The sequence below is a fragment of the Brachybacterium sp. SW0106-09 genome (assembly GCF_001293905.1).
Classification (GTDB): Bacteria; Actinomycetota; Actinomycetes; order Actinomycetales; family Dermabacteraceae; genus Brachybacterium; species Brachybacterium conglomeratum.
Genome location: NZ_BCAK01000004.1, coordinates 1 through 56431, shown reverse-complemented (window position 1 = coordinate 56431; position 56431 = coordinate 1). Strand labels below are relative to the sequence as shown.

General features: G+C 72.7%; 50 protein-coding genes, 1 pseudogene and 1 other annotated feature (1 of these 52 cut by a window edge). Of the genes and pseudogenes, 24 read left to right on the top strand and 27 right to left on the bottom strand.

The window, feature by feature from the left end; translation table 11 throughout:
- Positions 1-732, top strand: the 3' portion of a protein-coding gene (gene pflA / locus Y09_RS03045) for a pyruvate formate-lyase-activating protein (RefSeq protein WP_053916187.1). Its footprint begins 120 nt before the window's first position; only the last 732 of its 852 coding nucleotides appear in the window; its start codon lies off the left edge, out of view; the stop codon is at positions 730-732.
- A 60-nt stretch (positions 733-792) separates the two neighbouring features.
- Here the strand turns inward: pflA and Y09_RS03040 are convergent, their stop codons facing one another.
- Both Y09_RS03040 and dapD read right to left on the bottom strand, forming a co-directional pair.
- Positions 793-1740, bottom strand: coding sequence for a hypothetical protein (locus tag Y09_RS03040; RefSeq protein WP_053916186.1), 948 nt, complete (start codon positions 1738-1740; stop codon positions 793-795).
- 33 nt (positions 1741-1773) lie between these two features.
- Positions 1774-2757: a 2,3,4,5-tetrahydropyridine-2,6-dicarboxylate N-succinyltransferase gene (dapD, locus tag Y09_RS03035; RefSeq protein ID WP_053916185.1), complete on the bottom strand. Its 984-nt coding sequence runs from the start codon at positions 2755-2757 to the stop codon at positions 1774-1776.
- A 128-nt stretch (positions 2758-2885) separates the two neighbouring features.
- Here dapD and Y09_RS03030 point away from each other — a divergent pair, with 128 nt between their 5' ends.
- Positions 2886-4169, top strand: a complete 1284-nt coding sequence (locus tag Y09_RS03030) for an MFS transporter (protein ID WP_053916184.1) — start codon at positions 2886-2888, stop codon at positions 4167-4169.
- Positions 4170-4203: 34 nt separating this feature from the next.
- Here Y09_RS03030 and Y09_RS03025 read toward each other — a convergent pair whose 3' ends face one another.
- Positions 4204-5100, bottom strand: coding sequence for a hypothetical protein (locus tag Y09_RS03025; protein WP_234695609.1), 897 nt, complete (start codon positions 5098-5100; stop codon positions 4204-4206).
- 64 nt (positions 5101-5164) lie between these two features.
- On the opposite strand from Y09_RS03025, the gene Y09_RS03020 reads away from it, so the two are divergent.
- The 4 genes from Y09_RS03020 to Y09_RS16750 all read left to right on the top strand — a co-directional run bounded on the left by Y09_RS03020 (position 5165) and on the right by Y09_RS16750 (position 9330).
- Positions 5165-6925, top strand: a complete 1761-nt coding sequence (locus Y09_RS03020; RefSeq protein ID WP_053916182.1) for an FAD/NAD(P)-binding protein — start codon at positions 5165-5167, stop codon at positions 6923-6925.
- A gap of 31 nt (positions 6926-6956) precedes the next feature.
- Positions 6957-8063 carry a succinyl-diaminopimelate desuccinylase gene (gene dapE / locus Y09_RS03015; RefSeq protein WP_053916181.1) on the top strand — a complete coding sequence of 369 codons (1107 nt, stop codon included), beginning with the start codon at positions 6957-6959 and terminating at the stop codon, positions 8061-8063.
- A 47-nt stretch (positions 8064-8110) separates the two neighbouring features.
- Complete coding sequence (locus Y09_RS03010; RefSeq protein WP_053916180.1) at positions 8111-8914, top strand: TIGR00730 family Rossman fold protein; 804 nt, start codon at positions 8111-8113, stop codon at positions 8912-8914.
- 248 nt (positions 8915-9162) lie between these two features.
- Positions 9163-9330, top strand: coding sequence for a DUF3117 domain-containing protein (locus Y09_RS16750; protein WP_010551467.1), 168 nt, complete (start codon positions 9163-9165; stop codon positions 9328-9330).
- Between the two features lie 72 nt (positions 9331-9402).
- Here the strand turns inward: Y09_RS16750 and Y09_RS03005 are convergent, their stop codons facing one another.
- Positions 9403-10065, bottom strand: a complete 663-nt coding sequence (locus Y09_RS03005; RefSeq protein ID WP_053916179.1) for an O-methyltransferase — start codon at positions 10063-10065, stop codon at positions 9403-9405.
- Between the two features lie 143 nt (positions 10066-10208).
- On the opposite strand from Y09_RS03005, the gene Y09_RS03000 reads away from it, so the two are divergent.
- On the top strand, positions 10209-10622 hold the full coding sequence (locus Y09_RS03000) for a twin-arginine translocase TatA/TatE family subunit (protein WP_053916178.1): 414 nt from the start codon (positions 10209-10211) through the stop codon (positions 10620-10622).
- A 100-nt stretch (positions 10623-10722) separates the two neighbouring features.
- Here Y09_RS03000 and Y09_RS02995 read toward each other — a convergent pair whose 3' ends face one another.
- The 4 genes from Y09_RS02995 to Y09_RS02980 are packed head-to-tail and all read right to left on the bottom strand — an operon-like array spanning position 10723 to position 15366.
- Positions 10723-11892, bottom strand: coding sequence for a P-loop NTPase (locus tag Y09_RS02995; protein ID WP_148639498.1), 1170 nt, complete (start codon positions 11890-11892; stop codon positions 10723-10725).
- Positions 11889-12491 (bottom strand): DUF1003 domain-containing protein, encoded by a 603-nt coding sequence (locus Y09_RS02990; RefSeq protein ID WP_053916177.1) that lies wholly within the window; start codon positions 12489-12491, stop codon positions 11889-11891. Before Y09_RS02990 ends, Y09_RS02995 begins: the two co-directional genes overlap by 4 nt.
- A gap of 2 nt (positions 12492-12493) precedes the next feature.
- Positions 12494-13825: a magnesium transporter MgtE N-terminal domain-containing protein gene (locus Y09_RS02985; protein ID WP_053916176.1), complete on the bottom strand. Its 1332-nt coding sequence runs from the start codon at positions 13823-13825 to the stop codon at positions 12494-12496.
- A complete protein-coding gene (locus Y09_RS02980; RefSeq protein WP_053916175.1) occupies positions 13822-15366 on the bottom strand; it encodes an aminopeptidase P family protein in 1545 nt (514 codons plus the stop codon). The genes Y09_RS02985 and Y09_RS02980 overlap by 4 nt, the downstream gene beginning before the upstream one ends.
- A 37-nt stretch (positions 15367-15403) precedes the next feature.
- On the opposite strand from Y09_RS02980, the gene Y09_RS02975 reads away from it, so the two are divergent.
- Positions 15404-16288, top strand: coding sequence for a PHP domain-containing protein (locus tag Y09_RS02975; protein ID WP_053916174.1), 885 nt, complete (start codon positions 15404-15406; stop codon positions 16286-16288).
- A 165-nt stretch (positions 16289-16453) separates the two neighbouring features.
- Here the strand turns inward: Y09_RS02975 and Y09_RS02970 are convergent, their stop codons facing one another.
- Positions 16454-18250 carry a DEAD/DEAH box helicase gene (locus Y09_RS02970; RefSeq protein ID WP_053916173.1) on the bottom strand — a complete coding sequence of 599 codons (1797 nt, stop codon included), beginning with the start codon at positions 18248-18250 and terminating at the stop codon, positions 16454-16456.
- A gap of 267 nt (positions 18251-18517) precedes the next feature.
- On the opposite strand from Y09_RS02970, the gene Y09_RS02965 reads away from it, so the two are divergent.
- The gene (locus Y09_RS02965) at positions 18518-19177 is read left to right on the top strand and encodes a hypothetical protein (RefSeq protein WP_148639497.1); all 660 of its coding nucleotides are present in this window, start codon (positions 18518-18520) and stop codon (positions 19175-19177) included.
- Between the two features lie 16 nt (positions 19178-19193).
- Here Y09_RS02965 and Y09_RS16745 read toward each other — a convergent pair whose 3' ends face one another.
- From Y09_RS16745 to Y09_RS02925, 9 genes and pseudogenes are all read right to left on the bottom strand, one after another.
- The gene (locus Y09_RS16745; RefSeq protein ID WP_234695607.1) at positions 19194-19643 is read right to left on the bottom strand and encodes a DoxX family membrane protein; all 450 of its coding nucleotides are present in this window, start codon (positions 19641-19643) and stop codon (positions 19194-19196) included.
- Positions 19624-20088, bottom strand: coding sequence for a glutathione peroxidase (locus Y09_RS02960; protein WP_053916171.1), 465 nt, complete (start codon positions 20086-20088; stop codon positions 19624-19626). Before Y09_RS02960 ends, Y09_RS16745 begins: the two co-directional genes overlap by 20 nt.
- Positions 20089-20103: 15 nt before the next feature.
- Positions 20104-20394 (bottom strand): annotated as a pseudogene (locus Y09_RS02955) (IS3 family transposase); the annotation flags it as partial.
- A gap of 7 nt (positions 20395-20401) precedes the next feature.
- A complete protein-coding gene (locus Y09_RS02950) occupies positions 20402-21601 on the bottom strand; it encodes an IS30 family transposase (protein ID WP_148639496.1) in 1200 nt (399 codons plus the stop codon).
- Positions 21602-21690: 89 nt separating this feature from the next.
- Positions 21691-22464, bottom strand: coding sequence for a DDE-type integrase/transposase/recombinase (locus Y09_RS17425; RefSeq protein ID WP_159419630.1), 774 nt, complete (start codon positions 22462-22464; stop codon positions 21691-21693).
- Positions 22461-22769 (bottom strand): IS3 family transposase, encoded by a 309-nt coding sequence (locus tag Y09_RS17625; RefSeq protein WP_053916169.1) that lies wholly within the window; start codon positions 22767-22769, stop codon positions 22461-22463. Before Y09_RS17625 ends, Y09_RS17425 begins: the two co-directional genes overlap by 4 nt.
- 130 nt (positions 22770-22899) lie before the next feature.
- Positions 22900-24678, bottom strand: coding sequence for a metallophosphoesterase (locus Y09_RS02935; RefSeq protein ID WP_053916168.1), 1779 nt, complete (start codon positions 24676-24678; stop codon positions 22900-22902).
- Between the two features lie 4 nt (positions 24679-24682).
- Positions 24683-24904, bottom strand: a complete 222-nt coding sequence (locus Y09_RS02930) for a DUF3107 domain-containing protein (RefSeq protein WP_053916167.1) — start codon at positions 24902-24904, stop codon at positions 24683-24685.
- Positions 24905-25038: 134 nt separating this feature from the next.
- The gene (locus Y09_RS02925; RefSeq protein WP_053916166.1) at positions 25039-25701 is read right to left on the bottom strand and encodes a TetR/AcrR family transcriptional regulator; all 663 of its coding nucleotides are present in this window, start codon (positions 25699-25701) and stop codon (positions 25039-25041) included.
- Positions 25702-25817: 116 nt separating this feature from the next.
- Here Y09_RS02925 and Y09_RS02920 point away from each other — a divergent pair, with 116 nt between their 5' ends.
- Together Y09_RS02920 and Y09_RS02915 are read left to right on the top strand one after the other, a co-directional pair.
- Positions 25818-29087 carry a UrvD/REP family ATP-dependent DNA helicase gene (locus tag Y09_RS02920; RefSeq protein ID WP_053916165.1) on the top strand — a complete coding sequence of 1090 codons (3270 nt, stop codon included), beginning with the start codon at positions 25818-25820 and terminating at the stop codon, positions 29085-29087.
- Positions 29084-32545 carry an ATP-dependent DNA helicase gene (locus Y09_RS02915; RefSeq protein ID WP_053916164.1) on the top strand — a complete coding sequence of 1154 codons (3462 nt, stop codon included), beginning with the start codon at positions 29084-29086 and terminating at the stop codon, positions 32543-32545. Before Y09_RS02920 ends, Y09_RS02915 begins: the two co-directional genes overlap by 4 nt.
- A 91-nt stretch (positions 32546-32636) precedes the next feature.
- Here the strand turns inward: Y09_RS02915 and Y09_RS02910 are convergent, their stop codons facing one another.
- Positions 32637-33629: a phosphotransferase gene (locus tag Y09_RS02910; RefSeq protein ID WP_053916163.1), complete on the bottom strand. Its 993-nt coding sequence runs from the start codon at positions 33627-33629 to the stop codon at positions 32637-32639.
- 49 nt (positions 33630-33678) lie between these two features.
- Here Y09_RS02910 and nudC point away from each other — a divergent pair, with 49 nt between their 5' ends.
- The 3 genes from nudC to Y09_RS02895 all read left to right on the top strand — a co-directional run bounded on the left by nudC (position 33679) and on the right by Y09_RS02895 (position 37447).
- Positions 33679-34596, top strand: coding sequence for an NAD(+) diphosphatase (gene nudC / locus Y09_RS02905; protein WP_053916162.1), 918 nt, complete (start codon positions 33679-33681; stop codon positions 34594-34596).
- Between the two features lie 100 nt (positions 34597-34696).
- Positions 34697-36826, top strand: coding sequence for an ATP-dependent DNA helicase UvrD2 (locus Y09_RS02900; RefSeq protein WP_053916161.1), 2130 nt, complete (start codon positions 34697-34699; stop codon positions 36824-36826).
- A 321-nt stretch (positions 36827-37147) separates the two neighbouring features.
- On the top strand, positions 37148-37447 hold the full coding sequence (locus Y09_RS02895) for a WhiB family transcriptional regulator (RefSeq protein WP_053916160.1): 300 nt from the start codon (positions 37148-37150) through the stop codon (positions 37445-37447).
- Positions 37448-37596: 149 nt separating this feature from the next.
- Here the strand turns inward: Y09_RS02895 and Y09_RS17620 are convergent, their stop codons facing one another.
- Positions 37597-37755 carry a DUF5679 domain-containing protein gene (locus Y09_RS17620; RefSeq protein WP_010551122.1) on the bottom strand — a complete coding sequence of 53 codons (159 nt, stop codon included), beginning with the start codon at positions 37753-37755 and terminating at the stop codon, positions 37597-37599.
- Positions 37756-38307: 552 nt separating this feature from the next.
- Between Y09_RS17620 and Y09_RS02890 the strand changes: the two genes are divergently transcribed.
- Complete coding sequence (locus tag Y09_RS02890; RefSeq protein ID WP_010551121.1) at positions 38308-38898, top strand: M48 family metallopeptidase; 591 nt, start codon at positions 38308-38310, stop codon at positions 38896-38898.
- A 92-nt stretch (positions 38899-38990) separates the two neighbouring features.
- Here the strand turns inward: Y09_RS02890 and Y09_RS02885 are convergent, their stop codons facing one another.
- Positions 38991-39608, bottom strand: coding sequence for an NUDIX hydrolase (locus Y09_RS02885; RefSeq protein WP_234695606.1), 618 nt, complete (start codon positions 39606-39608; stop codon positions 38991-38993).
- 64 nt (positions 39609-39672) lie between these two features.
- On the bottom strand, positions 39673-41286 hold the full coding sequence (locus Y09_RS02880) for a zinc-dependent metalloprotease (protein WP_053916158.1): 1614 nt from the start codon (positions 41284-41286) through the stop codon (positions 39673-39675).
- Between the two features lie 83 nt (positions 41287-41369).
- Between Y09_RS02880 and Y09_RS02875 the strand changes: the two genes are divergently transcribed.
- The 3 genes from Y09_RS02875 (at position 41370) to ettA (ending at position 45044) form a co-directional block, all read left to right on the top strand.
- Positions 41370-42509, top strand: coding sequence for a PDZ domain-containing protein (locus Y09_RS02875; RefSeq protein WP_053916157.1), 1140 nt, complete (start codon positions 41370-41372; stop codon positions 42507-42509).
- Positions 42506-43198 carry an HAD family phosphatase gene (locus Y09_RS02870; protein ID WP_053916156.1) on the top strand — a complete coding sequence of 231 codons (693 nt, stop codon included), beginning with the start codon at positions 42506-42508 and terminating at the stop codon, positions 43196-43198. Before Y09_RS02875 ends, Y09_RS02870 begins: the two co-directional genes overlap by 4 nt.
- 163 nt (positions 43199-43361) lie before the next feature.
- Positions 43362-45044: an energy-dependent translational throttle protein EttA gene (gene ettA, locus Y09_RS02865; RefSeq protein WP_053916155.1), complete on the top strand. Its 1683-nt coding sequence runs from the start codon at positions 43362-43364 to the stop codon at positions 45042-45044.
- Positions 45045-45193: 149 nt separating this feature from the next.
- On the opposite strand, the gene Y09_RS02860 is transcribed toward ettA, so the two are convergent.
- Complete coding sequence (locus tag Y09_RS02860) at positions 45194-46729, bottom strand: hypothetical protein (protein WP_053916154.1); 1536 nt, start codon at positions 46727-46729, stop codon at positions 45194-45196.
- Between the two features lie 310 nt (positions 46730-47039).
- Here Y09_RS02860 and glgP point away from each other — a divergent pair, with 310 nt between their 5' ends.
- Positions 47040-49604 carry an alpha-glucan family phosphorylase gene (gene glgP, locus Y09_RS02855; RefSeq protein WP_053916153.1) on the top strand — a complete coding sequence of 855 codons (2565 nt, stop codon included), beginning with the start codon at positions 47040-47042 and terminating at the stop codon, positions 49602-49604.
- Between the two features lie 41 nt (positions 49605-49645).
- The gene (locus Y09_RS02850; protein ID WP_053916152.1) at positions 49646-50965 is read left to right on the top strand and encodes an extracellular solute-binding protein; all 1320 of its coding nucleotides are present in this window, start codon (positions 49646-49648) and stop codon (positions 50963-50965) included.
- Between the two features lie 50 nt (positions 50966-51015).
- Here Y09_RS02850 and Y09_RS02845 read toward each other — a convergent pair whose 3' ends face one another.
- The gene (locus tag Y09_RS02845) at positions 51016-51951 is read right to left on the bottom strand and encodes an acyl-CoA thioesterase II (RefSeq protein WP_082358596.1); all 936 of its coding nucleotides are present in this window, start codon (positions 51949-51951) and stop codon (positions 51016-51018) included.
- 53 nt (positions 51952-52004) lie between these two features.
- Here Y09_RS02845 and Y09_RS02840 point away from each other — a divergent pair, with 53 nt between their 5' ends.
- Entirely contained in the window at positions 52005-52535 is a 531-nt protein-coding gene (locus Y09_RS02840; protein WP_010551111.1) for a thioesterase family protein, read from the top strand.
- Between the two features lie 19 nt (positions 52536-52554).
- Here Y09_RS02840 and Y09_RS02835 read toward each other — a convergent pair whose 3' ends face one another.
- Together Y09_RS02835 and Y09_RS17055 are read right to left on the bottom strand one after the other, a co-directional pair.
- Positions 52555-52854, bottom strand: a complete 300-nt coding sequence (locus Y09_RS02835; RefSeq protein WP_053916151.1) for a hypothetical protein — start codon at positions 52852-52854, stop codon at positions 52555-52557.
- Positions 52855-52949: 95 nt separating this feature from the next.
- Positions 52950-53507 carry a hypothetical protein gene (locus Y09_RS17055; RefSeq protein ID WP_148639495.1) on the bottom strand — a complete coding sequence of 186 codons (558 nt, stop codon included), beginning with the start codon at positions 53505-53507 and terminating at the stop codon, positions 52950-52952.
- Here Y09_RS17055 and Y09_RS02830 point away from each other — a divergent pair.
- From Y09_RS02830 to Y09_RS02815, 3 genes are all read left to right on the top strand, one after another.
- Complete coding sequence (locus Y09_RS02830) at positions 53439-53999, top strand: ParA family protein (RefSeq protein WP_082358595.1); 561 nt, start codon at positions 53439-53441, stop codon at positions 53997-53999. The genes Y09_RS17055 and Y09_RS02830 overlap by 69 nt on opposite strands.
- Before the next feature lie 2 nt (positions 54000-54001).
- Positions 54002-54250: a toxin-antitoxin system HicB family antitoxin gene (locus Y09_RS02825; protein ID WP_053916149.1), complete on the top strand. Its 249-nt coding sequence runs from the start codon at positions 54002-54004 to the stop codon at positions 54248-54250.
- A 73-nt stretch (positions 54251-54323) separates the two neighbouring features.
- Positions 54324-55570, top strand: a protein-coding gene (locus tag Y09_RS02815) for an IS3 family transposase (protein WP_234695605.1) whose coding sequence is annotated in 2 segments (ribosomal slippage) — positions 54324-54603 and positions 54603-55570 — 1248 coding nt in all. Because the reading frame shifts where the segments join, the coding sequence is not laid out codon by codon here.
- Positions 54602-54730, top strand: a sequence feature (AL1L pseudoknot). (Overlaps the previous gene by 129 nt.)
- A 159-nt stretch (positions 55571-55729) precedes the next feature.
- Here Y09_RS02815 and Y09_RS17750 read toward each other — a convergent pair.
- A partial coding sequence (locus Y09_RS17750) for a hypothetical protein (protein ID WP_234695604.1) occupies positions 55730-56431 on the bottom strand: 702 nt, incomplete at its 5' end.

The window sequence follows — 56431 nt, the reverse complement described above, 5'->3', positions numbered from 1 at the left end:
GGCCGCCTCGCCTCGATCCACTCCTGGGAGCTGGTCACCGCGGTCGACGGCCCCGGCACCCGGCTGACGATCTTCTTCGCGGGCTGCCCGCTGCGCTGCGTCTACTGCCACAACCCCGACACCATGGAGATGCGGCGCGGCCAGGACGTCGAGCTCGAGGAGATCGAACGGCTCCTGCGCCGCTACCGCCGCGTGTTCCGCGCGACCGGCGGCGGGATCACCCTCTCCGGCGGCGAGGTGCTCATGCAGCCCGCCTTCGCCCGCAACGTGCTGCGCGCCGCGACGGAGCTCGGCATCCACACCGCGATCGACACCTCCGGGTATCTCGGCGCGGTCGCGAAGGACGAGCTGCTCGCCGACGTCGACCTCGTGCTGCTGGACGTCAAGAGCGGCGACGAGGCGAGCTACAAGCGCCTCACCGGCCGGGAGCTGCAGCCCACGATAGACTTCGGCGACCGCCTCGCCCGCGCCGGCATCGCGATCTGGATCCGCTTCGTTCTCGTGCCGGAGTGGACCGACGCGGCGGAGAACGTCGAGAAGGTCGCGGACATCGTCGAGCGCTGGCAGGACGTGGTCGAGCGCGTCGAGGTGCTGCCCTTCCACAACATGGGCCAGGACAAGTGGGACGTGCTCGGGATGGAGTACCGGCTGCGGGACGCGCAGCCGCCGTCCACGGAGGTCGTCGAACGGGTGCGAGAGCAGTTCCGCGCCCGCGGCCTCACCGTGCACTGAGCCCGAGCGATCCTCGGACCGGGGCGAGCGCTCAGTGCGCCGGGTCCCGATCCGCGGCGCTCAGCGGCCGCTGACCAGCACGACCACCCGCTCGGGATCGCCGCCCTCGGCGCTGCCCCAGGCCCCGGCCTCCTCGCCGTGGGCGGTGCGGTCCCAGACCCGGCCGCGATAGCTGACCTGCACCACCCCGTCGTCGGCCGCACGGGCGACGGCCCAGTTCGCGAGCGACCAGCCCAATGTCTCGTCGCCGCCCGGGTCGAGCACGAGCGCCGTCGCGCCGGCGCCCTCGGGCACCTGCGGGGCGGCCCCGGCGGCGGAGTCCAGCGACGATGTGACCCGCCCGGACTCCGTCGCGCGGGGGAACTGCCGCGCGAGCTCGCCGCGCAGCTGCTCGGGGGAGGCGGTCGCACCGACCTCGTCCAGGGTGCACAGCAGGTTCGCGCCGGACTGGCCGGTGAGGGCCGAGGCGTACAGCCGACCCTCGGTCTCGTGGTCGCGATACGCCTCGGGATGCCCGGAGCGCTGCACCTGCTGGGCGATGTCGTTGATGTCGGCGCTGGTGTAGTCGGGGTAGGTCTCGAGCACGTCGAAGAAGGCGTTGGAGGCGTAGACCGGATCCATGATCTGCTCCTCGGTGCCCCAGCCCTGCGAGGGCCGCTGCTGGAACAGGCCCAGCGAGTCCCGATCGCCGTAGTCGATGTTCTGCAGCTGCGACTCCTGGTACGCGGTCGCCAGCGCGATCGACGCCGCCCGCGGCGGCATGCCCCGATCCACCGCCGTCGCGCTGATCAGCGCCGCGTTCGCGACCCGATCGGTGGTGTAGCGGTGGCTGGTGCCGAGCCCCGAGGCGACGCACGTGCCCTCGTGGGCGGGGGAGCCGTACCGCTCCAGGGCGAGATAGCTGCCGCCCGCGATCCCGCCGAAGACCAGCACCATGACCAGAGGGACCGCGAGGTGACGGCCGACGCCGCCGCGCGCACGGCCGCGCGCACGGGAGCCTGCTGCCATCCTCGCGGTCCTCCGTCTCTCAGATGCTGCGTCTCAGTTGCTGTGCAGGGCGGCGTTGAGCTCGACGGTCTGGCCCGCGCGGGCCACCGCCTGCACCGCACCGGTCAGCGAGTTGCGGCGGAAGAGCAGGTTCGGCACCCCGGAGAGCTCCCGCGCCTTCACCACGTGCGGGCCCTGGGCCTCGGCGCCGGGCTCGCCGAGCAGCTCGACCTTCGTGCCGGCGGTGACGTACAGCCCCGCCTCGACCACGCAGTCGTCCCCGAGGGCGATGCCGATCCCGGCCTCGGCGCCGACGAGGGAGCGCCGACCGATGCTGACGCGCTCGGTGCCGCCGCCGGAGAGGGTGCCCATGGTGGAGGCGCCGCCGCCCACGTCGGAGCCGTCCCCGACCACGACGCCCTGGGAGATGCGGCCCTCGATCATCGAGGCGCCGAGGGTGCCGGCATTGAAGTTCACGAAGCCCTCGTGCATCACGGTGGTGCCCTCGGCGAGATGCGCGCCGAGCCGCACGCGATCCGCGTCGCCGATCCGCACGCCGGCGGGCAGCACGTAGTCGACCATGCGCGGGAACTTGTCGAGGCTGAGCACTGTGGGGGTGCGGCCCGCGGCGATCAGGCGCAGGCGCGTCTCCTCGAAGCCGGCGACCGCGCAGGGCCCCTCGGAGGTCCACACGACGTTGGTGAGCGACCCGAAGAGTCCCTCGAGGTTCAGGGAGTTCGGGCGGACCAGGCGGTGGGAGAGGAGATGGAGGCGCAGGTAGGCGTCGGCCGCATCGGCCGGGGCGGCCGTCAGGTCGATCGCGCGGACCACGACCTCCTGGGTGGTGCCGCGCACCTCGTCGGCCTGCGCGGCGGCGACCAGCTGCGCGTGGAGGGGATGGCCGGCGGGGTCAGCGGGAGCCTCGCCGAGCTGCGGCGAGGGGTACCATGCATCGAGGACGGAACCGTCCGCCCCGAGTGTCGTGAGCGCGATGCCCCAGGCGGCGGTGACGGTGGACTCGGATGTCGAGGATGTCATGGGCCGAGTCTACGAATCCTGACCCAGCAGGGGAGCATGCGCCTGTCCGGGCGCGGCGAAGAGCACACCGCGGGGCACCAGACGCCCCGAGCGGGAGGGACCGCGATGTCCGGGGGAGCGGTGAGCGGATGACCGACGGCGACGACGCGCACGCGCCCCGCCATGCCCCGCTCCACCGCAACGGCGAGTACCTGCGGTGGCTGCTCGGCGACCTCCTGCTCGACATCGGCACCGGCATCGGCGCCTTCGCCTTCCCGCTGATCACCTTCATGGTCACCCAGTCCCTCGGCACGACGGGGCTGGTCGCCCTGGTGCAGGGACTCGGCGCGGTCGTCGGTCTCATCCCCGGCGGCCTGCTCGCCGACCGGATCGGGCGCCGCCGGCTGCGCCTGCTCGCCGGGATCACCGGCGCGGTCGTGCAGCTCGCACTGGTCGTGGTGCTGCTGGGCGGATGGGCCGGTCCCGTGCTGCTGGCCTCGCTCGCCTTCCTGGACCGTCTGCGGGAGACGGCGCTGGGCAGCGCCTCCAACGCCATGCTCAAGCAGATCGTGCCCGTGACGCAGCTGCCGCGGGCCGTGTCGGTGAACCAGGGCCGCGAGGCCGCGGTCGAGATGGCCTCCGGGCCCGTGGGCGGCGCGCTGCTGGGACTGTCGATCGTGTTCCCGCCGCTCGTTCACCTGCTGGGGAACGTCGGCTCGGTCCTCGCGACGCTGAGCATGCGCGGACGCTACCGGCCGAGGGTCGAGGGCTCCCCGCCCACGAAGGTGATCGACGACCTCCGCGAGGCCCTGGCCTGGATACGCACCCAGCCGATCCGGCTGCAGATGCTCGCCGTCTCCTCCGCCGTGAACCTCGGCGCGAACGGGCTGCTGTTCACGGTGATGCTGGACCTCGCGGACCAGGGCGTGCCCGCCTCCCGCATCGGCCTGCTGAACACGGCGCTGGCTGCCTCGATCCTGCTCGGCGCCTTCCTCGCCCCGCGCCTGGTGGACACGGTGCCGACGGGGGTGCTCGCGATCGCGCCCGTCGCCCTGATGACCCTGGTCGGCGTGCTGCTGCCCGTGGCGCCCTCGATGGTGTGGATCGCGCTGTGCTACACCGCGATCGGGATCGGCCTGCCCGCCTTCAACGCCTCCGGGCAGGGGTTCTTCACCCACATCACGCCGGTGGCGATGCAGGGCCGGATCAGCTCGCTGATGCGCCTGGTGTCCCTCGGCGTGATGACCTTCGCGCCCGCGCTCGCCGGCTGGGGCCTCGAGATCGCCGGCAGCACGACCACGCTGCTGCTCTTCGCCGCGGTGCTCGCGCTCGGCGTGGTGATCGGTCTGCTCGCCCGCGACCTGCGCCGCCTGCCCGTCTCCTCCCGCTGGGAGCGCCACGCCCGGGAGAGGGGCTACTCCGTCCCGGAATGAGGGGACGAGGTTGCCTCCCCGACCGCGCCATGGCTCACACTGCCGGCGGCTCCTCGTCCAGAGGCGCCGGTCCGATCCATTCGCTCGCCCGCACCCGTCGCGCCCTCCGCTCCCGGCGCCGCCCGCCCAGGTACACCGCCGCGGTCGCGGCGACCAGGGCGATGACCCCGCCGATCAGCAGCGCCGGCGCCTGCTCGGTCGCGACGATCTCGGCGCGCAGCATGAGCGAGAGCAGCAGCACCGCGGCGCCGGCGACGATCGCGAGGACGCCCGCGCCGAGCAGGAGCGCCGGGCCCAGGGATCCTAGGACGACCGGCCCCGCGGACTCGTCCTGCAGCGGCCTGCGCAGCGGTAGCCCGCGCCCCAGCTGACCGGGACGGGAGACCGCCCAGTCCAGCAGCGCCCGGTCCCGGCGGCGCGTCGCGACCGCGCCGACGACCGCGGCGAGCACGAGGCACGCCAGCATCCCACCGAGCAGCGGACCCGACTTCGCCGCCAGGTGCCAGGTGAGATCCGCGGCGTCCAGGCTCCGCAGCACGGTGAGCACCACGCAGACGAGCGCGCCGAGCAGCAGCGCCCCCTCGAGGAGCCGCAGCGGGAGCTGCCGTGCTCCTCGCTCCGCCTCGGCCGCGGCGCCGACCTCGTCCGCGACCGGGTCCGCGCCCTCCTCGAGTACCACGCGGCGCTCGTCGGCCAGGCGTTCGGCGAACTCCTCGACGGAGCCCGGGGCGCGCAGGGAGGGCGCATAGCGCTCGCGCTGGGCGGCGCTGAGCCAGGCGGTGAGCACGAGCGCATCCGCCGCGGCGCGTTCACGCGGCAGCAGATCGGCGTTGACCACCGCGCGCAGCCGCGCGGCCTGCCCGAAGAGGACCCCGGTGAGGGGTCCGGAGCTCGCGCGCGGCGGAAGGTGTCTCGGCGACGTCGACGACATGGGGACATCGTCCCAGACGGCGCGCACGGACCGAAGGCTCCGCGCCGCGCCGCATACTGGGGGGATGACCCACGCCGCCGACCCCGTCCGCACCGTCGTCGTCATCGGGGCGGGCCCTCGGGGCACCGCGATCGTGGAGCGGCTGGTCGCGGCGTCGACCACGGAGGCGTGGCAGGGGCCGCTGACCGTGCACCTGGTCGACCCGCAGGTGGGGCGCGGCGGGGCCGTCTGGCGCCATGACCAGCCCGGGGTGCTGCTCATGAACACCACCACCTGCCAGACCACCCTGTACCCGGACGAGTCCTGCCATCCGCTGCTGCCCGTCCCGCACCACGAGAGCCTGGCCGACCACCTGGCAGCGGAGGGGCTCGGTCCCTCCGACTTCGCCTCCCGCGCCGCGCACGGCCGCTATCTCGCGCACGTGCTCGAGACCGCGCTCGCCGATGCGGACCCCGAGCGGCTGCGGATCGTGCTGCACCCCGCCGAGGCCGTGGACGTCACCGGCCCGGCCGACGGGCCCCAGCGGATCCGCCTCTCGGACGGGCGCGTGCTGCGCGCCGACGCGGTCGCGCTCGCGCTCGGCCACCTGCCTACCGCGCTCGGCCCCCGCTCCCAGCAGCTCGCCGACGCCGCCGAGCGGCACGGCCTGGTCCACCTCGGCCCCGCGAGCCCGCTCGAGGTCGACTACGCCGCCCTGCTCGGCCGCGAGGCGGTCGCCGTGCAGGGGATGGGCCTGAACTTCTACGACGCGATCGGGATGCTCACCGCCGCCGCCGGCGGACGCTTCGAGGAGGCCCCGGAGACCGAGGCGGGACTTCGCTACGTGCCCGGCGGCGCCGAGCCCGTGCTCGTGATCGGCTCCCGCTCCGGCATGGTCTACCGCCCCAAGCCCGACCTGCCGCAGGAGCAGCTGATCCCCTACCCGCTGCAGGTCCTCACCAGCGAGCGCGTCCTCGAGCTCGCAGTGCGCTCGGCCGGGGTGGACCATGAGGGGGAGGTGATGCCGCTGATGCTCGCCGAGCTGCGCCGCGCCCTGCGCGGGGCCGGGCACGCCGAACTCGCGAGCGACGAGGCGCTGATCCACCTGCTGTTCCCCTTCGGCCGCCGAGGCGGGGACAGCGCCGACGCCCACCGCCGCACCCGCGAGGTGCTCGCCTCCGCGCTCGCCGCCGCGACCGCGCCCGATCCCGCATGGGTGCTCGTCCACCGGGTGCTCATCGCGCTGCGGATGCAGGTCAACCGCCTCATCGACCTCGGCGCGTACACCACCGAGTCGGTGCGCCGTGACATCGACGGCCACCTCCGCAACGCCTTCGCCTCCTGGGCCTCGGGCCCGCCCGTGCTGCGCGCTCGGCAGGTGCTCGCGCTCGAGGCGGCGGGGCTGGTGCGCTTCACCGGCCCGCGCATGCACCTGGACATCGACGAGGAGGCGGGTCGCTTCGCGGTGCGCGGCGGGGACGGGTCCGTGACCCTGTGCGACGGAGTGCTCGAGGCGCATCTGCCGCCCGTGGACCTGCCCGCCTACCGCTCCGCCCTGCTCGGCGCCTGGCGCGAGCGCGGCGAGGCGCAGAAGGACCACTGGGCCTCCCGCGGCTCCCGCCGCCGCATGCTCACCGGCTCGATCGCGGTCGACGGGCTCTACGCCCCGATCGGCACCGACGACACCGTCTACGAGCGGCGCCTGCTCGTGGGAGTCCCCGTCTCCACCGCCCAGCCGGGCTCCGCGATCACCGCCGAGCCGGGCACCTCCCCGCAGCTGCTGCGCCATGCCGAGGCGGTCGCGGTGCGCCTCGCCCGCGCCGGGGGAGCGCTCGCCGCGGAGTGAGCCGGCTCCCGGCCGTGGCACGATGGCGCCCATGAGCACGCGCCCCGCCCCCGCCCTGGACCCCTCGGCCGACATCGTCGACCTCACCGCCGCGATCGTCGACATCGAGTCCGTCTCCGGGAACGAGCAGGCGCTCGCCGACGCCGTCGAGCAGGCGCTGCGCACGCATGCCCCGCACCTCGAGGTGCTGCGCGACGGGGACACCGTCATCGCCCGCACCCATCACGGCCGGGACCGGCGCGTGCTGCTGGCCGGCCATCTCGACACCGTCCCGGTCGCCGCGAACCTCCCCTCCTCCCGTCGCATCCGCGAGGGCCGCGAGGAGCTCGTCGGCCGCGGCAGCTGCGACATGAAGGGCGGGGTCGCGGTGATGCTGAAGCTCGCCGTCGAGGCGGCCGACGCGCCGATGGATCTCACCTGGCTGTTCTACGACCATGAGGAGGTCGCCGCGGCCGACAACTCCCTCACCCGCCTCGCCGCCGAGCACCCCGAACACCTCGAGGCCGACTTCGCGATCCTCGGCGAGCCCACCTCCGCCGGGGTCGAGGGCGGCTGCAAGGGCACCATGAAGCTCGAGGTCACCGCCCGCGGCGTCGCCGCGCACTCCGCCCGCGACTGGGTGGGCGAGAATGCGATCCACCACCTCGCCCCGGTGCTCGAGCGGCTCGCCGCCTATGAGGCGCGCCGCGCGGTGATCGACGGGCTCGAGTACCGCGAGTGCCTCAACGCCGTCGCGATCACCGGCGGGATCGCCGGGAACGTCATCCCCGACCGGGCGAGCGCCACCCTGAACTACCGCTTCGCCCCGGACACCAGCGTCGAGCAGGCCGAGGCGCATGTGCGCGAGGTCCTCGCGGGCCTGGACCTCGAGATCGAGGTGACGGACTCTGCGCCCGGCGCGCTGCCGGGCCTGGACACCGCCGCCGCCCGCGACTTCCTCGCCGCGCTCGGGGGAGAGGTCCCCCTGGCCGCGAAGCAGGGCTGGACCGACGTCTCCCGCTTCTCGGCCCTCGGCACCCCGGCGGTGAACTTCGGCCCCGGCGATCCGCTGCTGGCCCACACCGACGACGAGCACGTCCCGGTCGACGACCTCACTCGCGCGCTCGAGGGACTGCGACGGTACCTGCTGGGGGCCTGACCCCGGTCGGTCGGGCGCGAGGCAGCCCGGGCCGTTACGATCGCGGCATGACACCGGAGGAACGAGAGCACCACCGCAAGGGGCCCGTCACGCTGCGCGGCGCCCAGCGGCCCGACCGCACCACCGACCAGCGTCTGCTCGAGGAGTCCGCCCCGGGTGCCTGGGTGCACTCCGATCCGTGGCGGGTGCTGCGGATCCAGTCGGAGTTCGTCGAGGGCTTCGGGGCGCTGGCCGAGCTGGGCCCGGCGATCTCGATCTTCGGCTCCGCACGCCTCGGCGAGGGCCATCCCGATTATGAGTGCGCGCGGCGGATCGGCGCGGGGATCGCCGAGCGCGGCTACGCCGTGATCACCGGCGGCGGCCCCGGCATCATGGAGGCCGGCAACCGCGGGGCGCAGGAGGCGGGCGGCGTCTCCGTCGGCCTCGGCATCGAGCTGCCGCACGAGCAGGGCCTGAACCCCTACGTCGACCTCGGCGTCGACTTCCGCTACTTCTTCGCCCGCAAGACCATGTTCGTGAAGTACTCCAGCGGCTTCGTGGTGATGCCCGGCGGCTTCGGCACCTTCGACGAGCTGTTCGAGGCGCTGTGCCTGATGCAGACCCACAAGATCGACATGTTCCCCGTGATCCTGGTGGGCCGCGACTACTGGCAGGGCCTGCTGGACTGGGTGAGCTCGGCGGTCGTGGACCGCGGGATGATCAGCCTGGCCGACCTGGACCTCGTGCGCGTGGTGGACACCGCCGAGGAGGCCCTGGCCGCGCTCGGCGAGGCGATCCGCGGCGACGACGATGGCCCGGCGGCGGGGGAGGACCGCACTGCCGCGGAGGACGAGGTCGTGGACGCCTCGTGACCGCCGTCGGCCCGATCGTGCTGCTCCTGCTGCTGGTGGCGCTCGTGGTCGCGGTGCTCATGGTGGGGGTGGCGACGGGCCGATTGGGCGGCGGGATCGGGCTTCCGGAGCGGCCCCGGCGGACGACTCGTCGGACGCGACGTGCGAGCACTCCCGAAGACCTGAGATAATGGCCACCGTACGCGCGCTGCCAGAGGCCCCGTCCGGGGGAGCGACTCAGGGGCAGCGACACATCTAGGAGGCACGCCATGGCTGCTATGAAGCCGCGCACCGGTGACGGTCCGCTCGAGGTCGTGGAGGAGGGGCGCAGCATCATCATGCGGGTCCCGCTCGAGGGGGGCGGCCGTCTGGTCGTCGAGATCGCCGCATCGGAAGCCGTGGAGCTGCGGGACGCCCTGGAGGGCGTGATCAAGTAAGCAGCTCGCCGCCGGCATCGGCCCCGCACCCGCTGGACGGGTGCGGGGCCGATGTTGTCCGAGCGCCGGCTCTCAGCCCCGGCGAGGGCGGAGCACCGCGGCGAGCACGCCGTCGCCGCTGCCGGTGAGCGCGGGGACGAGGTCCTCCGCCTCGGAGACCGCGCGGAGCAGGCCCCGCACCGCCCGGGTAGTGGCATCGCGCGCGGCCGGGTCCGCGACCCGGTCGTGGAAGAGGGCGTGGGGGATGACCAGCACGCCGCCCGGGCGCAGCAGGCGCCGGGCATGTTCGAGCAGCTCCTCCGCGTGCGGGGCGTGGGCGGGGAAGGCGACCAGGTCGTAGGCGTGATCGGTGAGGCGGCCGACGACGTCGCGCGGCTGCCCGGCGATGGTCCGCACCCGCGGCGTGCGGATCCGCGCCTCGGCGAACGCCTCCCGCGCCGCGCGCTGGTTCTCGACCTCGGGGTCGATCGTGGTGAGCACCCCGTCGGGGTGCATCCCGGCGAGCAGGTACAGGGAGCCGACGCCGCTGCCGGTGCCGATCTCGACCGCGGAGCGGGCCTGCACCGCCGCGGCGAGCAGCCGCATCAGCGCGCCCGCTCCCGGCAGCACGGGCGGCGCGCCGAGCTCGTTGCCGCGCTCGCGGGCGCGGGCCAGGACGCCGTCGTCGGCGAAGAGGTCCGCCTCGTCGACGAACTCCTCGCCGTGGGCCCAGGAGGCCACCTTTCCCGACGACATCTCCGCTTCCTCTCGCCGCACGCCTGTGAACGGGCCGATCCTACGACAGCCGCGCGGGCGACGCGCAGTCCGTGCGCCGTTCCCAGGGGGCGCGATGCAATAATGGGCCCGCAGCAGCGGACCTCGAGACGTATAGGTGGACAATGGGCGGCACCGGCTTCATGGGCCTCGGCGGGTGGGAGATCGTCGTCCTGCTCATCGTGTTCCTCGTGATCGTGGGCCCGCAGCGGCTGCCCGAGGTCACCCGTTCGCTGGTCCAGTGGGTGCGCAAGGCGCGCCGATGGGTGGACGACTCGCGCTCGACGGTCGAGGACGAGATGGGCATCGCCATCGAGGACCTCAAGAAGTACGACCCGCGCCAGTACGATCCGCGCCGCATCATCCGCGAGGCCTGGGGCGACACCGACGTCGAGGAGCTGCTGCCGAGCAAGGAGGCCATGTCCGTGGCCGGCGGCGCGGCCGCGGCGGGCGCCGCGAAGGGCGCGAAGAAGCGCTCGGGCTCGACCGCCAAGGACGAGGGCCCCAAGCGCGCACCCTTCGACGACGAGGCCACCTGAGCCACGCACTCGCCGGCCGACGCCGCTGAGCGTCCAGCCTCCACGTCGATGCCCGACGTCACGGTGGCGCGACGGAACCCCGCGTGATGCGTTGGACGGCTCAGCGCCGCGCGACCGACAGCGGCAGCTTCATCCCGCCCAGTCCCCGCGGGGACCGCGTCAGCGAGCGCGCCACGGCCGTGAGCGCCTGCGCGGTGGGGGAGTCGGGATCGGAGACCACCAGCGGCACGCCCCGGTCCGCGCCCTCGCGCAGCGCCGGGTCCAGGCCCACGCGGCCCAGCACCGGCACCTGCTCGCCGACGGCCTCGGCGAGGGTCGCGGCGACCCGGTCGCCGCCGCCGCTGCCGAAGACGTCCATCACGGAGCCGTCGGGCAGGGTCAGGCCCGCCATGTTCTCGACGACCCCGGCGATCTTCTGCTCGGTGGAGGCGGCGAGGGAGCCGACGCGCTCGGCGACGGAGGCGGCGGACTGCTGGGGCGTGGTCACCACGACCATCTTCGCGCCGGGCAGCAGCTGCGCGACCGAGATCGCGACGTCGCCGGTGCCGGGCGGGAGGTCCAGCAGCAGCACGTCGAGGTCGCCCCAGAACACGTCGGAGGCGAACTGCTCGATCGCGCGGTGCATCTTCGGGCCGCGCCACACCACGGCCTGCCCCTCGGGCACGAACATGCCGATGCTCATCACGGCCACGCCGTGCCCGACCGGCGGCATGAGCAGGTCGGAGACCTTCGTGGGCTGATCGGTGATCCCGAACATTCCCGGCATCGAGAAGCCGTGGATGTCCGCGTCGATCACGCCGACGCGCAGCCCGTCGGCCGCCATCGCGGCGGCGAGGTTCGCGGTGACGGTGGACTTGCCCACCCCGCCCTTGCCGGAGGAGATCGCATAGATGCGGGTGAGGGAGCCTGGCTGGTTGAAGGGGATCTGGCGGCGCCCCTGGCGGAGCCGGCTCGTGAGCTCGCGGCGCTGCTCCTCGGTCATAGCGGAGGTGGTCACCTCGACGCGGGACAGGCCCGGCACGGTCGCGGTCGCCTCGGCGGTCTCGCGCTCGATCCGGTCCCGCATGGGACAGCCCTCGATCGTGACGAGCACGTGCACGCGGGCGATGCCCTCGGCGTCCACGTCCACGGAACCGACCATGCCGAGCTCGGTGATGGGGCGATGGATCTCGGGGTCGATCACCCCGCTCAGCGCCTCATGGATGCGCTCCACGCGCTCGTCGGCGGGGGCCTCGGTCGCGCCCTGGGCGGGCGTCTCCGGTGTGGTCACTGGGGGTCCTGCTCCTTCCCGGTGCGGCGCTCGAGCGCCGCCTCGACCTCCTCGCGCAGGATCGCGCGGAGGCTCTGGTCGTCCAGCGCGGGCGCCCCGGGGCGGTCCGTCTCCGGCCCGGTCTCCTCGAGCTCCTGGAGGAGGTCGCGCAGCTCGCCGCGCACGAAGTCGCGCGTGGCGACGTCGTTGAGGGCGAGGCGCAGCGAGGCGATCTCGCGCGTGATGAAGTCGGTGGTGGCGTGGTTGCGCTCGTTGGACTGGCGGTCCTGCTCGGCCTGCACGCGGTCGCGGTCGTCCTGCCGGTTCTGCGCGAGCAGCAGCAGGGGAGCGGCGTAGGAGGCCTGCAGCGAGAGGATCAGGGTGAGCAGGGTGAAGTTCAGGGCGCGCGGGTCGAACTGCGCGGACTCGGGGGCGAGCGAGTTCCAGGTCAGCCACACCGCGCAGAAAAGGGTCATGCCCACCAGGAAGGCGGGCGTGCCCATCATGCGCGCGAAGCCCTCCGCGCCGCGTCCGAAGGCGTCGCCGCGCAGCGGATTGCGCAGGCGGCCGCGACGCCGGGGCGCCGGGTTGTCGAGCGGGTCGACGTTCTTCTCCGCCATCCTCAGCCCTCCTCACCGCTGTCGCGCGCGGTGGCCCGCGCGATCTCGGACAGGTCGATCTGCCCGGTCGTCGCGGGCGGCTCGTCGTCCTGCTCGCGCCAGTCGTCGGGCAGCACGTGGTCGAGCACGTCGTCGACGGTGACCGCGCCGAGCAGGCGTCCGTCGTCGTCGACCACGGGGATGGAGACGAGGTTGTAGGTCGCCATCTCACGGGTCACGGTCGACAGCGGCACCGTCGGGGAGACGGCGACCCGGTCCTGGTCGATGATCTCGCCGACGGGACGGTCGGGCCGCTCCCGCAGCAGCTGCTGGAAGTGCACGATCCCGAGCAGGCGGCCGGTCGGGGTCTCGAGCGGGGAGCGGCACACGTGCACGGTCGAGGCGAGCGCGGCGTGGATCGCCTCGCGGCTGATCATCGCCAGGCAGTGCGCCACCGGCGTCTCGGGCGAGACGATCAGCGGCTCGGTGGTCATCATGCCGCCGGCGGTGTACTCGTCGTACGCCATCAGGCGGCGCACGTCCTCCGCCTCCTCGGGCTCCATCAGGTTCAGCAGCTGGGAGGCGACCGCGTCGGGCAGCTCCTGGACGAGGTCCGCGGCGTCGTCGGGGTCCATCACGTCCAGCACGTCGGCGGCGCGCTTGGCGTCCAGGCCCGTGACGACCTCGACTCGGATGTCCTCGGGCAGCTCCTCGAGCACGTCGGCGAGCCGCTCGTCGGCCAGCTCCCCGGCCAGCTCGATCCGGCGCTTGGTCTCCAGCTCCTGGATGATCTCGGCGAGGTCGGCGGGGTTGAGGTCCTGGTAGGAGGCGGCGAGCAGGTGGGCGGACTGCTCCGCCTGCGTGCCGAACAGGCCCGTCACCTCGCGCAGGTCGACGGTGAGCGTCTCGCCGCGCGAGACCAGCCGGCCCAGCGAGCCGCCCGCGCGGCGCCGGCGCACATGCAGGCGCGAGATCGTCCAGTCGCGGTGGCGGTCCTGGTCCAGGGCGATGTCCAGCACAGTCGCCTCGCCGGAACCGTCGGAGAGGGTCACCACCCGGTCCAGCAGGTCCCCGAGCACCAGCAGCTCGCCGGTGCGCTTCTCGAAGCGGCGCACGTTCAGCACCCCGGTGGAGATCACCTGGCCGGGGGAGATGGAGGTGACCCGGGTGATCGGCAGGAACACGCGCCGCTTCGCCGCGACCTCGACCACGAACCCGACGGCGCGGGCGCTGCTGCGGGTCTGCGGCACCACGACCACGTCGCGGACCGTCGCCACCGCGTCCCCGATCGGGTCGAAGACGGAGGTGCCGACGAGCCTCGCGGCGTAGAAGCGGGGCGGCGCGGAGGTGCTCACGAGCGCACCGCGGCGATCCAGGCCTCGACGTCCTCGGCACGTCGGGGTGCTCCGGCGGAGAGGTTCTCGACCCCGTCCTCGGTGACGAGGACGTCGTCCTCGATGCGCACGCCGATCCCGCGCAGCTCCTCGGGGACCAGCAGGTCGTTCTCCTTGAAGTACAGTCCCGGCTCGATCGTGAAGACCATCCCGGGCACCAGCTCCGCGTCGAGGTACATCTCGCGGCGGGCCTGGGCGCAGTCGTGCACGTCCATGCCGAGGTGGTGGCTGGTGCCGTGCGGCATCCAGCGCCGGTGCCACTGGCCCCCGGCGGCGAGGGACTCCTCGGCGGTGCCGGGCAGCAGGCCCCACTCCTCGAGGCGGGCGGCGAGGACCTTCATCGCGGCGGTGTGCAGCTCGCGGAAGCGCAGCCCGGGGCGCGCGACTGCGAAGGCGGCGTCGGCGGCCTCGAGCACCGCGTCGTAGACCTTGCGCTGCATGGGCGAGAAGGTGCCCGAGACGGGGAGGGTGCGGGTGACGTCGGCGGTGTAGAGCGAGTCGATCTCGACGCCCGCGTCGACGAGCACCAGCTCATCGGGGTGGACGGCGCCGTCGTTGCGGGTCCAGTGCAGGGTGCAGGCGTGGTCGCCGGCGGCGGCGATCGTGTCGTAGCCGACGCCGTTGCCGTCGGCGCGGGCGGTGGCCGCGAAGACGCCCTCGATGACCCGCTCGCCGCGGGGATGGCCGACGGCCTGGGGGAGGTTGCGGATGACGTCCTCGAAGCCGCGCAGCGTCGCCTCGACGGCCAGGCGCATCTGGCGCACCTCGTACTCGTCCTTGACCAGCCGGGCCTCGCTGGCCGCCTCGCGCAGGGCGGCGTTCTCGGCGGCGGCCTCGTCCCCGCCGGGCAGGCCGTTCTGGGAGCGGATCTCCTGGACCATCGCCTCGATCGACGCGTCGACCTCGGGCACGATCGACAGCGACAGCTGGGCGCCCACGTCCTTGGCGAGGTGGTCGCGCAGCTCGTCGATGTGGCGCACCTCGATCCCGAGCCGCTGGGAGGCCTCCGCGACGGTGGGGCGGCGGCCCACCCACATCTCGCCGTAGCGGGAGTCGGCGTAGAACTCGCTGGAGTCGAAGCCGGCGCGGGGCCGGAAGAAGTAGGTCGCGACGGAGACCGTCGGGTCCTCCGCCGACGGCTCGACGACGAGCACGCTGTCGGGCTCCTCGTCGGTGCCGAGCCCCGAGTAGTACGCGAAGGCGGAGTCGGGGCGGAAGGGGTAGTCCGTGTCGTTCGAGCGCACCTTCAGCATGCCGGCAGGCAGCACCAGCCGCGTCCCCGGCAGGCGGCGCACCAGCGCGTCTCGACGCTCCGGCGTGAAGTCCGCGGACTCGCGCCGCTCGGCGTCCGGCACCGTCTCGTCCCAGCCGGAGGCGATGAACTCGCGGAACGCCGCGTTGTCGGGGCGCTGCGAGCGGGAGTCTCCCCGGGAGGCGAGGTCCTTCATCCGGTCCCCGCTGGTGGTGCCGTCGGTGCTGGTGTCGGTGTTCTCGGTGCTCACCCCACGATGTTCTCACGCCTCGGTCTACCCTGGGCGCATGAGTGAGCGGTCCTACTCCGGCGCGAGGCAGCGCATCGATCTCCATACGCACAGCACGTGCTCGGACGGGACGACGTCGGTGTCTGACCTCTTCTCGCAGGCTCAGGGGGTCGGACTGGACGTGCTCGCGCTGACCGATCACGACACCGTCGAGGGCTGGCCGCAGCTGCCCGCCGCGGTCGCTGCCACCGGTGTCGCGGCGGTGCCCGGGATCGAGGTCTCCTCCGAGCACGGGCACCGCAGCGTGCACCTGCTGGCCCTGCTGGTGGACCCTTCCGAGGGCACGGCCCTGGCCGCCGAGATGGCGGAGGCGCGCTCCTCCCGCATCGAACGGGCCCGGCGGATGGTCGAGCTGATCGGCCGTGACCACCCCCTCACCTGGGACGACGTGCTCGCCCAGGTGGCGGGGGAGGAAACGGTGATCGGCCGGCCCCACATCGCCGACGCGCTGGTCGCGAAGGGGGTGGTGCCGGACCGTTCCGCGGCGTTCGCGGAGATCCTGCGAGGGTCCGGCCCCTACTACGTGCCCTACTACGCGCCCTCGCCGTTCGAGGCGGTCGCCGCGATCCGGGAGGCCGGCGGCGTCTCCGTGATCGCACATCCCGGCTCGGTCACCCGCGACGACGATCTGCCGGTCGAGCTGCTCGAGGAGCTCGTGGAGGCAGGGCTCGACGGCGTGGAGGTGCACCACCGCGAGCACGACGAGGCCGAGCGGGAGCGGCTGCAGAGCTTCGCCGAGCGGCACGACCTGCTGGTCACCGGCGGCAGCGACTTCCACGGCACGGGCAAGCCGAACCTGCTCGCCGAGAACCTCACCGATCCCGAGGTGCTCGCCGAGATCGAGCGCCGCGCGACGAGCGGGACCCGCGTCATCAGGTCCTGAGTCTCCGCCCACGCTGCGGCCACGGTCCGGGTCTCTCGGCGCCGGAGCCGCTCGGCGCCGCCCCGCGTGGCGTGGACGGGGCGGCCCGGACAGGGCGGGCGCCGAAATGCCGACGGGCCCCGACACGATCGATCGTGTCGGGGCCCGTCGGTCAGGTCGGAGGGCTCAGCTCTCGGAGCCGCCGTTCGACGACCCGCCGCGGCTGCGACCGCGACCGCCGCGCGAGCGACGCCGACGGTTCGAGGAGCCGCCGGCGGACTCGGACGAGCCGCCCTTGTCCTCGGGGCCGGTCGACGAGGACTCGGCACCGGTGCTCTGCTCGGCGACGACCTCGCCGTTCACACGGCGGGTGCGGGAGCGCGAGCGGGTGCGGCGGGGCTTCTCGCCGTCCTGCTCGCCACGGGCGGGGGCGTCCTCGCGGGTGCGGCCGCCGCTCTCGGTGTCGGCCGTCTGCTCGCGGGACTCCTCGTCCCGGCTGCGGCGCTCGCCCCGGGAGCGGCCCTCGCCGCGCCCACGGCCCTCACCACGGCCGCCGTCGCGACCACCACGGCCCCCGCGACCGGAGTCACGACCGCCGCGGCCGCCCTCGCGCGGGGCGCGACCGGCCGAGTCGGGACCGCCGAGGTCCTCGATCTCCTCCGCGTCCAGGCCCTGGCGGGTGCGCCTGTCCTTGGGCAGCGTGCCCTTGGCCTCGGTCGGGATGTCGAGGTCGGTGAAGAGGTGGTCGGAGGTCGAATAGGTCTCCACCGCCTCGGTCGACTCCAGCCCCAGCTGCCGGGCGATGAGGGCCCAGCGCGCCAGGTCCTCCCAGTCCACGAAGGTGATCGCGGTGCCCTTCTTGCCCGCGCGGCCGGTGCGGCCGGTGCGGTGGAGGTAGGTCTTGTCGTCGTCGGGGCAGTTCCAGTTCACGACGTGGGTGACGTCGGTGACGTCGATGCCGCGGGCGGCGACGTCGGTCGCGACCAGCACGTCGATCTTGCCGTTGCGGAAGGCGCGCAGGGCCTGCTCGCGGGCTCCCTGGCCGAGGTCGCCGTGCAGCGGAGCGGCGGCGAAGCCCCGGTCGGCGAGGTCGCCGGCCACCCGGTCGGCCTGGCGCTTGGTGCGCATGAAGATGATCGACAGGCCACGGCCGCGGGCCTGCAGCACGCGGGCCATCACCTCGATCTTGTCGAGCTGGTGGGCGCGGTAGACGACCTGCTTGATGTCCGCCTTGGTGCGGGACTCGTCGCCCGGGTCGTGGGCGCGGATGTGGGTGGGCTGCTTCATGAACCGCCGTGCCAGCGCCATGATCGGTCCCGGCATCGTGGCGGAGAACAGCATCGTCTGACGGTTGCTGGGGACCGCCTGGAGCAGCTTCTCGATGTCCTCGAGGAAGCCGAGGTCGAGCATCTCGTCGGCCTCGTCGAGCACCGCGGTGCGCACCTGCGAGAGGTCGAGATGCTTCTGGCGCATCAGGTCGATCAGGCGGCCCGGCGTGCCGACGACCACCTCGACGCCCTTCTCGAGCGCCTCGATCTGCGGCTCGTAGGCGCGGCCGCCGTAGACGGTGAGGATCCGGATCGGGCGCTTCGCCGAGGCGGTCTCGAGATCGTGGGCGACCTGCACCGCGAGCTCGCGGGTGGGCAGCACCACGAGGGCCTGCGGCTTCCCGATCGGGCGGTCGTCGGGGTTCGGCTCGCCGGGGGCGACGGAGCTCTGCAGCAGCGGGATGCCGAAGCCGAGGGTCTTGCCGGTGCCGGTCTTGGCCTGGCCGATGATGTCGCGGCCGCGGAGCGCGACCGGGAGGGTCAGCGCCTGAATCGGGAAGGGCGTGGTGATGCCCTTGGCCGCGAGGGCCTCGACGATGTCGGCGCGGACGTCGAAGTCGGCGAAGGTCTGCTGCGGGTCGGTGGTGCCGGAGCTCTGCTCGACGGCGGGGGAGGCCGACACGGCCTCATCGGTGTGCGGGATCGTTTCAGGCACCGTTCAACTCTCTGGTCATGGATGTGCACGGCCATGGTAGCCCCCGGGCCCGAACCGAGGTCCGGAAGGTGACGAACGGGTCGAACCGCCCACACCGGCCGCTCGGGAAGGGCCTTTGGCAGTCCCGGACGGGAGTGAGGAATTGCCATCGTTCCGTGACCGAGGTTTCTGTGCGGTAGCTGACCGTTGACTGCATGATGTGCTGGCTCTCCGGCGTCGGAGGGGTGGAGCAGCGTGGGTGCTGCGAGTGGGCGACGAGTTCCTCCGTTGGAGATCCCTGTGTTCGGTCGGTGGTACCGCCGTGCCCTGGTGAGTGTTTCTGCTGTGTGTGCTGCGGCGTTGGTGGTCTCGGGGCTGCCGTCGGATCAGGCGTGGGGTGAGCATCCGCCGGTGGAGCCGTCGCCGGAGGTGTCGGCTCCGGCGTCTCCGGAGACGGTGGATTTCCCGTCGGCGGTGGTGCAGGCGCGTGCGACGGGTGAGCGGGTGGAGGTCACTGCGGAGCGGACGGACTCCTCGACGACGTGGGTGAACCCTGACGGCACGGTGACGACGACGCAGCATGCGGCGCCGGTGCGGTTCCAGGATGGTGAGGGGGCGTGGCAGGAGTACGACACCACGCTGGTGGAGCAGGAGGACGGGTCGATCGCGCCGGCCGCGGTGCCGGACGGGGTGGTGCTTGCCGGGGAGGTCGAGGGGTCGAGCGCGGAGCCGGCCCCGGTGGCGGAGGTCGCTGCGGGCGAGGACGCGTCGGTGGCGGTGGCGTGGGAGGACTCGCTGCCTGCCCCAGTGCTGGAGGGGTCCGCAGCGACCTATGCGGGGGCGTGGCCGGGGATCGATCTGGTGGTCCACGCGACGCGGGACTGCATCATCCGCTCACTGCTCGACACCGGCGGATTCCGACCCCTTCTACACCCTCAAATGCGATGAGCCCGAAAAGCCGCGCTCATACGCTCTGCTCAGGCGAAGGGTGACGGACTGGCCTACGCCCTCGGGTAGACCACAGCGCGCCGACGATGAGGGGAATCTGGAACGGAAGACGAAGCAGCCTCTTCCTATCCGTGTCGAGGCCGAAGCCGTCACGTTTGTTCCGCCACTGCGCCACATTGCCCGGGAAGACTGCTACGAAGAAGGTTGCGACCACACCGCCGACCACGCGCTGCCGTCGTCCACTGAGAAGGGCCGCGCCGAGTGCGATTTCAGTGACGCCGGAAGCAAGGACGGTCGCGTCTTCGCTGACCGGGACCCAGGACGGCACCTGTGCGCGGAACTCTTCACGAGCGGATGTCAGGTGGGTAACACCGGCGTAGGTAAGGGCTGAGCCAAGCAGCAAACGTACCGCTGTGCGGGCCCGGCCGCAGTGCACGGGGTGGGCGTCACTCATGTGCGTGTTCATCGGCTGTCCATTCTTCGATAGCGGCGAGGATTTCGGGAGAATCTTGGGTGGTGCGTGGTCGGAAACGCTTGACGCGGCCGTCGGGATGGACAAGGAACTTCTCAAAGTTCCAAGTCACCTTGCCTGACTTACCGTTGGCGCCCGCGACGGTCGTGAGCTGCTTGTGCAGAGGGTGCGCGTTCCTCCCGTTGACCCGAACCTTCTCGGCCATCGGGAACGTCACTCCCCACGTCGCCGAGCAGTAGTCGGCGATCGCCTCCGACGAGTCTAGCTCCTGCAGGAACGGGTTGCTCGGGAAGCCGATCACCGTGAACCTTCGATCGCGGTAGCGACGTTGTAGATCCTCGAGCTGCTCGTACTGCGGAGCGAGTCCACATCGGGAGGCGACGTTGACCACTAGCGCGACCCCGCCTCCCGAGAGCTCACGGGACTGCCGCACGATCAGGTGACAGTTGGGGTGTCAGGCCGCGAGGCCCACGGCGGGGTTCATGATGGTCTCGTATTCGATGGGCGTCAATCGGCCCAGGCGGGCCTGTCGACGACGCCGGTGGTAGGTCCTCTCGATCCAGGTGATGATCGCAATCCGGAGCTTTTCTCGAGCCCGCCACCGCCTGCGGGCCAGGACGTTCTTTTGCAGCAGCGCGAAGAAAGACTCCATCGCGGCGTTGTCCCCGGCAGCGCCGACTTTCCCCATCGATCCGATGAGGTGGTGACGGTTCAGGGCGTGGACGAATTTCCGTGACCGGAACTGCCTGGGTTCAACCGGTCGTTGCAACACCGGGTTGTTGGAGCGAGTTTAACTGCTCCTGGAATACTTCGGCGGGGGTCTTCCAGTCGAGGCTCTTGCGGGGTCGGTTGTTTAGTGCGAGGGCGACTGCTTCGAGGTCTTCAGCGGACCATCGTGAGAGGTCGGTGCCCTTCGGGAAGTATTGCCGCAGCAACCCGTTGGTGTTCTCGTTCGTCGGCCTCTGCCAGGGCGAGTGGGGGTCGGCGAAGAACACCTTCGTGCCCGTCTCGAGCGCGAACTGGGCGTGCGCGGAGAGTTCTTTGCCGCGGTCCCAGGTGAGCGTCTTGCGGAGCTGTTCGGGGAGCTTCATCATCGACGCGATGAGCGCGGCGTTCATCGCGACTGCGCCGTAGCCGCCCAACGCGGGCCCGTTCTTGATCGGCGGCGCCTCGCCCCACCCGTCCAGCCTCGGCAGGTGCACCAGCAGGGTCGACCGGCTCTTGCGTTCGACGAGAGTGCCGATCGCGGACCGGCCTGTGCCGATGATCAAGTCGCCCTCCCAATGCCCGGGCACGGCGCGGTCCGCGGCTGCTGCGGGCCGTTCGGAGAACACGACATCGGCGGTGACGTGACCTTGCGGGCGGTTCTGTGCTCGAGCCCGCGGCTGCCGGAGGGCGCGGCCGGTGCGCAGGCACGTGACGAGCTCGCGTTTGAGCGCACCACGGCCCTCAATGAACAGCGACTGGTAGATCGCCTCGTGGCTGATGCGCATGGATTCATCATCCGGGAAGTCGACCTTCAGCCGGTGCGAGATCTGCTCCGGGCTCCACGCGGTCGCCCACCGCCGGTCCTGCCGGTGAGGTTTGTTCAGCCCCTTCCATGCCGGCGGTTCCGGCCCCACGACGATGCTGCCGTCAGGCCGACGGACGTTTCCGGCGAGGCGCTCCTGGACGTACTCACGCAACCGGTCGTTGGTCGCGAGCTTCGCCGTCTTCGGGCGCTTCGCTGTCTGCTGAGCCTTCCATTGCGCTACCAACGCCCGGTACTCCTGCTTCCCGCTGCGCGTGGCCGCGTTGCGGCGCAGTTCGCGGGAGATCGTTCCCGGGTCGCGGCCGATCCTGCGCGCGATCTCACGCACGCCGACCTGCTTGGCGCGCAGGAGCGCGATCTCCTCACGCTCCTCGAAGGACAGGTAACGGCCGCTGGGCTCGGCAAGTGAGATCGGTGGCATGCCGCCAGCGTGGCGAAACCAACGGGACCCGACCGGCACAGACACGCCCACCTTCAGAGCCGCTTCGGCTGAGGTGATGCCCGTCGCGATCAGACGCCAGAACTGCCGCTGCACCGCCCGCGAGGGCTCAGGCCGCCCGGGCGAACGCATCGGCGGACGCAACGCCCGATCCGCACGCCATTGCCGACGCGCACCCTCGGGCACATCGCTCGTCTTCGCGGCCCAGTCCCTCGTCGCCACAGCTGAACACCTCCACGGTCAAGGTGTTGCGACGACCAGTTGAATTCACCCTGGGACCCGCAGTCCGAGTGCACGATGCATCCGGCGGCATCACGCCGACGCGATACCGCGTTGTCCAGGGCGCTCACCGCAAGGCGGGCCTTCATCCGGTCGCTGATCGAGTAGCCGACGATGCGGCCGGAGAACACGTCCTTGATCGCGCAGAGGTAGAGCTTGCCCTCATCGGTCCAGTGCTCCGTAATATCGGTCAGCCACAGTTCGTTGACGTCATCGGCGGAGAAGTCGCGCTTGACCAGGTCGTCGTGGACCGGTGGTCCGGGACGCTTCCCGTTCTTGCCGCGCTTCTTGCCGAAGGTGGACCACCACTGGTTGTCCCGGCAAATCTTCCACGCGGTCCGCTCACACATCACCTCGCCGGCCTCCGCGGCCTCGTCGACCAGGAACCCGTACCCGTACTCGGGGTCGTCGACGTGGGCGTCCAGCAGGGCGTTGGCACGGTAAGCCTCGATCAGCTCGGCCTGGGTGACCTGTTGTTTCCGCCAGCGGTAGTAGGGCTGACGGGAGAGCTTGAGGACCCGCAGGGACACCGCGACGGGTATGCCGTCGGCGGCGAGCTCGCTCACGAGCGGGTAGAGCTTTTTCCCGGCAGGTTCGCCTGGGAGAGGTAGGCAGCGGCGCGGCGGAGGACCTCGTTCTCCTGCTGAAGCAGCCGGGTCTGCTTGCGCGCCTCACGCAGCTCGGCCGATTCCTCCCGGCTCTTGCCGGGCCGGTTGCCATCGTTGATATCGGCTTGGCGGATCCATTTGTGCAGCGTCATCTCGTGGACGCCGAAGTCCTTCGCGATCTGCGCGATGGTGATGCCGTCCTCGCGGGACCGGGCCACTCGCACGACATCGTCGCGGAACTCCTGGGGGTAGGGAGCGGGCATGGTGCACATCCTTCCAGGCCGTCCAGTGGGCAAGCCAGATCAGATGTCACCTATCCATGCGGCAGTCCCTACGGCCGATTCAGGGTGATTCGAAGCCGCTCTAGGTCGTGTCACGTCGTCGGTCCGGTTCCTACCCCTCGCCGCTGTCGCTCGCGCCCGGCGCGGGGCTCACCGGGTCGGTGGGCGTGACGCGATCCTCGTCCGGCAGGCCCTCGCCGGGGGCGACCTCCTGCTCCGGCGGGACCGTGCCGTCGGGGGTCTCGGCGCCCTCGGGCACCTCGAGCTCGGCGTCCTCCTGCGGCATCTGGGAGCGGTGGATCGAGACGGAGACCAGGCCCAGCCCGCCCATGGTGATGTCGTCGTAGGCGACGAGGCGGCCGGTCTCCCGGTCGAAGTAGAGCATCCGCGCGGTGAGGTCCAGCGGGTCCTCGCCCTGCAGCACCGGCGCGACGCCTCCCGAAGCGAGGGCGCCGCCGGTGGAGCCGACCGTGAACCAGTCGGTGCCCGACCCCTCCCGGTCCAGCTCGACCTTCGAGGTGTGCATGTGGCCGGAGAGCACCAGCGGGGCGCGGCCCAGGAGACCGTCGGGCTGGGTCGGGTCGTGCAGCAGCGCCACGTCGACGGGGTCCTCGGGGTGCGCCTCGTCGTACGCCTCGATCGTGTCACCGAGCTGGAAGGCGCTCGCGGCGACCGCGTCCTTGCCCTCCTGCCAGCCGCTGCCGATGTCGGAGTCGTCGTCGGCCGCGAAGCGGGGATCGCCGATCCCGGCGATCGTCAACCCCGCCACCTCGACCACCTCGTTGTCGACCACGGTGGCGTTCGGCTGCGCCTCGATCGTCGCCGCGGCCGCGGCGCCGTCGTGGTTGCCGCTGATGTACACGTAGGGGACGTCCAGGGTGCCGATCGTGTTCAGCAGCTCGTTCTCGACCGGGGTGCCCCAGGAGACGATGTCGCCGGTGTCGATCACGGCGTCGATCGCGAACTGCGTGTGCAGCTGCTCGATCACGTCGTAGGCCTGCGGGTTGTCGTGGATGTCGGAGACGTGCAGCACCGTGACCAGGTTCTCCTGGTCCAGGCCCACGGGCAGGCTGTCCGCCGCGATGTACAGCGCCGAGACCTGCCCCACGAACTCCGCGAGGGTGTCGCGATAGCTCGCGTAGTCCTGCGCGGTCGCTTCGCCGAGGTCCGCGATGTACGCGGCCTGGGAGAGCAGCCCCTCGAAGCGGGGCTGGGTCAGCGCCGCGGGGGAGAAGGTCGCCGCGGCCGCGCCGACGGAGACGCCGACCAGGGCGACGGCGCTGCCGCCGGCGACCAGCGAGCGGCGCACCCGGCGGAACGTGAGGCCGACGGCGAGGCCCGCGCCGAGGGCGGCGAACAGGGCGTTCATCGCCGCATTGCGCGCCGCGGCCGCGGTGATCGCCTCCGGGGCGCTGCTCTGCAGCTCGGCGAAGCCGGTGTCGGAGTAGAAGAGGGCCTCGGCCTTCTCGACGTCGACGCCCTTGACCCGCGCCTCGATCGATACCGGCGCGGTGTGGGTGTCGAAGGAGACCTCGCCGATCGGCGGCAGCAGCAGCACCGTGTCCGAGGAGAGGGAGGGGCGCACGTGCACCGAGGCCGTCAGCGGGCCGACCTCGACCTTCGAGTCCGGCACCAGTAGCAGTCCGAGGACCGCGCCGAGCACGGCGACGACGGCCGTCGCAGTCACCTGCAGCGCCCGGGCACGGCGACGGCGCCGACGGCGGGCTCTCGCCTCGTCCGTCGGCGCCGGCTGTGCGGGGTGCTCGTCCTCGCGGTCCTGCGCGGACCCGTCGGTCCCTGTGGGGGCGGTGTCGTCCGGGGACCCGGTCCCTCCCGCTGCTGCCGCTCCCGCGGCGTCGTCCGCGGGGTCCGGCTCCTCGGGTGTCGTCACGTCCTCAGCCGAGGAAGCCGACGCGGCGGGGCTCCTCGGTGGAGACCTCGGCGTAGGCGAGTTTGGCACCGGGGATCAGGACCTTCTTGCCCTTGTCGTCCACCAGGGTGACCGGGCTGCCGTCGGCGACTGCGGCATTGAGACGCTCGATCACCGCCTCGGCGTTCTCGTCGGACTCGATCACGAGCTCGCGGGGGGAGTGCTGGATGCCGATGCGGATCTCCATGACCTGACCTTCCCTCCGCGCACGGGCGGAGACGGGAGTGCTGTTCACGGCGAGTCTACGTGGACCCTCAGGCGCTCCGGCGCGCGTACGCCGCGGGCGGAACCGCGTCCCGTCCGCGAGGGGCGAGCCGGTGCTCAGGGGTGGGAAGCGTCCTGCTCGGGTGCCGGGTCGTCGGCGTCCGCATGCTCGGCGCCGGTCTGCTCCACCGGCGTGAAGCCCGTCAGGCCGTCGACCACCACGGCGGTCACGGTGCTGAGGATCTCGTCTCGCTCCTCGTCGTCGGCGGCGTCGTGGAGCTGCTGGGCGGTGGTCTGGGCGATGCCGATCAGGCCCCGGCCGAGGATCCTCGCCTGACCGGTGCTCAGCGCGCGATACGAGAGCAACACCCCCGCCAGCTCGATCGACATCTCGTCGAGGATCCGGGTGACCCGCTCCCTGACCTCGTCCGAGACGACCTCGTGGCCGGTGAACAGGCGCAGCGAGTTCTTCAGCGACATGAGCTCGTAGAAGCGGCGCATGCCGAGCCGGACCCTGTCCTCGGCGTCGCCGCCGCGCCCGGCCATGTCGCGGACCTCGACGAGCATCGCCTCGCCGATCACGTCGAGGACCTCGACGTAGAGGGCCTCCTTCGAGCGGAAGTGCTGGTAGAGGACGGGCTTGGTGACCCCGGCGGCAGTGGCGATGTCGTCCATCGAGGTGGCCTGGTAGCCCTTCTCGGTGAACACCTCGGTGGCCAGTCGCAGCAGCTGCGAGCGACGCTGCTCGCGGGGCATCCGGGAGGTGGTGGGCGAGGACATGAGGTCAACCTCCGGAATCCGACGTTAGGGACATCGGGTGATCCCGCACACTGTACCGCCGTCGGAGTCCTGTGCGGAGCATCCCGGACGTCAGGGCCATGGGGTCCAATGGTCCCATGCGACGCACAGGCACCATCACGAGGGAGGGCATCCGCCTGCTCGGACCCGATCTCGAGGCGCTGCCCGCGCTGCTGCCCGCCGCGCAGCTGGACCCGGGCCAGCGCCGCGCCCTGGACGCCGTCGCCGCCGGCCACCACGTGATCGTCCACGGAGGGACCGGCAGCGGCCGCACCGCCCTCGCGCTCGCCGCGGCCGACGCCGCCGGGGAGGACGCGCTGCTGCTGGCCCCGCGCCGCCTCGCCGCCGGGCGTCTGCGCGACGCGCTCGCCGTCCACGGGCACGGCACGGCCCGCGCCATGACCCCGCCCGCCCTCGCCCATGCGATCGCCCGCGCCGACGCGCTGCGCCGAGGGCTGGGCGAGCCGACCCTGGTCACCGGCGCGGAGCAGGACGCCCTGCTCGCCGAGCTGATCGCCGAGCGCCCCGCCTGGCATCTGGACGTCGACCCCGGCGCACGCACCCTGCCCGGCTTCCGCACCGAGCTGCGCGATCTGATCACCCGCGCCGGGGAGCTCGGCCTCGGTCCCGCCGCGCTCGAGGAGCTCGGCCGCGAGCACGGCCGCCCCGCCTGGCGCGACGCCGCGGCGCTGCTGCGCGACTACCTCGGGGTGCTCGACCTCGAGGCCTCCGCCGCGCTCGACGCCGGCCCCCGCCTCGACTCCGGTGCGCTGGTGCGACGCGCCGCCGTGCTCCTGGCGGACCCGACCCTCCCCGCGCCCTTCCGCACCGTGGTGGTCGACGACGCGCAGGACCTCACCGCCGCCGGCATCGACCTCGTCGTCGCGCTCGCCGCGGCCGGGGCGAAGGTGCTGGTGACCAGCTGCCCCGACGCGGCGGTGGACACCTTCCGCGGCGCCCTGCCCGATGCCGCCGCCCGGCTGCGCGAGGCCCTGCCCGGCGTGCCGCTCGAGATCACGCTGGACGGCGCGCACGGCGGCGAGGAGGGGCTCGTCGCCGTGGTCGACGCGCTGCGGGGCAGGCTCCCGCTCGCGGGCGCCCCGGCCGCGTCCCGTCGGCCCCGCGCCGAGCGACCGGGAGGACTCGTGGCGCTGCGCGCCGCGGACCCGCTGGACGAGGCGCGGCTGATCGGCTCCGCCCTGCGCGACCTCCACCACCGCGAGGGCGTCGACTACGACGACATGGCCGTGGTGTGCCGCTCCGGCGCGGCCGTCGCCGGTGTCGCCGATCTGCTCTCCCGCACCGGCCTGCCCGTGCGGGTCCCGCGCCGCCCCCAGCCGCTGCGCGACGTCGCCGTGGTCGACGACCTGCTCACGATCCTCGAGCTCGGCCTCGCCCCGGCCGGCACCCCGCTCGAGGCCCGCGCCGCGACCGCGCTGCTGCGCGGCCCCTTCGGCGACGCCGACGACCTGCGCCTGCGCCGCATCCGCCGCCTGCTGCTGGCCGCCCATCGCGCGGAGGAGGCGAGCGCGGAGGCGGAGGGCCAGGCGGGACCGGGAACATCGGGGACGAGCGGCGCGGAGGAGTCCGCGTCGGCCGAGGACCCCCCGAAGGACAGCACGGAGGATGCCCCCGCCCCGCCGGTCACGAGCGAGGAGCTGCTCGCCCGCGCTCTGGTCGAGGACGAGGTGCCGGGCCTTCCCGCCGCGGACGCCCGCGACCGCGCCGCCGCCCCCGTGCACCGCCTGCGCGACATGATCCGCGCCGTCCGGGAGCACCGCGCGGACGGCGCCGAGCAGGTGCTCTGGCACGCCTGGGACGCCTCCGGCCTCGCCGGCGGCTGGCGCCGCGCCGCCCTCGGCGACGCCGGGGACGTGGACGGCGCCCGCGCCCGGATGGCAGCGGCGAGGCTGGACGCGCTGCTGGAGCTGTTCGCCGCCGCCGAGCGCCTCACCGAGCGCCGCCCCGGCGCCGGAGCCCTCGACCTCGTCGAGCAGATCCGCGCCCAGGCCGTCGTCGAGGACACGCTCGCCCCGGCCGCCGCCGCCCGCGGCCGGATCGACGTGCTCACCCCCGCCCAGCTCGCCGGCGAGCACCGCGACACCGTCGTGCTCGCCCGTCTCCAGGAGGGCGTCTGGCCGGACCTCCGCCTGCGCTCGACCCTCTTCGGCGCCGCGGACCTCTCCCTGCTCGCCGGACCCCGCGCCGCCGATCCCGCCCCGGGCCCCGAGGCGCTGCGCGCCCTGCAGCGCGAGCAGGTCCTCGCCGATGAGCTGCGCCTGGCCGTCAGCGCCCTCGCCCGCGCCCGCACTCGCGTGCTGCTCACCGCGATCGAGGGCGAGCAGGAGGAGCCCTCCGCCCTCTTCGATGTGCTCCAGGACGCGGCGGGGGAGCCGTGGATCGACCCCGAGGTGCTGCGCCGCGACCCCGGCCCCGCCCCCGACGCGCGCCGCCTCGTCGCCGCGCTGCGCCGCCGCCTGCACGAGGAGGACCCCGTCCGCTCCCGCGACGCGGCCCTCGCCCTGGAGGCCCTGGGCCGCGCCGGCGCCCCCGGCACCGACCCCGGCCGCTGGTACCACCAGCAGCCCAGCTCCACCGCACCGCTGCACGGCCCGGACGACCCGATCACCCTCTCGCCCTCCGCTCTCGAGCGCGCCGTGGACTGCCCCCAGTCCTGGCTGATGGAGCGCGCCGGCGGCACCCGCGCGGGCGGCCCCGCCCAGCTGCTCGGCACCGCGATCCACCACCTCGCCCAGATCCACCCCCGCGGCGAGGTCGATCTCCTGGACGAGCTGCACACCCTGCTGCGCGGCATGCCCGGCACCGACACCTGGTCCGGCCGCCGCCGCGTGCGCCACGCCGAGGACGCCGCCCGCCTGCTCACCGAGCACCTCCGCGTCGCCGGCGAGCCCCTCGCCGTCGAGGCGCCCTTCGAGGTGGCGCTGGACCGCGTCCGCCTGCGCGGCAGCATCGACCGGATCGAGGGCGATGCGACCGGGCTGCGGGTCGTGGACCTCAAGACCGGCCGCACCGCGAAGTCCGCCGCGAAGGCCGAGGAGGACCTGCAGCTGGCCGCGTACCAGGCCGCCGTGCGCGAGGGGGCGCTCGCCGAGCAGCTCGGGGAGGACGCCCCCGAGCGGCTGAACGGCGCCCAGCTCGTCTACGTCGGCACCGGCGGGAAGAAGGCCGCGGTGCGCACGCAGACCGCGCTGCCCCGCGCCGAGCACCCCGAATGGTTCGACGAGCTCGTCCGCGACGTCGCCCGGGAGGTCTCCGGGGAGCATGTCACGGCGCGCCGCAACGCCCACTGCGACCACTGCGCGGTGCGCGCGAGCTGCCCGCTCCAGCCCGAAGGAGAGCAGCTGTGACCACCGGCTCCGTCCATGTCCCCGCCCCCGGAGCTCCCGCCGCCCGGTACTCCGCCGCGCAGCTCGCGGCCCTGCTCGAGCAGCCCCCGCCCACCGCCGAGCAGACCTCCGTCATCGAGGCGCCGCTCGCGCCGATGCTGGTGGTCGCCGGCGCCGGCTCCGGGAAGACGGAGACCATGGCCTCCCGGGTGGTGTGGCTGATCGCCAACGGCATCGTCGAGCCGCGCCAGGTGCTGGGCCTGACCTTCACCCGCAAGGCCGCCCATGAGCTCGGCGAGCGGATCGGCGCCCGCCTCGCCACCCTCGCCGCGGCCCTCCGCGGCGCCGGGGAGGAGCTGCCGCCCGGCCTCGAGCGCGGCGGCGACGAGCTCGTCGGCCAGCGTCGCCTGGTCCACACCTACAACGGCTTCGCCCTGGACCTGGTGCGCGAGCACGCCCTCGCCGTCGGCATCGACCCGGACCTGACCATGATGTCCGCCTCCGCCTCCTGGCAGCTCGCCCACGAGATCGTCGAGGGCTGGGACGACTCCCTGGACCTCGAGGCCTCCCCGGCCACGCTCACCGCCGCCCTGCTCTCGCTGAGCTCCTCGCTCGCCGACCACCTCGTCACCCCCGAGCAGCTCGAGACGCATCTGCGCGAGATCCGCGACCACCTCTCCCAGATCCCGCTGCAGGTCGAGGGCAGGCGACGCACCACCCCGAAGGACGTCGCGAAGGTCATCGACCAGCTCGAGCAGCGCCTGGCCCTGATCCCGCTGCTGCGCCGCTTCGCCGAGATCCGCACCGCCGACTCCGCACTGGACTTCTCCGACCAGGTCTCCCTCGCCGCCCGCATCGCCCGCGAGGTCCCCGCCGCCGCGACCCTCGCCCGCCGCATGCACCGCGTGGTGCTGCTGGACGAGTTCCAGGACACCTCCGTCGCCCAGCTGCGCATGCTCACCGACCTCTTCGGCCCCGGCCACGCCGCCTGCGCCGTCGGGGACCCGCAGCAGGCGATCTACGGCTGGCGCGGCGCCTCGGCCGCCTCCCTCGCCGGCTTCGCCGACGCCTTCGCCACCGAGGAGCAGCCGGTCCTCCAGCGCACCCTGTCCACCTCCTGGCGCAACGACGAGGCCGTGCTCGCCGTCGCCAACCGCGTCGCCGCCCCGCTGCGCGCCGCCGGCGCCGGGATCGAGATCCCCGAGCTGCACCCCCGCCCCGGCGCGGGGGAGGGAGCCTGCGAGATCCTCGAGGCGGCCGACGAGCGGGCCGAGGCGAGGGCGATCGCGGACTGGATCCTCGCCCGTCGCGCCGAGGACGGACGCGACGCCGGGGACGGCGCCGGCCCCGCCTATGCCCCGCCCGCCTCCGCCGCGGTGCTCGTGCGCGCCCGCCGCCAGATCCCCGCCCTCGTCGCCGGGCTCGAGGAGAGGGGGCTGCCCGCCCAGGTCGTCGGCCTCGGTGGTCTGCTGCACCGCCCCGAGGTCGCCGACGCGCGGGCACTGCTCGAATGCGCCCACGACCCCGGCCGCGGCGACGCCTTGATGCGCCTGCTCACCGGGCCGCGGATCCGGCTCGGCGCCCGCGACCTCGCCGTCCTCGGCCGCTGGCGGGACCGGATGGGGTCCCGCCGCCGCGCCGGCACGGGCGAGGCCGGGGCCGTCGGCGCCCGGGACGAGGCCGAGGAGGTCTCCCTCGTCGACGCGGTCGACGACCTGCCGCCGGCGGACTGGACCGACCCCTCAGGCCGCGCCCTCACCCCCGTCGGCCGGGAGCGGCTGCTGCACCTCCAGCAGATGCTGCGCGAGATGCGGCGCCTGCTCCCGCTGCCCCTGCCGGACCTGGTCACCGCCGCGATCCGGGTGCTCGAGGTGGACCTCGCGCTGCTGGAGACCGCACCGGGCACCGGTGCGCTCGCCGACCTCGAGGCGTTCCGCGACCACGCCGCCTCCTTCGAGCGCACCGCCCGTCGCGGCGGCCTCGGCGCCTATCTCGACCTGCTCGAGATCAGCGAGGACGAGGAGGCCGGGCTCTCCGTCACCGCCGCGCCCGAGCAGGCCCACGACCCCGCCGCCGTGACCATCGTGACCATGCACTCCGCCAAGGGCCTGGAGTGGGACCTGGTCGCCGTCGCCGGTCTCACCGAGGGCTCCGTCCCCTCCTATGACCTGCGCCGCGCGAAGGCCGACGAGACCGGGCGGGTGCGCGTGCCCGGCGACGGCTGGCTCGGCAAGCTCGCCGGCGCCTCCGTCCCCACCGCCCTGCGCGGCGATGCGGACACCCTGCCCGAGCTCGCCTGGGCCGAGGCCGACACCCAGGTCGACGCCGAGGGGATCATCCAGGAGTACCGCTTCGCGCAGGGCGAGGAGGCGCTGGCCGAGGACCGTCGCCTGATGTACGTCGCCGTCACCCGCGCCAGGCGCCGCCTGCTGCTGACCTCCGCCGCCTGGCGCGAGGGGGTGCGCACCCCGCGGCCCCGCTCCCGCTATCTCACCGAGGCGGCGCCGCTGGTGCCCGAGTCGTTCCGCTCTGCGCAGGAGGTGCCGGAGGATAACCCGCTGGAGTCCGAGCGGCCCACCGCCACCTGGCCGCCCGCCCCGGGCGAGGCCGAGCAGGCCCGCGCCCGCGCCGCCGCCCGCCTCGCCGAGGTCGCCCGCGAGACCGCCGCCGCGTCGACGGACCTGGCCACCGACGACCCGGCGCCCGGTGGCCCGCAGCCCGACCGGACGGACCCGCCCGGCCCCGCGTCGGCCGCAGGGATCGAGGCGCCCGCGCTCGCCGACCCGGAGCTCGAGGAGCTCGTGCGACGCGCTCTCGCCGACCTCGCCCAGCACGCCGCCGCGCCCGCCGTGCACTCCCCGCCGCGGCTCTCCGCCTCCCAGGTGGTGGCGCAGGCCCGCGACCCGCAGGCCGCCGCGATCGAGCTGCTGCGCCCGCTGCCGCGCCGCCCCTCACCGGCCGCGGTGCGCGGCACCGCCTTCCACGCCTGGCTCGAGAACCGGTTCGAGAGCGCGACGCTGCTGGACCTCGAGGATCTCGCCGATCTCGAGGACCCGGAGGAGGAGCGCGCCCTCGCCGACGCCCGCGCCCTGCGCGAGGCCTTCGAGGCCTCCGACTGGGCGCACCGCAGCCCGATCGCTGTCGAGCAGCCGGTCACCACCCGGATCGGCGAGATCGGCGTGCGCGGCGTGATCGACGCGGTCTTCGCCGAGCCCGAGGGCGGCGACGGCACGGCAGGTCCCGACGGCACCGGCGGAGTGATCATCGTGGACTGGAAGACGGGCCGCATGCCCCGCCCGGCCCAGCTGCGCGAGCGCTCCCTGCAGCTCTCGCTCTACCGCCTGGCCTGGCACGAGCGGACCGGTCTGCCGCTCCGAAACATCCGCACGGCCTTCCACTTCGTGGCCGACGGGATCACCCACGAGGTCACCGAGCACCCCTCCCGCGAACGGATCGCGGAGATGCTGTCGGGGGAGTGAAGCCGCGGGTGAGCTGGTGCCGCCACGGGCTCATGCCGCCCGGGTCGGCGGCCGCCGGGAGAATCGGGTCGGTGAAGGCGCTGAGCCCTGCTCAGGCCTCCGAGCGCGCGGCGTCGGCAGACCGCGCGCCGTCCTCGTTCGCGCTCATCTCGTCGTAGGCGCGCTCGGCCTCCTCGCGCGCGATCTGCGCGAGGTCCGCGTCGAGGTCGGCGATCATGCCGCGGGCGTCGGCGACGATGTCCTCGTCCTCGATCTCCAGGCCGTGCTCGAGCCACTCCGCGACCGCGAACTCGCCGAGCGCCTGCGCCCGCTCCATCAGCCGGGGATGGCTCGAGGTGGGCAGCTCCTCGCGGTACGCGGCGTACAGCGTGTCGAAACGCTCCGGGTCCAGCGACGAGATCAGCCAGGCCAGATCCGTCGCGGGATCGCCGACGAGCGAGGAGGACCAGTCCCGCACTGCGCTGAGGCGCCGGCCCGAGACGAACAGGCTCTCCTCGGAGAGGTCCCCGTGGACGAACTGGGGGGTGAAGTCCCACAGCTCCTGATCGGCCAGCAGCGCGTCCCAGCGCTGCGCGACCGCGGCGGGCAGGTGCCCGGCGGCATGGACCTTGTCGATCCGGGCACGGTGGCGGGCGTGCAGCACCTCCGGGGTGAAGGACTCCACCCCTGCGGACTCCGCCGCGTAGCGCGGCACGGTGTGGATCCGGGCGAGGACCTCGCCGAGGGAGCGGGCGAGCTCCTCGCTGTCCTGCAGGTCGTCGAGCATGAGCGGCCGGCCGACGGGGGCCTCGGTCACGGCGCTGCGCCCGCCCTCGGAAAGCTTGACGTAGCCGAGCACGGGCGGGATCACGGCCTTCAGCGGGGTCCCGGTGAGGGCATCGGCGACGCGCAGGTCGCGCTCGAGACGGATCCCGGCGGCCGTGGTGGCGGGGGTGTGGACCAGCACTCGGCGGCCGTCCTCCGCGACCACTCCGGCGACGTCGAGATCCTCGACCGGGGTGGCGATGGAGGAGGTCCGCACCGGGGCCAGCCCGGGGACCGCCGCCGCGGCGAGGGCAGCCATGGAGTAGGAGTTGCGATGCACGCGTCCACCGTACCCGTCCCGACCCCGCGCGCCGGTTAGGCTCGAGGCCATGCCGACGCTCCGTGGACCGCATCTCAGCACGCCCCTGACCCTCCTGGGCTCCGACCGCGACGCGCTGCTGCGCGGCGAGGACGGGGTGCTCGCCCCCGGCGAGGACGCCCGCTATCTCGTCACCCGCGCCGGGGCGGTCGCCCTGACCGAGGACGAGGACGGCACGCTGCACGCCGTGCTGGAGACCGAGGACCCCCGCGGCGGCACCACCCAGCCGCTGGTGCTGCTGGGCCGACGCGACGGCGTGCGGGTGCTCGCCGTGGAGATCCCCGAGCCGAGCCCCGAGCTCGACGACCCCGGCCGTGATCTGCGCGACCTCCGGCGCGTCGCGGACCGGCTGGCCGATGCGGATGCCGACCTCGCCGCGGCCGCGGTCGCGATGGGTGCCTGGCACCGCTCGATGCGGCACTGCCCGCTGTGCGGCGGGCTGCTCGAGCCCGAGAAGGCCGGCTGGGTGCTGCACTGCCGTGAGGACGGCGTCGAGCAGTTCCCTCGCACCGACCCTGCCGTGATCATGGCCGTGCGGGACGGCCAGGACCGCCTGCTGCTGGCCCGCAACGCCCACTTCCGCGGCCGCTTCCACTCGGTGCTCGCCGGCTTCGTCGAGCCCGGCGAGAGCCTCGAGAACGCCGTCGCCCGGGAGGTCGCCGAGGAGGTGGGCGTGACCGTCACCGAGGTCGAGTACATGGGCAGCCAGCCCTGGCCCTTCCCGCGCTCGCTCATGCTCGGCTACCGCGCCTGGGCGCCGGAGGCAGGCGAGCTCACCCTCCAGGACGAGGAGATCGCCGAGGCGCGCTGGTTCAGCCGCGAGGAGCTCGGCGCCGCTCTCGCGGCCGACGAGATCGAGCTGCCCGGCCCCGCCTCGATGGGCCGCGCCCTGATCGACGACTGGTACGGCCGCTCCGCCGAGGCCTGAGCAGCGCTCGCCGGCCCGTCGGCCGCCCGTCGGGGTGTGAGGCACCCGCCGTCCACAGCACCCCGTGGTGCGTCGCACCGCCCTGGCAGGATGGAGGGCGATGACCGACCAGACCGCCGCCCCCGACGCCACCGCCCGCTCCGCCCCGGCCGATGCGGAGTCGCTCCTCGCCGCGCTCGACCCCGAGCAGCGCGAGGTGGCGGGCAGCTTCGGCACGCCGCTGTGCGTGCTCGCCGGCGCCGGCACCGGGAAGACCCGCGCGATCACCCACCGCATCGCGTACGGCGTCAGCACCGGTCAGCTGAACCCCCGCCACGTCCTCGCCGTCACCTTCACCGCGAAGGCCGCCGCCGAGATGCGCTCGCGCCTGCGGGACCTCGGAGTGCCCGCCGTGCAGGCCCGCACCTTCCACTCCGCCGCGCTGCGCCAGCTGCGCCACTTCTGGCCCCGCGTCGTCGGCGGACCGATGCCCGACATCATCGCCAGCAAGTACGCCGGGGTGGGCGAGGCCTGCTCCCGCCTGCACCTCAGCGTGGACCGGGCGGCGCTGCGCGACATCGTCGCCGAGGTCGAGTGGTCGCGGGTGTCGATGCTGACCCCCGAGACCTATCCCGACGCGGCCGCGCAGACGCGCCGCCCGGGCGTGGCGGGCTTCGACTCCCGCTCCATCTCCCGCATCCTCACCCAGTACGAGGAGGTGAAGAAGGAGCAGGGCGTCATCGACTTCGAGGACGTGCTGCTGCACATGGTCGGCTTCCTCACCGAGCGCGGCGACGTCGCCCGCGAGGTCCGCTCCCAGTACAAGCACTTCGTCGTCGACGAGTACCAGGACGTCTCCGCCCTGCAGCACGCGCTGCTGCGGCTGTGGCTGGGCACCTCCGACGACCTGTGCGTGGTGGGCGACGCCGCCCAGACCATCTACACCTTCGCCGGCGCCCGCGCCTCCTACCTCCTGGACTTCCGCAGCGAGTTCAAGCGCGCCCGCACCATCCGCCTCGAGCGCAACTACCGCTCCACCCCCGAGATCGTTCGCATGGCCAACACCGTCCTCGACGGCGCGCAGGGCCGCACCCGCGCCGGTCGCCTCACCCTCGTCTCCCAGCGCGATGCCGGGCCGCCGCCGCTGGTGGAGTCCTTCCCCGACGACGCCGCCGAGGCCGACGGGATCGCCGACCGCATCGGCGCTCTGATCGGCGAGGGCCGCACCGCCTCCGAGATCGCGATCCTGTTCCGCACCAACAGCCAGTCCGAGGCGTTCGAGCAGGCGCTCACCGCCCGCGGCATCGGCTACCTGGTGCGCGGCGGGGACCGCTTCTTCGAACGGCAGGAGGTGCGGCGCGCGATGGTGTCCCTGCGCGCCGCGACCCGGGTCGAGCAGCTCGACCCGGCCCGCGCCGTCCGCGACGTCCTCTCCCAGCAGGGCTGGTCCGAGCAGGCCCCGGACACCACCGGCGCGATCCGCGACCGCTGGGACTCGCTGAACGCCCTCGTCGGCCTCACCGACACCATCACCGCCCGGCCCGGCGCGACCATGGCCGACGTGGTCCGCGAGCTCGAGGAGCGGGCCGAGTCGCAGGCCGCGCCCGTCGTCGACGGCGTCACCCTCGCCTCCGTCCATGCCGCCAAGGGCCTGGAGTGGCCGGTCGTGTTCGTGGTCGGCGCGAGCGACGGGCTGCTGCCGATCTCCATGGCCAAGACCCCGGCCGAGGTCGAGGAGGAGCGGCGACTGTTCTACGTCGCCCTCACCCGCGCCCGCGACCTGCTCACCGTCAGCTGGGCCGCGGCCCGCACCCCCGGCGCCCGCGGCTCCCGCAAGCCCTCCCGCTTCCTCGACGGGGTGCTCGCCCACCCCGACTCCCCGCGCACCGCGCCCGGCCCCGGACCGCGCCGCACCGGCCGTCGCTCCGCGACCGTCTACTCCGAGTGCCGGGTGTGCGGGCAGGGCCTCGTCTCCGCCGCCGAGCAGCGGCGCGGCCGCCACGACGGCTGCCCCTCCACCGCAGGGCCCGAGCTGCTCGCCGAGCTGCGCAGCTGGCGGCGCGAGGAGTCCGGCCGGCGCGGCGTCCCCGCCTACGCCGTGCTCACCGATGCCGCCCTCGAGGCCGTCGCCGAGCGTGCGCCCCGCACCGAGGAGGAGCTGCTGGCCGTGCCCGGGATCGGCCCCGCGAAGGTCTCCTCGTACGGCGCCGCGCTGCTGCAGATCCTCGCCGGACCCTCCGAGAAGGACTGAATCCGCAGGTCAAAAAATACTTCTGCATTCGCCGGGACGGGTGTAGAGTCGTCCACGTCAATCGTTCGGGTCGTGAGCCGGGAAGCCGGGGCACGCGCACAGAAAGGGGGTGGGTCTCGTGATCGTTTTCAGGAATCTGGCAGGAGCTGGCCTGCGCCCCCTCGGCGCGCCCGCTCTTCTGCCGCGCGAACGGGGCTATGCCCCTGCGGTGCTCCGCCTGAGCTGACGAGGTCCACCCTCGCTGCACGGGGCGGCACCGGCGCCGCCCCCTCCCGCCCCTCCCGGGGCCGTCCTTCCCGACGACGTCGAAGCAGCGAGACGATGACTTCTCTACTGACCACTTTCCTGAACCCTGCGGACGCCTCCGCAGACATGCTGCCGTGCCACGACGCGGACGCGGCCGACCTCTTCTTCTCCGAGCGCCCCGCCGACCTCGAGCAGGCCAAGCTCCTGTGCGCTGACTGCCCCCTGATCAAGGAGTGCCGCCAGGGCGCTCTGGACCGGGGCGAGCCCTGGGGCGTCTGGGGAGGTGCGATCTTCCAGGACGGCCGCATCATCGCCGTCAAGCGCGGCCGCGGCCGCCCGCGGAAGAACCCGCTCCCCGACGCCGACGCGGCATGAGCGCGCCCGCGACGGGCGAGGGGACGACGAAGGGCGGGGCACCGATGGTGCCCCGCCCTTCGCGGTCTGTGGAGGCAGAGCCTCGCAGTACGTCGATCAGCAGTGTTCGGTGCCGGATCTCCTACCGCTCGTACCTCGCAGTACGTCGATCAGGCCTTGCCGAGGATCCGGTTCAGCTTGGTGCCGCACTCCGGGCACACGGCCTTGGCCATGCGACGACCGTTGGAGACGACGACGTTGCCCTCGGCCTCCCGCTTCTCGCGGCACTTGACGCAGTAGAACTCTCCGGCATAGGTCTCGTCGGCCATATCCGCTCCTCGTGGGTTCGTGAGTGATGAACATTCACCGGCGCACGACTCTCGCCGCGGACCGGGACCGGACCACTGTAGCGGGGGGCGCACATGCGCACGAATCAGGAACGGCCGCGGCGCGGCGCAGAAGAGGGGTGATCCGATCTGACCGGCCCGTCGTGCGCTTCGGGAGACTGGGGGCTCCGGGGGAGCCGAGGAAGTGCGCACGACGAGCCGATATCGGCGGCCCGACGGCAGCGTGAGGCCGACCTGGGCCGTAGGACCCCGGGGGCGCTCAGCACCACGCGCACCTTCCCCGTGTGCGTCCTGCTAGTTATCCCGGGGTCCTACGTGCAGGGAAACCTAGCCCCTGCGGACCGGGCGGGTCAAAGACGGACCGGGGACCGACTGTGGACAACCGGCCCCATCCTGTGGACAGCCGGCACCACCCGGTGTGAACACTGTGGAGGAACCGTCATCGTCCCCGGTCACGACGTTCTGACCGGCCGGTTCGCAGTGCACAGCTGTGGACGAAAAAACTTCGCCTGCCGAGCGTGCCAGGCTTGCCCCATGAATGATCTGGTCCACCATGAGCAGCTGAGCGGGCCCCGCGGTGAGCGGGTGCTCGTGCGGCGCAGCGCACGCCGGCGCCGCACCGTGTCCATCACGAGGCGCGACGGCGACATCGTGGTCGCGATCCCCGCCTCCTTCAGCGCCCGCCAGGAGCGGGACTGGGCACGGAAGATGGTCGACCAGATGGTCGCGCGGGAGGCGCGCAGCACCCCCGCGAGGCGCAGCGATGCAGAGCTGATGGGGATGGCGCGCGAGGTCAGTGAAGCTCATCTCGGTGGCCGGGCCCACCCCGCCTCGGTGACGTGGTCCACACGCCAGAACACCCGCTGGGGCTCGTGCACCCCGGCCGACGGCACGATCCGGCTCTCGCACCAGCTGCAGGGCATGCCGGACTACGTGGTGCGCTCGGTGATGATGCACGAGCTGGTGCACCTGCTCGTGCCCGGCCACGGGCCCGAGTTCAAGGCCCTCATGGCCGCCTACCCGCAGGCGGAGAAGGCGCAGGGATTCCTCGACGGGGTCTCCTGGGCGAAGAACATGCCGCCGCTGGACGGCGACGACGTCGAGGAGGCCGCCGGGGAGTCCTGAGCGCGGCCGGGGCGGGCGGGGTCTGCGCGCGCGGAGGCCGTCGAGCACAGGACGGCGCCGGACCTCTCGGCGCTGGAGCTCAGCGCAGGAGCTCAGCGCAGCAGCGTCGCGAAGCGCTCCGCGAGGGCATCCAGCGCGGCGGGCAGGTCCGGGACCACGCCCTCCGGCAGAAGCTTCGCCGCTGAGCCCGCCAGGGGCGAGCGCGCTGGCCAGGTGAACCACTTCACGTCCCCCGACTCCTCGCTCGCCCTGAGCGGCATCTCGGCGGCCGGGCGCGGGGCGCGCAGCAGGTACTGCACGTCCCAGTGCTCCTGGCAGCGGCCGAAGGCGGCGTCCAGCCCGTGACGGTGGAGCATCGCGGGTCCTTCGCCGATGCGCTCCAGGCCCGACAGGCCGATCTCCTCGGCGACCTCGCGCCGCGCCGCCTGCTCGAGGCTCGTCTCGCCGTCCTCGAGATGACCGCCGGGCTGGACCCAGAAGCGGCCCTTGAGATGCCAGACGAGCGCCACGTGCTCGCCCGGCGCATCGGTCACGATCGCGCTCGCGGTGAGATGGCGCGGCCCGCCGTCGCGGTACAGGGCGCGCGGCACGCCCGTCAGCAGGTCGAGGAACTCCCGGGCGAGGTCGGGCGTCGAGGCCGCGCCCTCGAGCGCGAGGGCGAGCTCTGCCGCCGCCGGCTCGGGCGCGGCCGACGACGTCGGAGCGCTCACGGGCGGCTCGGCGGCAGGAGCCCCGTCCGCCACCGGCGAGGCGTCCGCGGTGCCGTCGTCCACCTCAGCGGGCATCGCCCGCCGGGCCGTTCCCGTCCTGGTCGGTGCCGGCCCCGTCGGAGTCGCCGCTGTCCGAACCTCCGTCGTCGGTGCCCCCGTCGCCCGGGTCCTCGTCGTCCTCGCGCAGCCGGCCCTGCTCGTCCTCGCGGGGCGCGTCGTCCACGCCCTCGCCGGACAGCAGCTTCTCGAGCTCCGCGTCGAAGTCGACGGGGATGGTGACGTCGGCGAGCTCCTCCGCGCCCTCCGCCGGGGCGGCGGCATCGGTCCTCGGCGCCTGCGGCGTGCCCGAGAGCACCTCCGCCGTGGGCAGCAGGTCGGGGTGGTCCCACTTCGCCTCGCGGCCGGTCTCGCCCTCGGTGGCCAGCACGGACTCCCACCAGGACAGCGCCTCGCGCACGCGGCGCGGCCGCATCTCGATGCCGATGGTCTTCGAGAGCATCTGCTCTGCCGGGCTGCCGGCCGCGCGGCGGCGGCGCAGCACCTCGCGCAGCGCCTCGAGGTCCGGCAGCTTGCCGGTCAGCGCCTTGGTGGTGACGTGGTCGACCCACGCCTCGATCAGTGCGAGGGTGGTCGCGAGCTCCTCGAGGGCACGCTCCTGCGAGGCGCGGCGCGTGAAGACGAACATCTCCTCGGGCCGGCGCGCCTGCATCGACTGCGGGTCCGAGAGGTCCAGGTCCCGCACCATCTCGTCGAGCGCGTCGAGATCCAGGGTGATCCCGCGGGAGTAGTCCTCGATCGCGGAGAACAGGGCGCGGCCCAGCCACGGCGCGGCGGTGAACAGGGCGGTGTGCGCGATCTCGCGGGAGGCGAGGAAGATCCGCGTCGCCGCCGGGTCGAGGGAGTGCGCGGAGATGAGGTCCTCGACGTTCGCGGCGACCAGCGCCGGCTCGCCGTCGCGGCCGAGCGGCAGCCCCAGGTCCGTGGTGCCGGAGATCTCCCGGGCCAGCGCCCCGATCGCGTGGCCGAACTGGACGCCGAACATCGTCCCGCCGATGCGCTCCATCATCCCGGCCGGATCGCCGCCGCCGGGCATCTGCATCCCGGCCGCGCCCATGGCGCCGAGATCGCCCATCTGCCCCATCTGCGCGCTGATCGCCTCGCCGATGGCGCCGGCCATGTACTTCGCGACCGGCTCCACGATCGGCTTCCAGCGCGGCAGGGTGCGCGCGAGCCAGGTGCCGCGGCTGTACACCTGCAGCTCCGCGGTGGGCACGTCGATCGCGAGCACCGGGTCCAGCCAGAGCCGCGCCACCTGCGCCGCCTGGCGCAGCTCGGCGACCTGCTCGGCCGACGGGCTCGGATCGCCCGGCGTGCCGGACGGCGTCTCGACTCCCGGCAGGGTCACCTGGCCGGCGGCGGTGCGACGCGCGAGGTCCTCCGCCATCTGCCAGTTCACGGGGCTGTCGCCCTGGGCGGCGAAGAGGTGCTGCATCTGGGCGGCGGCCGCGCGCAGCTGCGCGGGGTCCTGGGGGAGGTTCGCCTGCTGCGCGAGGGCGGAGAGGTCCAGCCCGTCCAGCGCCCCCTCGGGGAGCGCGTCCCCGAAGGTCTCCTTCAGGAAGCGCTTCAGCGCCTCCTCGTCCATGTCACCGGGTCCACCCGGGATCGGGGCATCGCTCATGGCCACCTCCTGCGGTCCGTGGGGTCCCCAGGGTACCGACCGCACCCCGGCAGCGCGCTGACCGTCCCGCCCGGTGCGGCACAATGGGCCGGGTGACCGACGACCCCACGCCCCCTGCCCGCCGCCGCGGGGTGCGCGCGGCGGCCGCGCGCGCGATCGACGACGCGCAGCTCGCCCGGCCCCGGCTCGCCCTGACGATGCTCGTGCTGCTGTGCGCGATGATCCTCGGCGGCTCCCTGCTCCCCGTGCCCTACGTCATCGAGCGGCCCGGCCCCGCCATCGACGTGCTCGGCGAGTGGGAGGACGAGGAGATCCTCGTCATCGACGGCGCCGAGACCCACCCCACCGACGGCTCGCTCATGATGACCACGGTCTCCGTCGACGGCGGGCCCGGCTACCGGGTGACCCCCGTCGAGGTCGTCGCCGCCTGGTTCGACCGCTCCAAGATGGTGCTGCCGCGCGAGGCGGTATTCCCCGACGGGCAGACCCGTGAGCAGACCTCCCTGACCAACACCGCCGCGATGAGCACCTCCCAGCAGGACGCCGTCGCGGTCGCCCTGGACGAGCTCGACATCGAGTACCGCGACGTCGTGATGATCGCGGGCGTCCAGGAGGACGGCGCCGCGGCCGGCACCCTCGAGGGCGGCGACGTGATCGTCTCCGTCGGCGGGCGGACCGCCGGCGACGTGCAGGGCTATCGCGACCTCATCGCCGCCGTCCCCGAGGGCGAGGACGTGGAGATGACCGTGCGCCGCGACGGCGAGGAGAAGGACCTCCAGGTCCCCACCGAGCTCGTCGACGGCACGTCGCGGATGGGGGTGATCCTCGCCGAGGGCCACGAGTTCCCGCTCGACATCGACATCGCCGTCGGCGACGTCGGCGGCCCGAGCGCGGGGCTGATCTTCTCCCTGTCCGTCTACGACGAGCTGACCGAGGGGGCCCTCACCGGCGGGCACGCCATCGCCGGGACCGGCACCATCGCCGAGGACGGCACCGTCGGCTCCATCGGCGGGATCCGCCAGAAGATGGTCGGCGCGGAGGAGTCCGACGCCGAGTTCTTCCTGGCCCCCTCCGCGAACTGCGAGGAGGTCGTCGGCTACGAGCCGGACGGCCTCGAGGTCGTCGCCGTCGGCACCTTCGAGGAGGCCCTCGAGGCGACGACCACCATCGCCGAGACCGGCACCGTCGAAGGACTCCCCACCTGTGAGGACGTGACCCCATGAGCAAGAAGAACCGCCGACGCGCCCCGCAGCGCCCCACCGTCGTCTTCGACTTCGGCGGCGTGCTGAGCGCCGGCCACGACCCGGTCCCCGACATCCACGCACTGCTCGGCGCGGACGCCGGGGCCGTCGGCGAGGCGCTGTGGACCGAGCGCGGCGACTACGACGCCGGCCGCACGAGCCCTGCCGAGTACTGGGGCGCGGTCGCCCGCGCCGCCGGCGTGGAGGAGCTCTCCGCTGCGGAGATCGACGAGCTGCAGGACGCCGACAACCGCTACTTCCTGCGCCTGGAGCCCGATTCCCGCGCGCTGCTGCACGACCTCGCCCGCAACGACGTGCGCATGGCGCTGCTGTCCAACGCCTCGGCCGCCTTCGGCGAGGCGGTGCGGAAGGCCGACTGGTTCGAGGCCTTCACCCTCGCGGTGATCTCCGCCGAGGAGCGCACTGTGAAGCCCGAGCGGGAGATCTACGAGGTGCTGCTGGACGTGCTGGCGCACGAGACCGGGGGAGTGCGGCTCCCCTCGGCGGTGATCTTCTTCGACGACCGCGCGGAGAACGTCGAGGCCGCCCGCGCGCTCGGCATCGACGCGCACCTCTGGCCCCGCAACGGCGATCCGCACCCCGAGGGCACCGAGCCCGGCGTGAGCATCGCCCGACGGGTGCTCGCCGAGCGCGGCGTCCCGACGGACTGAGCCGGTTCGACCTCCATCGGGCCGGCCCGAGCCGGACCCGGGCGGGTCGCGCCGAGGGCGGGCGGGGTAGAGTCGGACATCGCGACGACTCCCGTGCGGCACCGCCCTGCGGCGCGCCGGTGAGAGACCAGCACTCCGACCGCTCTCCGACAAGGACACCACATTGGCAGAGTTCATCTACACGATGTACAAGGCCCGCAAGGCCGTGGGCGACAAGGTCATCCTCGATGACGTCTCCATGAGCTTCTACCCGGGCGCGAAGATCGGCATGGTCGGCCCCAACGGCGCCGGCAAGTCGACGATCCTGAAGATCATGGCCGGCCTGGACCAGCCCTCCAACGGCGAGGCGCGCCTCAGCCCCGGCTACAGCGTCGGCATCCTGCTGCAGGAGCCGCCGCTGGACGAGTCCAAGACCGTCCTGGAGAACGTCCAGGAGGGCATGGGCGAGCTGTTCAAGAAGGTCCAGCGCTTCAACGCCATCGGCGAGGAGATGGCCGAGCCCGACGCGGACTTCGACGCGCTGATGGAGGAGATGGGCAAGCTCCAGACCGAGATCGACGCCCAGAACGGCTGGGACCTCGACTCGCAGCTCGAGCAGGCGATGGACGCGCTGCGCTGCCCGCCCGGCGACGAGCCCGTCACCCACCTCTCCGGCGGCGAGCGCCGTCGCGTGGCGCTGTGCAAGCTGCTGCTGGAGAAGCCCGACCTGCTGCTGCTGGACGAGCCCACCAACCACCTCGACGCCGAGAGCGTGCTCTGGCTCGAGCAGCACCTCCAGCAGTACGAGGGCGCCGTCATCGCCGTCACCCACGACCGCTACTTCCTCGACCACGTCGCCGAGTGGATCGCCGAGGTCGACCGCGGCCACCTCTACCCCTACGAGGGCAACTACTCCACCTATCTGCAGAAGAAGGAGGAGCGCCTCCAGGTCCAGGGCAAGAAGGACCAGAAGCTCGCCAGGCGCCTCAAGGAGGAGCTGGACTGGGTCCGCTCCAACGCCAAGGGCCGCCAGGCGAAGTCCAAGGCGCGTCTTGCCCGCTACGAGGAGATGGCCGCGGAGGCCGAGAAGACCCGCAAGCTCGACTTCGAGGAGATCACCATCCCGCCGGGCCCGCGGCTGGGCAACCAGGTCATCGACGGCAAGGACCTGAAGAAGGGCTTCGGGGACCGTCTGCTCATCGACGGGCTCTCCTTCTCCCTGCCGCCGAACGGCATCGTGGGCGTCATCGGCCCCAACGGCGTCGGCAAGACCACCCTGTTCAAGACCATCGTGGGCCTCGAGGAGCTCGACGGCGGCGAGCTGAAGATCGGTCAGAGCGTCAAGATCAGCTACGTCGACCAGAACCGCGAGAACATCGACCCGGAGAAGAATCTCTGGGAGGTCGTCTCCGACGGGCTCGACTTCATCCAGGTCGGCAAGGTCGAGATCCCCTCGCGCGCCTACGTCAGCCAGTTCGGCTTCAAGGGCCCGGACCAGCAGAAGAAGGCCGGCGTGCTCTCCGGCGGCGAGCGCAACCGCCTGAACCTCGCGCTCACCCTCAAGCAGGGCGGCAACGTGCTGCTCCTGGACGAGCCGACGAACGACCTGGACGTGCAGACCCTCGGCTCGCTCGAGAACGCTCTGCTGGAGTTCCCCGGCTGCGCCGTGGTCGTCTCCCACGACCGCTGGTTCCTGGACCGCGTGGCGACCCACATCCTCGCCTTCGAGGGCACCGAGGAGAACCCGGCGAACTGGTACTGGTTCGAGGGCAACTTCGAGTCCTACCAGCAGAACAAGGTCGCCCGCCTGGGCGAGGAGGCCGCGCGCCCGCACCGCGTGACCTACCGCCGCCTGACCCGCGACTGAGGTCCGGGCCGGGAGCACCGGTCCAGCCGACGCAAGGGGCCGATCACCGCGAGGTGATCGGCCCCTTGCGTCGTCCCGGCATCGTCCTGGCCGGGCGGCAGAGCGGGCGCCGACGCCGGGCCGCGGTCCGCGCCCGACGAGCGCCTCGCTCAGATGCCGCTGATCCCGGGGTCGAGCGTCGCCACCACTCGCGGGGAGGGGGAGCCCGAGCCGCTGCCCGGTGCCATCTCCCGCGTGACCAGCAGACGATCGGCGGTCCCGTCGGCGGTGAACGCGATCTCGCCGTCGCGGGAGAGGTCCAGCACGCCCAGGCTCCGCGCGACCCCGTCGGTCTCGCCCCACAGCTCGAGCACCTCGCCGTCCCAGCCGGCGACGCCCTCGGCGCGCAGCGCCACACCGTCCTCCGCGATCACCGCCTGCCAGGTGCCGTTGTCGCTCAGCCCGGGCACGAGCTGCGCCTCGGGGGAGAGGGAGAGCGTCGCCCAGGTGTCGGTGAACTCCTCGGCCTCCGCGAGATCGCCGCGGGCGGTCACCAGCAGCCCGCCCAGCACCAGCGCGGTCACCGCCAGGAGCGCGGCGAGCGTGCGGGAGATCCAGGGGGGCGTGCGGCGCGTCCCGGCGCGGGCCTGCTGTCGGCGCCGGCGGCGAGCGCGGCGGCCGCGCTCCGCCTCGTCGCCGGGACGGAAGGCGAAGGAGGGGGCGGCCTCCGGGGCGGCCTGCTCACCGCCGGAGGGGACGGGCGTCGGGGCCGACAGGGCCGACGGGGTCGGCGTCCCGGCCCCGGGCGCCGCGGCCGGTGCGGCACCGGGACGGGCGGGCGGCCCCACCACGCGGCGCTGCGAGTCCGTGCCCAGCACCGGGGTCGCGTAGTCGCCGCTGTAGGCCGCCTCGGGCTCCGGGGCGGGGACCGGCTCCGGGGCGAAGCCCTCGAGCACGGCCACGTGCAGGTCCCGCGAGGGCGGGACCGCGGTCAGGAGCGTCAGCCGCGCCGCCGCCTCGATCGCGTGGCGGTGCACGCCCGCGGTCTCGGGACCTCGCGCGATCTCCTTCAGCCGTGCCCGCTCCGAGGGGTCCGCGAGGGCCAGAGCGTCGAGGGCGGCCAGGGCCCGCAGCTCCGGGTCCTCCGGGCCGCCGAGGGGCACGAGCGCGTCGAGGACCTCGGCGAGGGCGGTCGCGGCTCCCGGCCGCTCGGCCCCCGTCGCCGCGAAGCGGCCCTGCGCTGCGGACTCGACGAGGGCGCGCTGCGGCAGCGGGAGGCCGAGCAGGACCCTCAGCACGTCCACCTCCCGACGATCACGGGTGCGGTCGTTCGCGGCGGCGGGGGAGACCAGCGAGCGGACGTCACCGCTGGGACGGGTCGCGAGCGCCGCGCGTCGGGCCCTGTCCAGCACCGCCGCCTCGCCGGGCAGGCCGCTCGCGGCGAGCTCGGCGGCATCGCGCAGGCACGAGCGCAGCACGCTGACGGTGAGCGCCGAGGCACGGGCGGCGGAGCCGGTCACGTGGACCGCGAGACCGTGGATCCGCGGACCGAGCACGTCCAGCAGCGCACCGGCTGCGCGACGGTCCCCACCCGCGGTGCGCCGCAGGAGGGTCCGCACCGGATCGAGCCGCTCCCCGAGATCGATCGTGTCCTCCGGGATCCCGGGAAGATCCATGACGTCCCCGGTCGCTGCCTCGCTGACCATCCGGGCCCCTCCATGCGCAGTGCTCTCGTCGACGGCACCGCCCCCACGGTGCCGCCCCCATTGTGGCAGGCAGGAGCGCCGTCGCGGGCGCGGAGCGCGCGGAACGGGGACGACAGGGGGAGGAGGAGGGGAGCGGAGTTCGGTGAAAGTTCTTGCAGGAGGGTTGACAGATCGTGACGGCCACTCGCGCGGATGAACGGGAGGTGTCCCAACAGCGCTGGTGAGGGTCTAGAAATTCTCCCGGACTTCGGCGGTATCGACGCGCAAGTCCACTGCAAGAAGAAGGGCCGGCTCGGGTATCTTGGGGGCCATGAAGCCGATCTCCACGATCACCGTCGCCTCCGAGCTCCCGGACGCCCTCGCCCCTCTGCGCGATCTCGCGCTGAACCTGCGCTGGTCCTGGCGTCGACAGACCGTCGACCTGTTCCGCAGCCTGGACCCGCAGGCCTTCGTCGACAGCGGCGAGAACCCCTTCGCGATGCTGCCCATGGTTCCCGCCGGGCGCCTGGCCGAGGCGGCGCGGGACGAGTCCTTCCTCGCACGGATGCGCTCCGAGGTCGGGGACCTGCGCACCTATCTCGACTCCGGCCGCTGGTTCCAGCGCACCGTCCCGGGCGAGCAGGGCACCGGCCAGGGCTCCTCGATCGCGTACTTCTCCATGGAGTTCGGGATCACCCCCACCCTGCCGATCTACTCCGGCGGCCTCGGCATCCTCGCCGGCGACCACCTGAAGTCCGCCTCGGACCTCGGCGTCCCCCTGACCGCCATCGGCCTGCTCTACCAGTGGGGCTACTTCTCCCAGTCCCTGGACCGCAGCGGCTGGCAGCAGGAGGAGTACCGCCTCAACGACCCCGCCGACCTCCCCGTCGAGCCCGTCCTCGAGCAGGACGGCACCCAGCTCACCGTCCGCGTCACCCTCCCGGGCGGCCGTGACGTCGCGATCACCGTGTGGAAGGCCCAGGTGGGCCGGGTCGCGCTGCTGCTGCTGGACACGAACGTCGAGGGCAACGACGAGTCCGCCCGCCAGATCACCGACCGCCTCTACGGCGGCGACCACGAGCACCGCATCGTCCAGGAGATCGTCCTGGGCATCGGCGGCGTCCGCGCCGTGCAGGAGTACGCCCGCATCACCGGCGGACCGGCCCCCACCGTCTTCCACCTCAACGAGGGCCACGCCGGGTTCTCCGGGCTGGAGCGCGTGGGCCGCCTGATCGAGGGCGGCGCCGGGTTCTCCGAGGCCGTCGCCGAGGTGCGCGCCGGCACCGTCTTCACCACCCACACCCCGGTCCCCGCAGGCATCGACCGCTTCGACGCCTCGCAGCTGCGCGGCTACCTCGACGCCGACGAGAACGGGCTCTCCCGCCTGATCCCCTCCCTCCCGGTCGAGGCCGCGCTCGCCCTCGGCATCGAGGAGGGCGGCGACATCTTCAACATGGCCCAGCTCGGCTTCCGCATCGCCCAGCGCTCCAACGGCGTCGCGAAGCTCCACGGCGCCGTCTCCCGCGGGATGTTCCAGAACCTGTACCCGGGCTTCGACGTGCCCGAGGTCCCGATCGGCTCGGTCACCAACGGCGTGCACCGCCGCACCTGGACCTCCGCCCACATGGACGACCTGTACAAGAAGGCGCTCGGCGACGTCGACGTCTCCTCCATGTCGGACTGGAGCGCGCTGTCGACCCTCACCGACCACGAGCTCACCTCCACCCGGGACGCGCTGCGCGCGGACCTCGTGGCGATGGCGCGCAAGCACGTGAAGGACTCCTGGCTGCGCCGCGGGGCCGACGAGGCCGAGCTCGCCTGGACCGACCACATCCTCGACCCGGGCGTCCTGACCATCGGCTTCGCCCGCCGCGTCTCGACCTACAAGCGGCTGACGCTGATGCTCTCGGATCCCGAGCGCCTCAAGCGGATCCTGCTGGACGAGGAGCGCCCGGTCCAGATCGTCGTGGCCGGCAAGTCCCACCCGGCCGACCGCCCCGGCAAGGAGTTCCTCCAGCAGCTGGTGCAGTTCGCCGACGACCACGGCGTGCGCCACCGGATCGTCTTCCTGCCCGACTACGACATCCGCATGGCCTCGGTGCTGATCGCCGGCGCCGACGTGTGGCTGAACAACCCCGTCCGTCCCGAGGAGGCCTCCGGCACCTCGGGCATGAAGGCCGTGCTCAACGGCGGTCTGACCTTCTCCATCTCCGACGGCTGGTGGGACGAGATGAAGGACGACGCGGCCGGGTGGACGATCCCGACCGCGGACGTCGCCGACCAGGTCGAGCGCGACCGGATCGAGGCCGGGGCGCTGTACGAGAACCTCGAGCAGGAGATCGCGCCGCTGTTCTACGAGCGCGACGCGCGCGGGATGCAGCGCGGCTGGATGACGAAGGTCCGCTCCTCCCTGGTGCGGATCGCCCCGCAGATCACCGCCGCCCGCATGGTGCGCGACTACGTCACCGAGCTCTACCTCCCGGCCGCTCGTGCCGCGGGCGCCTTCGCTGCGAATCCCGCGCTGGCCGGGGCGTTCACCGAGTGGAAGGCCCGTGTGGGCCAGGTGTGGTCGCAGATCGCCGTGCGCGATGTGCGCCTCGAGGGCACGACCGAGGACCAGGTGGCGACCGGCGCCGAGGTCACCCTCTCGGCCGAGGTCGACCTGGCCGGCCTCGCGGACGAGGACGTGCTGGTCGAGGCGGTCCTGGGAGAGGTCGCCGACGGGGATGAGATCATCGATCCGCAGCTGATCCCGCTGCGACGCGGGGACGACGGGCGCTTCGCCGCTCGCTTCGCCCTCGCCGTCCCCGGCCGGGTGGGCTACACAGTGCGGGTCACCCCGCAGCATCCGGTGCTGTCCTCCCGCGCCGAGCTCGGGCTGGTGACCACCGCCTGAGGCTCACCGCCCGACGCACCCGTCAGAGAGGCCCCGAACCCGTGCCGACCCGTCGACAGCTCCTGCTCACCACCGCCGCGACGGGACTGGCCGGGGTCGGGGCCCTCTCCGGCTGCTCCCGCGGCGCCCCTGCCGAGCTCGAGGACGGCGACCGGCTGCGGATGCGGGTGTGGAGCGAGGCGGCCGGCGCCGCCTACGAGGAGTCGCTGGCCGCGTTCACCGCGGACAGCGGCATCGAGGTCGAGCTCGAGGTGCTGAGCTGGGACGACTACTGGACCCAGCTGCCGCTCGACGTCGCCGCCGGGTCCCTGCCCGACGTGCTGTGGATGAACACCGCCCATCTCGCCGAGACCCACGCCGCGGAGGTGCTGCTGGACGTCGGCGAGATCGTCGGGCGCGACAGCTCCGCCTGGGAGCAGGTCGCCACCGACCTCCACCGGATCGACGAGACGCCGTGGGGCGTGCCCCAGTACTACGACCAGAGCCTGCTGATCGCGAACCAGGGCCTCGTCGCCGCCGCGGGCGGGGACGCCTCCGCGCTGGTCTTCGACCCCGGCGCGGGCTCCGATCCGCTGCGGGAGCTCGCCACCGCCCTCACCGCCGACGGGGAGGGCCGCCATCCCGGGGACGAGGGCTTCGACCCCGCCGCCCGCACCACCCACGGCTTCAGCGCCCATCCCGACCGCTCCTCGGTGCTCGGCCCGTTCCTCGCCGGGCAGGGCGGGGCCTGGCAGGACGAGGAGGGCGCCGTCACCCTCGCCACCGAGCAGGGCGTCGCCGCGATCCAGTACCTCGCCGACCTCGCCTCCTCCCATCTCGCGCCCTCCGCGGCCGAGACCGTCGAGGAGCCCGGCCGCTGCCGGGACCTCTTCGTCGGCGGGCGGCTGGGGCTGCTGCAGACCGGCACCTACGACCTCCACACCCTGGTCGAGGAGATCGACGGCGCCTTCGAGTGGACCCTGCACCCGGTGGTCTCGGGGCCCGAGGGCGCCCGTCCGCTGGTGCACTCCGTCGCGGCCGCCGGTGTGGATCCCGACGACGAGGACCGCGCCGCGGCGATCGGGAGGCTGCTGGGCTGGCTCGGCTCGGTCGAGGGGCAGCGGCCGCTGGCCGAGAACCGCCTCGGGATCCCCGCGCACCGCGACCTGCGCGGCGCGTGGGAGGAGAGCTGGGCGGGCGTCGGCGTGGACGTCTCCGCGGTGGAGGTGCCGCAGGACCCGGCCCTGCCCGAGCACGGGGCCCGCTCCGCGGAGGCGACCGGCGAGGCCCTCGCGATCATCGCCGAGGTGTTCCGCGGCGACACCACGGCGGAGGAGGCGCTTCCCCGCGCCCAGGAGGCCGCCCGCACGGTCATGTCCTGACCGGCGGCGGAACCGACGGATCACGGCCCCGCCCGATCCGCCGCGGCGGATCAGCCCCGGCGCGGCGCGCGGATCATGCCCTCCTGCGTGACCGTCGCGACGAGCTCCCCGGACCGGTCGAAGATCTGCCCGTGGGTGAGACCGCGCCCGCCCGAGGCGGAGGGGGAGCGCTGGACGTACAGCAGCCACTCGTCGGCCCGCACGTGGCGGTGCCACCAGATCGCGTGATCGATGGTCGCCATCCTCAGACCGGGCGTCATCCAGCTCAGGCCCTGCTTGCGCAGGATCGGCTCGAAGGGCGTGTAGTCGCTGGCGAAGGCGAGGATCGCGTCGTGCAGCAGCGGGTCCGCGTCCACCGGGGCGAGGGTGCGCATCCACACCATCTGCGCGTCGATCGTGCCGCCGTTCGCGTCGGGCCGCAGGTAGATCGGGTCGGTGACGTGGCGGATGTCGATCGGCCGCTGCGTGGACCAGTACTCGGCGACCGGGTGCTCGATGCCCGCGAGCACCTCGGCGGTCGTCGGCAGCCCCTCGGGGTCCGGGGCCTCGGGGGCGTGCTCGGCGTGCTCGAGCCCCTCCTGCTCCTCCTGGAACGAGGCGGTCATGGCGAGGATCGTGCGCTCGCCCTCCTCCTCGGTGCGGCCGGGCTGGGTCGCGAGCACGCGTCGGACGGAGAAGGAGCCGCCGTCGCGCAGCGCGTCGACCTCGAAGCGGATCGGGTGCGCGGGATCGCCCGGGGCGAGGAAGTAGGAGTACATCGAATGGATCCGACGGCCCTCCGGGACGGTGCGGCCCACCGCGGTGACGGCCTGGCCCATCACCTGGCCGCCGAAGACGTGACCGCCGGGCTGCGGGGAGGAGTCCCCCTCGTAGACGGCGATGGCGGTGGGGGAGGATGCCGCCCCCGCGGCATCGACGGGACGGAGGTCCAGCAGGTCGACGAGGCCCGCGGCGATGCGCGCGTGGTCGGGGTTCGAGGCGGTCATGCCCCGATCGTACTGGTCATGCCGTGCCGGTCCGGCGAACTAGCATGAGCATCATGCAGTTCTCGATCACCACCGACGCCACGCCCGAGCACCCCGCACCGCTGGACGTGCCCGTCCCCGTGCGCTGGACCGACCTCGACGCCTACGGGCACGTGAACAACGCCGCCATGGTGCGCCTGCTCGAGGAGGCCCGCATCGCGGCCTTCTGGCAGCCCGCGCCCGATCAGCTCGCGCTCGGGGCGCAGCAGCCGCCCGCCGCCCTGCCGGTCAGCGGCGCCGGTACCGAGGACACGGACATCGCCACGGTCATCGCTTCTCAGCGCATCGAGTACGTCCGTCAGCTCGGCCACCGCCGCGACGGCGTGGTGGTGCGGCTGTGGCTCTCCCGGATCGGCGGGGCGAGCCTGACCGCGGACTATCTCGTCCTCACCCGCGACGACCCCGAGGGGAGGGCGCCCTACGCCCGCGCCCGCACCGTCATGGTGCTGGTGGACGCGGAGACCGGCTCCCCGGTCCGCCTCGAGCAGGAGGCCCGCGAGTCGCTGCGCGCCTTCACGGGCGAGCCGCTGACCTTCCGGGACTGACTTCGGTGGAGGCCATCTATCAGAGCCCCGCAGCCTGCAGCAGGCCCACACCGAGAACCTGCGCGCGCAGCGCCTGCATCCCTATGTACAGCGCGAAGCCGGTGCTCAGAAGAAATGCCACGCCGAGTGCGGTATGTGCGAGCACCGCTCGCCTGCTCTTGGCAGGCGAGCGGTACCAGAAGATGCACGCCACGCCCGTCGCCAGCTGGAGTGCCGCGGACCACTGAAATCCGGGCGCCAGGCTCGGATCGCGGATCAGCTGGCAGAAGCTCACGGTGGAGATCAGTCCCAGAGGGATGAAGATCAACGCCGCGATCACCGGGAATCTTTTGGCCCGAGAGAGTCCGGCCCACCACCGTTCGAGACGGTGGCGCCTATCGGTGTGCTGACCCTGTCGGGCAGGGGTGGATTCATTCATTTGCAGAGGCGTCCCGCTTCCGTGATCATCGCTGAGGTGATGACGCCCGCTCCCGCCCCGACGAGCGATCCTGCAAGAGTCGGTGCGGCAGCGATCGTCGCAAGTGTCCACACGATGCCATCGGCATACCCTGCGGCGGAGAGAATGTTCTTGCATGTCTCGACGCTCACTCGCTGGGGTGAGATCGCGCCCGGCGTGGCAGCGGCCGCGTCCGAGGTGAGGTCCCTCAGGACGTCTTCGGGGACTGTCACCACTTCTCGATCTCCCCGAGTATTGGTGACGGTCAATGTCTGTTCGGCTGGGTCGAGCGTGAAGGTGACCACGGTGCCATTTTCTGCGGTAAGAGACTGCTGATATGGATCAGTTGCCGACGTCGACTCGATGGGATTCGCTGTTGCAGCTTTGCTGGTGTCGGCATGGGCTGACGTGAGACCGGCGGTCATTGCAAGAATTGCGGTCGCAACCAGTGTGGTCGCTTTTGCAACATTGCGGGTGGCGTCGGTAAGACCACGGCCGCCATCCTCATCGCGACCCAGCTCGCCGACCTCGGGCACACCGTGACCGTGCTTGACATGGACATCCAGGGGTCCGCCACCGACTGGGCACGAATCGCCGACGAAGACGGCACCTCTCTGCCCTTCGAAGTCCGCCCCGCCAACCACGCCAGCCTCCGCAGCTACAAGCCGACCACCGATTTCACCGTCATCGACACGCCCCCCACCGACCCAAGCGTCGTGGACGCAGCCGTGAAGGTCGCCGACCTCATCATCGTCCCCACGCCTCCCGGCTTCATGGACACCGACCGCGCCTGGAGCACCGTCGAGGTCACCGCCGCCCAAGTTCCCACCTATGTGCTCCTGTCCCGTTTCGACGGGCGCACCAACGACGCCACCGACTTCGCCGCGCAGTTAGACGACCGCGGCGTCGCACGATTCGAAACTGTCATCCCCGCCAGCGTCCCCATCGGGCGACTCCGCGGCACCGTCCCCACCCCCAGCAAGTTCCGCTTCGACGACCTCACTACCAAGCTCCTGGAGGTGCTCTGACCATGGCCACCAAGCCCGCAGACCGCTATGCCCCCCGCCCCCGGGCTAACGCCCGCTCGACCGGCAGTGCCAAGGACGCCTTCATTGACCCGTCCCCCCAGGCCGCCGATGAGATGAGCAAGCTGACTATCCGACTCCTGAAGACGCTCCACAAGGACGTGAAGGCTGCCGCCCTCGCTGAGGACGTCAGTGTCCAGGAATGGATCCAGGACGCCATCAACCAGAAGCTCGCCAGCAACCCGACAAGCTGACAATCCAGCATGCCAGCACTTTGAATCGCCCCGGGTCTGGTGGAGGCTCTGAATCCACGGGAGGATGAGGAGCATGGCAGCACCGAGGAAGTACCCCGACGAGCTTCGGGAGAGAGCCACAAGGATGGCAGTTCAGTCACGGCGCGATCCATCGACGAGGTCGGGAACGTTTCGCCGTGTGGGCGAGCAGCTCGGTATCAATCCCGAGACTCTGAGGAACTGGGTCGTGCAGGCCGAGGTTGACGAGGGGCACCGTCCCGGGACCACGACGAGCGAGTCCCAGCGCCTGGTCGAGCTGGAGAAGGAAGTGCGTGAGCTGCGCAGGGAGAACTCGATCCTGAGGTCAGCCTCGGCTTTCTTCGCGGCGGAGCTCGACCGCCCACAGCGTTGATCGTGGAGTACATCGACCAGTACAGGCATGAGTTCGGCGTTGAGCCGATCTGTCGAACGCTGACCGCAGCGGGCACGCAGATCGCGCCGAGCACGTACTACGCGTTCAAGACCCGCCCACCCTCGAAGCGAGCACTACGCGACGACGAACTGCTGGTCGAGATCCACCGCGTCCATGCGGCGAACTTCGGCGTCTACGGGGCGAAGAAGGTCCACGCCCAGCTGCGCCGCGAGGGCGTCGTCATCGCGCGTTGCACGGTCGAGCGGCTCATGCGCGGCGCGGGGTTGCGAGGGGTCAGCCGGGCCAAGGGCCCGCGCACCACGATCTCCGGTCGTGGCCCGGATAATCGTCCTGACCTGGTCGAACGTGACTTCACCGCGACCGCTCCGAACCAGTTGTGGGTCGCGGACATCACCTACTGCCGCACCTTCGCCGGCTGGGTGTATGCCGCGTTCGTCATCGATGTGTTCTCCCGCCGCGTGGTCGGCTGGCAGCTGTCGAAGTCGCTGCGGACGGACCTCGCGTTGGACGCGCTCGAGATGGGCATCTGGACCCGCGATCACGCAGGCCAGGCCGTCTCCGGGCTCACGCACCACAGCGATAAGGGCGTTCAGTACGTCGCCATCCGCTACACCGAGCGTCTTGCTGAGGCCGGCGCGGCCGCCTCGGTCGGCTCCGCCGGCGACTCGTATGACAATGCCCTGGCCGAGGCCTTCAACTCGCTGTTCAAGGCTGAACTGGTCCGCAACCGCGGGCCCTGGAAGAACATCGACGACCTCGAGATCGCGACCGCGGAATACATCGACTGGTTCAATCACCGGCGACTTCACGGCGAGATCGGCATGATCCCGCCCGTCGAACTCGAGGACACCTACCATCACAACCACCCCGCACCGGCACCCGCCGACGCGGCACTTGCGAGCCTCTAACAAACCCGGGGCGATTCATGGAGCACCTGCGGCACGAGCTGGGATCACCGCTGTGCGCGGATCGGGTGGGGATAAATTCTCAACCGAACGATGCCGTCCCCCGGCAATCTGAGCAGATCGCTTGCGGTACCGGGCTCGGCAGAGCGGTGGTCGGAGGGCTTAATCCGGTGCTGCGGTGCGTTCTTCGGGAGTATCGGCGGACTTCTGTCGGCGTAGCCCGCGGGCTGCGGTTACGGCCGCAGCCCCGGCCATACCAGCGGTTATGATCAAGGCCATGGAGCTGCGTCCTGTGCCTGACAGGGCCGCCAGAGGGCTGTTCAGCAGTGCCGGCGGAGCGAGCTGGACGATGGCCATAAGGGACTGGAATCGGGTCAGCTGGTCGGGAGGGGCCATTCGAAGAAGTGTGGGCGCGATATGGGTGGTGAAGATCGCGGTCCCCACTCCTGTGAGGACTGACAGTGCGATGGCAGCCGGCACCGAGACCGGCAGGGCCAGCGCTACCAGAGCGGCACAGATCAATGAGGGTCCTCCAACCATCGGGACTATCTGCTTGGGGATCGTGCCGGTGTAGGAGATCAGCAGCGTCACGACAAGGGTTCCCGTGGCCCAGCCGGCTTCAAGGAGACTTGCTTGGGCAGCGGTCCATCCGTGCGAACGGGCCATGCTCGGCATGACGACCGCGACCGTGGGAAGCACTGCTGCGCTGATCAGGGCCACCGCAGCCAGTAGGGGCCAGATACGCAGTTCGTGAACCGACTTGATCCCCGTGGCCAGCGCAGTCCAGATGCTTGCGCCGCTGTTCGTTGCCGATTCTCTGCCGTGGGGGCCTACCCCCGGTTCGTGGACACGGGGGTTGTTTAC

Coding starts and splice junctions, on each gene's coding strand:
- Y09_RS02950 (WP_148639496.1), bottom strand. CDS start 21,601: ATGCCACCGATCTCACTTGCCGAGCCCAGCGGCCGTTACCTGTCCTTC.
- dapE (WP_053916181.1), top strand. CDS start 6,957: ATGAGCACGCGCCCCGCCCCCGCCCTGGACCCCTCGGCCGACATCGTC.
- Y09_RS03010 (WP_053916180.1), top strand. CDS start 8,111: ATGACACCGGAGGAACGAGAGCACCACCGCAAGGGGCCCGTCACGCTG.
- Y09_RS02895 (WP_053916160.1), top strand. CDS start 37,148: ATGACTTCTCTACTGACCACTTTCCTGAACCCTGCGGACGCCTCCGCA.
- Y09_RS17620 (WP_010551122.1), bottom strand. CDS start 37,755: ATGGCCGACGAGACCTATGCCGGAGAGTTCTACTGCGTCAAGTGCCGC.
- Y09_RS02890 (WP_010551121.1), top strand. CDS start 38,308: ATGAATGATCTGGTCCACCATGAGCAGCTGAGCGGGCCCCGCGGTGAG.
- Y09_RS02860 (WP_053916154.1), bottom strand. CDS start 46,729: ATGGTCAGCGAGGCAGCGACCGGGGACGTCATGGATCTTCCCGGGATC.
- Y09_RS03000 (WP_053916178.1), top strand. CDS start 10,209: ATGGGCGGCACCGGCTTCATGGGCCTCGGCGGGTGGGAGATCGTCGTC.
- Y09_RS03030 (WP_053916184.1), top strand. CDS start 2,886: ATGACCGACGGCGACGACGCGCACGCGCCCCGCCATGCCCCGCTCCAC.
- nudC (WP_053916162.1), top strand. CDS start 33,679: ATGCCGACGCTCCGTGGACCGCATCTCAGCACGCCCCTGACCCTCCTG.
- glgP (WP_053916153.1), top strand. CDS start 47,040: ATGAAGCCGATCTCCACGATCACCGTCGCCTCCGAGCTCCCGGACGCC.
- Y09_RS02840 (WP_010551111.1), top strand. CDS start 52,005: ATGCAGTTCTCGATCACCACCGACGCCACGCCCGAGCACCCCGCACCG.
- Y09_RS16745 (WP_234695607.1), bottom strand. CDS start 19,643: ATGAACACGCACATGAGTGACGCCCACCCCGTGCACTGCGGCCGGGCC.
- Y09_RS02975 (WP_053916174.1), top strand. CDS start 15,404: ATGAGTGAGCGGTCCTACTCCGGCGCGAGGCAGCGCATCGATCTCCAT.
- Y09_RS02880 (WP_053916158.1), bottom strand. CDS start 41,286: ATGAGCGATGCCCCGATCCCGGGTGGACCCGGTGACATGGACGAGGAG.
- Y09_RS02870 (WP_053916156.1), top strand. CDS start 42,506: ATGAGCAAGAAGAACCGCCGACGCGCCCCGCAGCGCCCCACCGTCGTC.
- Y09_RS02925 (WP_053916166.1), bottom strand. CDS start 25,701: ATGTCCTCGCCCACCACCTCCCGGATGCCCCGCGAGCAGCGTCGCTCG.
- Y09_RS03040 (WP_053916186.1), bottom strand. CDS start 1,740: ATGGCAGCAGGCTCCCGTGCGCGCGGCCGTGCGCGCGGCGGCGTCGGC.
- Y09_RS02990 (WP_053916177.1), bottom strand. CDS start 12,491: ATGGCGGAGAAGAACGTCGACCCGCTCGACAACCCGGCGCCCCGGCGT.
- Y09_RS02845 (WP_082358596.1), bottom strand. CDS start 51,951: ATGACCGCCTCGAACCCCGACCACGCGCGCATCGCCGCGGGCCTCGTC.
- dapD (WP_053916185.1), bottom strand. CDS start 2,757: ATGACATCCTCGACATCCGAGTCCACCGTCACCGCCGCCTGGGGCATC.
- Y09_RS02900 (WP_053916161.1), top strand. CDS start 34,697: ATGACCGACCAGACCGCCGCCCCCGACGCCACCGCCCGCTCCGCCCCG.
- Y09_RS03020 (WP_053916182.1), top strand. CDS start 5,165: ATGACCCACGCCGCCGACCCCGTCCGCACCGTCGTCGTCATCGGGGCG.
- Y09_RS02875 (WP_053916157.1), top strand. CDS start 41,370: ATGGGCCGGGTGACCGACGACCCCACGCCCCCTGCCCGCCGCCGCGGG.
- Y09_RS02920 (WP_053916165.1), top strand. CDS start 25,818: ATGCGACGCACAGGCACCATCACGAGGGAGGGCATCCGCCTGCTCGGA.
- Y09_RS02930 (WP_053916167.1), bottom strand. CDS start 24,904: ATGGAGATCCGCATCGGCATCCAGCACTCCCCCCGCGAGCTCGTGATC.
- Y09_RS16750 (WP_010551467.1), top strand. CDS start 9,163: ATGGCTGCTATGAAGCCGCGCACCGGTGACGGTCCGCTCGAGGTCGTG.
- Y09_RS03005 (WP_053916179.1), bottom strand. CDS start 10,065: ATGTCGTCGGGAAAGGTGGCCTCCTGGGCCCACGGCGAGGAGTTCGTC.
- Y09_RS02825 (WP_053916149.1), top strand. CDS start 54,002: ATGGCCACCAAGCCCGCAGACCGCTATGCCCCCCGCCCCCGGGCTAAC.
- Y09_RS17625 (WP_053916169.1), bottom strand. CDS start 22,769: ATGCCCGCTCCCTACCCCCAGGAGTTCCGCGACGATGTCGTGCGAGTG.
- Y09_RS03025 (WP_234695609.1), bottom strand. CDS start 5,100: ATGTCGTCGACGTCGCCGAGACACCTTCCGCCGCGCGCGAGCTCCGGA.